The organism is Bacillus sp. FSL K6-4563 (assembly GCF_038630405.1).
Taxonomy (GTDB): domain Bacteria; phylum Bacillota; class Bacilli; order Bacillales; family Bacillaceae; genus Bacillus; species Bacillus pumilus.
Map to the genome: position 1 here is coordinate 461,372 of NZ_CP152030.1, position 57,671 is coordinate 519,042.

The following is a 57,671-nucleotide window of genomic DNA, read 5'->3' on the forward strand; positions in this document are numbered from 1 at the left end:
TCATGCCCCGCTCATCGTAGACAAAGATGCCAACCTTGAACTAGCTGTCAAACAAGCAGCGGCATCTAAATTCCGTAATGCAGGACAAACCTGTGTTTGTGCCAACCGCTTAATTGTGCATGAAGACATTCATGAAGCATTTGCTCAAGTCTTTAGCAAAGAGGTCGAAAAGCTGAAAGTGGGAAATGGCTTTGAAGAGGGCACATCCATCGGCCCAATTATCAACAAGCGTGGCTTTGATAAAATTGTCAGCCAAATTCAAGATGCAGTCGATAAAGGGGCGAAAATCCTTGTCGGCGGAGATACGCATTTCGATGATGACAAGTCGTATTATTTTGTCCAGCCAACGGTTCTCACACATGTGGACCCTTCCATGAACATCATGCATGAAGAAACCTTTGGACCAGTGGCACCGATTACGACGTTCAAAACGCTAGATGAAGCGATTGAATTAGCGAACGATACACCTTTTGGTCTTGCAGCTTATTTCTTTACAGAAAATTATCGAAACGGCCTCTACATCTCAGAGAATCTTGATTACGGGATTATTGGCTGGAATGATGGCGGCCCATCGGCTGTTCAAGCACCATTCGGAGGAATGAAAGAAAGCGGAATTGGCCGTGAAGGCGGCATCGAAGGGATCGAACCTTATTTAGAAACCAAATATGTATCCATTGGTTTAGACGAATAGACGTGAAAAAGACTGTCCGAATAAGGAATCTCGGCAGTCTTTTTTATGTTAAACAGCCGGCGGAAAAAGCTGCTCCACCGTTTCTTTTGTTTCTTTCAGAATGTCGTGGATGTAATCTGCTGGTGCCTGCTCCATGCTGCTGAACAAAAGTCGTTCAACAGGCTCAACACCAATAAAATTGAAGACTTCTGTATCTGATGTCATTCGGTGGGAAGCGGAAACGATCCGGTTAGAGTCAAGAAAGGTCCTTGGAGCATCGTGCGTGTTGATAATGACACCTTTTTTGTGCCGAAGCAGGTTTTCAATAGCCCCATGCTCATTGATTTGATAAGCGAAGCCCTCAGAAAAAACGCGTTCTACATAGCCCTTTAGCATAGCGGGTAAGCCTGTCCACCAAATGGGGAAAATAAACGTTAGGACATCTGCTTGCTGAATCAGCTTCTGCTCTGTTTGAATGGCAATTGGGAGATCACCCCGTTTGATCGCAGCCTTTTCCAAGATGCTTAGTTCTGGTGAAAAACCAAGAGCATAAACATCACGAACAGTCACTTTATGACCATTGTTCAAAAGAGTGCTGACAACAAGATCTAATAAGGTTTGATTTAAGCTTTGCTGGGGATGAGCAAATATAATTAGATGGTTCATCTTATAGCCTCCTAGGTGGTCATGTGTCTCATTATGGCATGCGTCATCATCCTATTCAATCCTATATTGGTAATAATAGGTTGGGAAAATGGAGGTTGATCGTCCAAGATTGCAGGCAAAGCCTTGCATCTCGTGTTCAAGCAAGGTGGAAAGAAACAAAGCGATCGTTTCCGTGAAAACGATCGCTTACGAATCAATTATTTCTTTCTAAAAGCAAGCACAAGCGCAATCAGTGCTACGACTAGAGCAGCAATGGACAACCCTAGCACAAGTGGTGAAGAAGAATTGGAGGCTGTTTCAGATGCCTTTTCTTCTTTTGGTTTTTCTTGACCATGTGAATCCGTTACCGTATTAGATGCGACAATGTTTGTGATCGAATGCGGCTTATCAGCATCTTGATCGCCAGTCCATTCAACGACCGTTCCATCCTTATAATATTGATACGCATCCCATGCAGCTTCCCCTGCTTTTTCAGGGTTTTTCGCTACAAAAACGAATTGCTGGAACTGTCCGGCAAGCACGCCTTTACCGGTTGCTTCCCAAGTCACTCTTGTCACCTTGCCATCTTTTTCTTCAGTTGATGTTTTCCATCCAGAGACTGGCTCATATTGTTGGAATTCGACGCCTTTAGGTATTGTCAAGACAACCTTAGTCGTTGGGCTGTCACTCTCAGAAGGAACTTTTAACGTATAGGTTTCCCACGCATTTGTCGCAGACGTATCAGGTTTGACTGTGACGTGAGCACTCACAGGAATCGCCAATAAAAATGAAGCGAGAAGCATTGGTAATAAAGCTTTAACGTATTTTTTCATATGGTATGAACTCCTTTTAGTTTCTTCTAATAAATGTGGTATCAATATTTTCAAAAGAACCAGTTAACGCATGGATGTCAATTTTCCAAGTACCTTTTTCATTTAACAAGAGGTTTTCAGCAGAGAAATGACCATTTTTTAATCGTTTGAGCTGAAATTCACTCGGTTTCTCTTCACCGAATAAGGCGACTTTATGGATCTTGGCTGACACAGATTGAATATCAGTAATCGTTTGTCCATCCTTCTTCGTAAATGCGACCTCGAATGTGTTTTTCCCCGGGGCATTCGGGGTAATGCTCATGGACACAATGTCACGATGCTCGACCTGGTTTGCGCCAAAGAACGGCTCAGGTGCAGGCGGAGGAGGGCTTGGAATATTGGTGAATACAGCTGTTAATAACAAGATAGCGATTCCGATGATCCACTCAGCTCGTAACGAAACGTTTTGTTTCTGTTTCTTTTCCCATCTTAGCATCAAGTAATGGACAAGCCCAAGAAGGCCCATCAAGATAAATAAGCCAAGCTTGATTAAAAAGGTTCGTCCGTATGCTGATTCGAAAAGAGCATCAAACGATTGCAAAATAAAGATCGCATTTACAAATCCTGAAAACACAATGAGTCCAACAGAAAGCAGTGCCCAAGGGTGAAACGCTGTTAACGTATTCCGTATGAGCGGCTGATCTTCATTTGGCAGCTTCTTCAACAATAAAAGCACAATGGCTGTTAAACCACCGACCCAGATTGATGCAGAAACGAGATGGATGAAATCAAGTGACGTTGTCAGTATTTTATTATCCGTTGCTGCTGGATGTCCGATTTGTGCCTTCAGCCAGAGAAGTACTGCGAATAGGAGCAGTGGAAACAACCATACCCGAAAAGAAGTGAAATCCCCTTTTTTCATCGCAACTAGGCTCCAAATGGTCAGAAGAACAAATGACACCATGAGCATCATCCACAAACTACCGCCAGAAGTCGACGCAATGGTTTCTTGTAAAAGCGCTGGCTGAAATGCTCCCCAAAAAGACACGTCTGCCGCTGATTTTGTTTGAATCGGCAGCTGGAACACGAGTGCACCGCCCATCATGACCAGTGACAATGTCAAAAGCCATTTCATTCGTTTCGCTAATACAGGTGAAATGGCTGTTTTAAACCAAAACAGTCCAAACAAAATGGTCCCGAGAAATAAGCTAAACGACGTATAAAGAAAGGCTTTGTCAATGGTCGAGGCAACATCAATAGATTCATTCGTTTGACCTTGATCTAATTGGTCAAAACCGCCATCCGCTTTGCCAATACTAAACGGGATCATGCCAGAGACAGAATGCCCGTCTGCTGATACCGCATTCCATTGAATGGTATAAATTCCTTTTGGTAAATCCTTTTTTAAAGCAGCTTCCATGATTTTTTGATCTTTGATGACCGTATCACCTTGATCCACACGATCCCCTTTTGCGTTTAGCACCTTAATGGCATGAAATCCACTTTCAATTCCTTCACTAAATGTGATAGAGACCGAAGGAGGCTGCTTCTCCAGCTCTTCATTGGCTGCTGGATTCGAGCTGACGACGTATGCATGGGCAAATGCTTCCTTTGGAATGAAAAAAGCAAACGTAACGATAAGGAGCAGAAGCCACTTACTATGTTTCAACAAGTGTATAACCGCCTTTCTACCTATGAAAATGTCTCATGTATCAGAAAGAAAGCGGCAGTAAACTGTGAGTCACAGAAAAAACCGCTCCTCCTATTGTGCCGCTCACTCTAAAAGGTAAACGAAACAAACAGCAAGATGGTTCACTTTTTCTGTGTCATGTCTGCGCAGACATTTCTTGATTGAATAGGTTTGATCATGTATAAGCCTATTCGATTTAAGAAGAGGAAACAAGAAGTGACGATTTGAAAGTTGTGAAATTCCAATGAATTTTGCGTCAAAACCACGGCACGTCAACCTTTTTACCCCATTTGTCCTATGCTCTGACAGAGAATTCACATCATATTTCAATTTTGTCACACACTAAGTGACAAAGTGACATTTAGTTTCAATTGAAGGGGAAGTGAAAGCGTTTTACGATAAGGTTAAGGGCTTCACTGACACTTGTTCTTATATCTTTTGACCTATAAAGCCCTAAATAAAGGGAAAGAAGAAAGGAGTTTTCATAGATGCAGGAAAAAAGCGGATTCCGCGTAAAAGTACAGCGCTTTGGAAGCTATTTAAGCGGTATGATTATGCCCAATATTGGAGCATTTATCGCTTGGGGGCTCATTACGGCATTATTCATTCCGAGTGGCTATTTGCCAAATGAACAGTTAGCTTCACTTGTTGGCCCAATGATCAACTACTTACTGCCGCTCTTAATCGGTTACACAGGCGGTAAACTCGTATACGACCATCGAGGCGGGGTACTCGGTGCAACCGCGACGATTGGGGTCATAGTCGGTTCGGACATTCCAATGTTTTTAGGTGCCATGATCATGGGACCACTTGGCGGTTACTTGATTAAGAAAATTGATCAGATCTTCAAAGATCGAATCAAATCGGGCTTTGAAATGCTTGTGAATAACTTTACGGCAGGAATTCTAGGTGCCATTCTTGTCGCGATTGCCTTCTACGCCATCGGACCAGTGGTACTTGGTCTAAATAAAGCCCTTGCGGCAGGTGTAGATATCATTGTGAATGCACATCTGCTTCCGCTTGCAAGTATTTTCATTGAACCAGCGAAAGTTTTGTTCTTAAACAATGCGATTAACCAAGGGATCTTAGGTCCTTTAGGGGTAGAGCAAGCGGCGAAGACAGGACAGTCCGTTCTGTTCTTACTTGAAACAAACCCAGGGCCAGGTTTAGGTGTTCTACTTGCATACATGTTCTTCGGAAGAGGGAATGCAAAGCAGTCTGCACCGGGTGCGATTGTCATTCAATTTTTAGGAGGAATTCATGAGATTTACTTCCCGTACATCTTAATGAAACCAAAGCTCATTTTGGCGGTTATTGCAGGGGGAGCGAGCGGCGTTCTGACCTTTACCTTGTTAAATGCAGGCTTAAAGGCTGTGCCGTCACCAGGAAGTATTATCGCTCTCATGCTGATGTCACCAAAAGGCGGACATCTTGCTGTTCTAGCAGGTGTTGTCGTGGCAGCCGTCGTATCATTCCTTGTCGCTTCTGTGATTTTAAAAGCATCAAAAGCAGTTGACGAAGACTTAACAGCAGCAACAGAAAAAATGCAGGACATGAAAGGGAAGAAAAGCGCAGCAGCAGCTGCTCTCACAGCTCAAAAAGAAGGCGCTGAAGCAAATGAGGAAGCAGCATCTCCAAGTGATGTCAATCCAGATGATGTGAACAAAATCATCTTTGCCTGTGATGCAGGAATGGGCTCAAGTGCAATGGGCGCATCCATCTTAAAGAATAAAGTCAAAAAGGCAGAGCTTGATATTGATGTGACAAACACATCCATCAGCAACATTCCAAATGATGCCGATGTGGTCTTCACTCATAAAGATTTAACAGACAGAGCCAAGGCAAAATTGCCAGGCGCTGTGCATATCTCAGTTGATAATTTCTTAAACAGCCCGAAATACGATGAGCTGATTGAGAAATTGAAAAAATAACATGGTGAAACGGGTTGAGTTCAATTTTTCTTCATTGAACTCCCCGTTTTGGTTGTTTTCCTGATTTTCTATTCTAAGAAAAGGTGTGATCATTCATGAAACAAGTACTATCAAAAGACAATATTTTTCTAAACGAACAAGCAGGCTCGAAAGAAGAAGCCATTAAAAAAGCAGGTGAAGTCCTAGTGGCAAATGGCTATGTCACAAGTGATTATGTAGACAAAATGTTTGAAAGAGAAAATATTTCGTCTACATTTATGGGCAACGGGATTGCGATTCCTCATGGAACAGAAGATGCGAAAGCAGCTGTCCTTCATTCTGGGATTTCCATCATTCAAATTCCAGATGGTGTTGAATACGGCGAAGGAAATATCGCCAAAGTCGTCTTTGGCATCGCAGGTAAAAACAATGAACACCTCGATATTCTTTCTCAAATTGCGATTGTCTGTTCAGAAGAGGAAAATGTAGAGCGCATCATTCATGCAAAGGATCAGGATGAACTGATCGCCATCTTTAACGAGGTGAACTAACATGAAGGCACTTCATTTTGGAGCAGGGAATATTGGCAGAGGGTTTATCGGTTCTTTGTTAAAAACATCAGGCTTTGAGCTTGTCTTCACTGATGTAAATGAAGCGGTCATCAACGAGCTGAATGCAAGAGGAGAATACACGGTTGAACTCGCAGCACCAGGTCAGAAGCAAGAAGTAGTCGGCCCAGTGACAGCGATCAATTCTGCACAAAACCCAGTGGCATTAACAGAGGCAGTGGCATCAGCTGATTTGATTACAACAGCTGTTGGACCAACCGTTTTGAAGATCATTGCTTCATCCATTGCTGAAGGATTGAAACAGAAAAAGCCTGACCATATCATCAACATCGTGGCATGTGAAAATATGATTGGAGGCAGCTCTCATTTAAAAGAAGCCGTTTTCTCTCATCTAACAGAAGAGGAACAAGAAGCGTTATCAAAAACAGTTGGTTTTCCAAACGCTGCTGTGGACCGCATTGTGCCGATTCAGCACCATGAGGACATTCTAAAAGTATCAGTCGAGCCTTTTTTCGAGTGGGTCATTGATGAGACTGGCTTTATTGGGGACGTTCCTCAAATTGACGGAGCGACCTTTGTACAAGATTTGACGCCGTATATTGAGCGCAAGCTCTTTACTGTCAATACAGGACATGCACTAGCGGCTTATGTCGGGTATCAGCAAGGCGTTCAAACGATTAAAGAAGCCGTCGATACACCAGAGATTCGCAAGGTGGTTGAAGGCGCACTGCACGAAACGGGCAGTTATTTAATCGACACATATGGCTTTGAAAAAGAAGAACATGATGCGTATATTCAAAAAATCATCAAACGATTCGAAAATGTTTTTATCTCCGACGAAGTCACTCGCGTTGCACGCTCTCCTCTTAGAAAGCTAGGAGCAGATGACCGTTTAATCGGTCCGGCGAAAAAGATCAAGCAGCCAGTGTACTTAATCAAAGGCATTGCTGCAGCTCTCGCTTATGACTTCGCCGAAGACGAAGAAGCGGTTCGTTTGCAGGCATTAAGAAAAGAAAAAGGCATTGAAGGTGTGCTGGAAGAAGTATGTGGCCTCACGCCAGCAGATGATCTCTATCAAGCCATTCTTAAAGAAACAGCTCGATAATTAGAAAATCCCTTTCCAACGAGTGAAAGGGATTTTTTGATGACTTTTTAATACTTTACCCCGTTTGTCGATATATGAAGTAAGGGGGAATTTGTATATGAAAAGGAAAATGTTTGCGTCAAGGAGTGTCTTTTTTCAATTAATGTCTGCCATTATCGTCATCACGATCTTAACCGGCGGACTTGTTGGGACAACGGGGTATTTATTAGCGAAACATGTCTTAATTGATGCGGGGAAAGCAGATTTAAAGCACATCGTCAGCGGAGCAATGGCTACACTTGAACAGTTGAATGATCGTGTAGAGAAAAAAGAACTGACGCTCGATCAGGCACAGGAACAAGCCCGCATTTACTTGAGCGGGCCAAAAAATGACAACGGGAAAGGGTACCAATTTCAAAAGTCAGATTTTATCTATAAAAATAAAGGCTATCTTGTCGCATATGGAGCAGATTATTCCTCTCAAGTCCATCCTGTCAATGACATTGGCGTCATTCCAGATAACACGACCAATCGTGAAAAAATGGTCGCTGGAGCCAAATCAGAAGGCGAGGATGCACACTATGTGACCTATTTAGATAAGGACGATGCCACTGGGGAAGAAAAGCAAAAGCTTGCCTATATGAGCCAGTTCACGCCCTGGAATTGGAGTATCGGCATTGCCGTCTTTCAGGATGAATTTTATAAAGAATTAGAGCAGATGAAGCTCTATATCATGCTCATTACAGCAGGTGTCGCTCTTCTCAGTCTTGGCGTCTTTTATTTAGCTGCTCGAAGAAAGGTCAGACTGCTCAAACAAGTCACTGCTGCTTCAAAAGAAATTGCGGAGGGGAATCTTGAACGCACGAGTTTAAAAGAGACAACAGATGAAATTGGACAGCTGGCAAAAGGCTTTAATCATATGTCAGGAGAACTCCGGACACTTGTAAGCGGTCTACAGGAAACGAGCAGTCAACTCGTCGAATCAGCCACAGATTTATCAGCAATATCTGAAGAAACCTCAGCCAGCAGTGAAGAGATTGGCCGAGCGATTGGTGACATATCGACTGGAACACTTCATCAGGCATCGGACCTTGATGTAGCGAATCAACAAATGACCCAGTTCAATCAATCCATTGAGAACGTCAAAGAACAAAGTGACCAAATTAAACGGATCTCTGACCAATCGAGTCAATCATCGAAGCAGGGTCAGCAAATTGTTCTGCAATTAAAACAATCAAATGAACAATCCATTCAAGCATCTCAAGGCATTAGAGCAGGCATTGAGCAATTAAGTACAAAAGTACAGGATATCTCTAAAATTACAGATACGATTGAAAGTATTTCAAATGAGACGAATTTACTTGCGCTGAATGCCAGCATAGAAGCAGCACGCGCAGGAGAGCACGGCAAGGGCTTCTCGGTTGTGGCGAGTGAAGTGCGGAATTTAGCAGAGCAGACAAAACAATCAGCAGTGCAAATTCAGCAAATGGTACAAGGCATTAAAGAAGAAACGACGGCAACAGCCGACATGATGTCAAACACAATGGATCGTTTCGCTGAGTTAGATGACGCGGTACATGCAACAGAACATGAATTCAATGCCATCTCTACGTCGATTTCACAAACCATCGTTGAAACAGACGCAATGGCAAAAGAGCTGAATGCATTACTAGAGCAAAACGACCTCATCACAAAAGCCATGCAAGGCGCAGCCCATATTTCTCAGGAAAATGCCGCTGCGATCGAAGAGATCACCGCATCCACAGACGAACAAGTGACAGCCATATCCAATGTGGCAAAAGCAGCAGAAAGGCTCAATGAACTAAGCATACGATTGAATCACGATATTGCGCGCTATCGTCTATAAACCATTTTGACTGAACGTCTCGTTTCAGGTACTATATAGTTAATCAAAACCTTGCTCACGCAATCAAAAGGGAGTGTTCCGGTCATGAAAAAGAAAATATTGATGTTCTTACCTTGTGGCTATGGATACTCCACTGCTGTTTTCTTTTAGGATAGATAGAAATTGGTGAAGTCTGTCTACATGAAGAGAAATCTAGCAGAAAAATCAAAGTGAGTGAGGGAAATCATATGGAAAAAATCACAAGAAAAAACCCAGAAAGTATGCCGAAGCCCGTTGGCAGCTATAGTCATATCACAAGAGTACCAAAGGGCGCGGGATTATTTGTTACATCGGGTCAAGTCGGAACAGATATCGATGGACAGGTACCATCAAGTTTAAACGACCAGGTAACCAATACGTTTGAAAATATCAAAAAAATCCTTGAATCAGAAGGATTGAATGAAGAGCATGTCATCAAGGTCAATATATGGGCAACAGAAGAAATCGACTGGGATCATCTATATCCTCAGTGGGATACGATCTTCAAAACAGCTTACCCATCAATGACGGTTGCTTATGTATCAGCTTTAGGATGGCCTGAGCTGAAAATTGAAATTGAGCTATGGTGCGCCGATATATGATCAAAAAAAGAACAGTGCAAACTGTTCTTTTTTACTTGAACCGAAACCGCTTTGTCATCCATGCAGCGATCAACGTAAAGACGGTGTAGATGATGACCCAAATGAGAAAGGATTCATCCCCGCCAATGTATGTGTACATGAGAATGACGCTGGCTAACAGGACAATCAAAGTCGGCATCCAAACATTCTTCAAAAGCATTGTGCCAAAAATGCCAATCAGCACAGAAAGAATAGGGAAGCCAAATACAACGAATAAAATAAAAACAGCCATATGACGAACTCCTTTTAACAAGTGTTTACATTAAAAAATAAAAGATCGACACTGCCATGTGCGGAAGTGCAAAGATCATCATGAGAAAGGCCGTATCCAGACGCCACATGCGGTGTTCTTTCGTTTCAGAATGATAGGCGGCTCTTGTTTCATTTCCGCTTGTCCAAGCCCCCATTAGAAGCCCAGACATCATGATCCCGATAATAGAGATTCCACCACTGACCCATCCTATCCACTCATGGTGCTGCAAAATAATAGCGGCACTGCAAATCACAATCATCGAACAAACACCGGCGATAAAGGCATGTTTTTTTCTCATACTGGTTCACTCCTTTAAACAGGATTAGGAGACGGCATCACATATTTCAATGAAATGACCATCAGGATCAGCGACATAAGCGACGGTTTGACCCCATGGTTTTTTTGCAGGTTCTTTGATGATCGAAACCCCTTTTTCCTTCATTGATGCAATGGTTTGTTCCACATCATCCACAACAAATCCAATCTCAAACGTTTGCGAGGATTGATTTGCTTCAGGGACAGGCAATCCAAGTGCATCTTTGACATCCTGACGCGAGTTAATTGATAATGTCACGTCCCCCGTGTCAAACTCAACATAGGATTCAACCCTAAGTTTCATAGGAAAGCCAAGTACATGTTGATAGAAATGAATACTTGCCTCAACATCGTTTACATATAGAATGGTATATTTCATTTTCATGTGAAAAACTCCTCTCTCCATATACGTGTCAAAACCGGAAAGGTTTCCCACTCAGTGTACCATATAGGATATAAAGCATGTTTTATTCCAAAAAAATCAATATATTTAGCTCGATAGTCTTGAAAAACAAAAAGTGGTGACATATGATAAAAATGTAAAAATAGAAAAAATAGGGGGATTCTACATGTTGAAAAAAATCATGGTGGCTGTCTTGTCCTTAGGTCTTTTACTAAGCGTTACACAAGTCGACACCCACACTGCAGATGCAAAAACAGTCAAGTCCTACAAAAACTGCAAAGCGCTGAACAAAGTCTATAAAGGCGGCGTAGCGAAAAGCAAAAACACGAAAAACAAAGGCGGCAAAACAAAGTACAAGCCGTATGTGTCAAAAGCACTTTACCAAAAAAATAAGCGACTTGACCGTGATAAAGACGGGATTGCATGTGAACGCTAAGCCAATGCGAAGAGACCTGTAACAAGGTCTTTTTTCTATGGGATCAAACTCGTCCCTTTGTGCCATCTCCCTCTTTATATTAAAATAAAGATAGTTACAAAAAATGATACAAAGTGGGGTACTCAATTTGTCCATTCAAGCTGATAAGAAAGACATCCGATTGATTGCCATTGATATGGATGGCACGCTGTTAAACAGTGAACACGTCATTCCAGAGGAAAATAAACAAGCCATTAAAGATGCTGAAGCAAAAGGGGTCCATGTGGTGATTAGCACAGGGCGGACGCTGATGACATGCCGAGAGCTGGTTGAGCCGCTTAAACTGTCTTCTTACCTTGTGACAGCAAACGGAAGTGAAATCTGGGATTCAAACTTCCAACTGATCGAACGAGATCTATTGCATCCTGATCATGTCCAAATGATGTGGGATCTAAAAAATAGATATGAAACCGATTACTGGGCTTCCACTGTGGAGAAGGTGTGGAGAGGTGAATTCCCAGAACGAATTCATGACCACGAATGGCTGAAATTCGGCTTTGAAATTCATGACGATGACGTTCGTGAGGAAGTGCTCAATACACTGAAAACAAATGGTCATCTAGAGATTACAAATTCAAGTCCAACCAATATCGAAGTCAACGCAGCTGGCATTAACAAAGCGGCAGCTCTTGCAAAGGTAGCAGAACGCATTGGCTGTACGATGGACAATGTCATGTCACTTGGCGACAGCCTAAATGATATGGCTATGATCCAAGAAGCCGGATTAGGCATTGCGATGGGAAATGCGCAAGAAGTGGTAAAAGAAGCCGCTGATTGGATTACAGCTCCTAACACAGAACACGGTGTAGCAAAAGCCATCCAGCATTGGGTGCTGTCTAAATAAAGAACATGATGAAAAAGCGAGAGGCGATATCCTCTCGCTTTTTTATGTCCTAGTTCTATTGTTATGTTTTCTGACAATGTCATGTGCAATCTATCCAAAATTGATATAATCAATATAAATTCGAATATTCGGACTTTATGTTCCGTTATTCGGAACAACAAGGAGGGATCCTATGTATCAAGTAGATATCAACTGTGATTTGGGAGAAAGCTTTGGTCAATATACTATCGGTTCGGATGAACAAATTTTAGAATATGTCACCTCAGCCAACATCGCTTGTGGTTTTCATGCAGGAGATCCAACAGTCATGAGAAAAACCGTCAGAATGGCACTGGATAAAGGGGTCCGAATTGGCGCGCATCCGGGTCTGCAAGATTTAGTCGGCTTTGGCAGACGTCCAATGGCGATTTCAGCAGAGGAAGCCTATGATCTCGTCGTCTATCAAATTGGCGCTCTATCAGCCTTTCTCAAAGCAGAAGGCGGCACGATGCAGCATGTCAAGCCACACGGCGCCCTGTACAACATGGCGGCTAAAAATACTGAATTATCTGAATCGATTGCGAAGGCTGTGTATCATGTCGATCCAAGTCTTGTATTATACGGGCTTTCAGGCAGTGAACTTGCGATAGCAGGTGAGAGAATGGGTCTTCAAGTGGCGCATGAAGTATTTTCTGATCGGACCTATCAATCAGACGGGACGCTGACATCCCGCCGCGAACCACACGCACTCATTGAAGACGATGAACTGGCCGTTCAGCAGGTCGTTCGTATGGTGAGAGAAGGGAAGGTTCATACCGTTCAAGGGGAAGACATTTCGCTTAAAGCGGATACTGTCTGTATTCATGGAGACGGCATCCATGCGCTCCAATTTGCCAAAACTATTACATCAAAGCTAAAAGAAGCGAGCATTCATCTCAAAGCCTTTCAATAAAAATCGTCATCAAAGGGGGAAACAGCATGAAAAAAGAGGAAGTCAAGCACACGAAGGCACCAAAGGGGAACCGGTCTATGCTGATGGGCGCAGCCTTTTTAATGGCGACGTCCGCCATCGGACCGGGATTTTTAACACAAACGACTGTCTTTACACAGCAGCTGGCGGCTAGCTTTGGGTTTGTCATTCTCATCTCTATTTTGTTAGATATTTTTGCGCAAACCAATGTATGGCGCATCATCGCTGTGTCAGAAAAACGAGGGCAGGATATTGCAAATATGGTTCTGCCGGGTCTCGGCTATGTCCTGGCCGTTTTGATTGTCATTGGGGGACTTGCCTTTAACATCGGAAATATCGCTGGTGCTGGTCTCGGTTTTCAGGTCATTTTCGGAGTCGATCCGCGAATCGGTGCAGGGGTCAGTGCTGCTATTGCTATTCTGATCTTTGTGATCAAAGAGGCTGGAAAAGCGATGGACCGTTTCACACAGATAGCGGGCTTTGTCATGATTGGTCTGATGCTGTATGTGGCGATTTCAACAGCACCGCCAGTTGGAGAAGCGGCAGTGAGAACATTTGTCCCAGAGAAAATTGATATTTTATCCATTGTGACACTTGTAGGCGGAACAGTAGGCGGCTATATCGTCTTCGCTGGCGGACACCGCTTGCTGGATGCAGGTATTAAGGGGAAGGAAGCATTGCCCCAAGTGACGAAAAGCTCTATTTTCGGTGTCCTCATTACGTCCATCATGCGTGTAGCACTCTTTCTTGCTACATTAGGAGTTGTCGCAAAAGGCTTGCAGATTGATCCATCTAACCCGCCTGCCTCTGTATTTCAACTAGCTTCAGGAAATATCGGATATAAAATGTTTGGCATTATTATGTGGGCTGCGGCAATTACGTCCGTCATTGGAGCAGCATATACATCAGTTTCCTTCTTTAAAACCTTCTCGTCAAAAATTGAGCAAAATCAACGTGGCATTATCATCGGCTTTATTGCCCTCTCGACCATTTGTTTTATTACGATCGGAAGACCTGTGAACATATTGATATTAGTTGGGGCAATCAATGCATTGATCTTACCGCTCGCGCTTGGCACCTTGCTGGTAGCGGCTTATAAGAAAGACATTGTCGGGGATTATCGACATCCATTCTTTTTGACAGTATCAGGCGCATTTGTAGTTGTCATCATGGCAATGATGGGCGGATATACCATCATCAATGAAATTCCAAAACTATGGAGCTGAATCGAATGAATATCTATCAAACATATGAGCCTTCACAGATCAGAGAGTTGATTCGTAAAAAAGAAATCACAGGGCCAACGGCAGGCCTAGCAGAGGGATATGCTCAAGCCAACTTAATGATCGTCAAAAAGGAACTTGCCTTTGATTTTCTGTTGTTTTGTCAGCGCAATCCGGCTGCATGCCCCTTGCTTGATGTGCTGGAGCCGGGTGATCCAGTGCCGAGACGGTCTGCACCTCATGCGGATATTCGTACGGACTTTCCTAAATACCGTGTTTACCGAAAAGGGATTCTTCAAGAAGAGGTGTCAGATATCTCTGCTTATTGGGAGGACGATATGGTTGCCTTTCTCATCGGCTGCAGTTTTACGTTTGAGCATGCGCTCATGCTGAATGATATCCCTGTTCGCCATATTGAAAACGGCCATAACGTTCCGATGTATCAAACGAATATCGCTTGTGAAAGGGCGGGGGCATTTCATGGCCCGATGGTCGTCAGCATGAGACCCATTCCGGCGCATCAGATCACAAGAAGTGTACAAGTGACGTCTAGGTTCCCGTCAGTTCATGGTGGCCCCATTCATATAGGTGACCCAGCGATGATCGGAATTGACAATGTGGATCAGCCGGACTTTGGAGAACCATCTGTGATCAAAGAAGGAGAGGTCCCGGTGTTTTGGGCATGTGGTGTGACGCCGCAAGCCATTGTCATGCATACAAAACCAGACATTGCGATTACCCATGCACCTGGGCATATGTTCATCACAGATCAACGAGATCAACAGCTTGGTGTGCTTTAGAAAGAGAGGGGTCCTCAAGTGGCATTTTCAACAATAAAAAATTCTATCACCTTTCACCCGTTAGGGGATGCAGCGATTGTTATTCAAGCAGGAGCAGACATATGTGAAGAAATTCATGAGCGTGTTGTGCAGCTGTTTTCTTGTATTGAACAGCATCCATTTGCCGGATATGTGGAAGCTGTTCAAGCCTTTACAAACGTGACTGTTTTCTACGAGCCGTATACCGTTTATCAATCTGCCCATCTTCAACAACAAGATTTGTCCTCCTATGAATGGGTGAAAAGCTATATTGAAACACTCCTTGAAGAGAAATGGCAGGAGGGGGTTCAGGCTAAGCGCCGCACCATCGACATACCGGTCTGCTACGGGGGAGAGCTGGGTCCTGATTTAGAAGAAGTCGCCCGGATCAATCATTTAACACCAGAAGAAGTCGTGCGTATTCACACCGCAGGGACGTATCTTGTCTATATGATTGGATTTGCCCCAGGGTTTCCGTTTTTAGGCGGGCTGTCTGAAAAGATCGCAGCCCCGCGCAGGGAAACACCGAGAATGTCCATTCCAAAAGGATCTGTCGGCATTGCGGGAAAGCAGACCGGCGTTTACCCCATTTCCACACCTGGCGGCTGGCAGCTCATTGGACAAACACCGCTGCCACTCTTTCGACCAGACGAGAAAGTCCCGAGTCTATTGAGAGCAGGGGACGAGGTCAGATTTGTCCAAATGTCTGAAAAGGAATTTTTCAGCATGAAGGAGGCAGAACGTTGAGTATTCATGTCATCAAGCCAGGAATGTTCACAACCATTCAAGATAAAGGGCGGAAAGGCTATCAAAAGTATGGCGTCTTAACGAGCGGCGGCATGGATGCGCTCTCGCTTAGAATTGCCAACATTCTCACAGGCAACGAGGAAAACGAAGCCGTACTGGAAATCACATTAATGGGGCCGGGTCCTGTGTTGACATGTCACAAGGATGCGCTTATTGCAGTGACTGGCGCTGATGTAGAGATCGACATCGATGGAGAGCCAGCCCCTTTATGGAAGCCGCTTTTTATTCGAGCAGGAAGCACAATCACCTTTGGACCTTGTAAAAGAGGCTGCCGCGCTTACTTTGCTGTGGCAGGCGGATTCGATGTAGAGCCGGTGATGGAGAGCAAAAGCACCTATGTGAGAGCAGGAATCGGTGGACTGAACGGACGTCCGCTTGAAAAAGGAGACGTCCTGTCCATTGGAAAGCCATCACTCGTAGCAAATCGATTGTCTGATAGACTCAAAAGCAATCTGAAACAGGCGGCGTACAGCGCACCCGATTGGACTGTAAGTTATACGCATTTTTTACCGTTGCGGAAATCGCCCGTGATTCGGGTGCTGCCAGGGAGACACCTTTCTTTTTTTCAAGAATCATCTCAAAGCACCTTTTTCGAACAGCCTTTTCAGGTCACGCCTCAATCAGATCGCATGGGCTGCCGTTTGAAGGGGGAGCCGGTTCATTTAAAAGAAAAGCTTGAATTGATTTCTGAGGCGGTTGCCTTTGGTTCTATTCAAATTCCTCCTGACGGTCAGCCGATTATTCTGCTGGCAGATCGGCAAACAACAGGCGGATACCCGCGGATTGGAGAAGTTGCGACGGTCGATCTGCCGCTCATTGCACAAGCGATGCCTGGGGCGAATTTGTATTTTAAGCGAATCGATCATCAGGACGCAGAGCAGGCGCTATTTAAGCAAGAAGCAGAACTGAAGGAGCTGGGTGCCAGAATCAAGCTTGAAGCCTTCGTTTAGAAAAAGGGGATGGACATGCAGAACACAAATAAAACCGTCGTGAAATCAATGGAGATTTTGCGGCTGTTTATCACACGTGACCAATTAACATTGAATGAAATGATTGAGCTTTCCGGTATGCCGAAAACGTCTGTGCACCGGATGGCGAGCTCGTTAAGCGATATGGGATTATTAGAAAAGCAAGATTCAGGTGCTTATCGGTTAGGACTGATGTTTCTAGAATACGGTCAGCTTGTGGCGGATCGTCTTGATATTCGGAGACTTGCAAGACCATTTATGGAAGGCTTGCGGGATGAAGTGGGAGAAGCTGTACAGCTCATCGTTCGTGAAGGAGACGAAGCCATTTACGTGGATAAAATTGAAGGGACGCAGCCTGTTCGTCTCTACACCGCCGTCGGCAGGCGCTCTCCCCTGTATGCAGGAGCCTGTGCGAGAAGTATTCTCTCCTTTTTACCAGAGAACGAGAGAATCGCCTATATCGATTCGATTGAGCTAGGGAAAATTGGAATCGGAACCATTACAGATAAAGAGGTTCTTCGAAACATACTGGAAGAATCAAATGAGCGGGGCTATACGTTAAGTTATTCGGAGCTTGAAAACTATACAGCTGCGGTTGGAGCTCCTATATTCAATCACCTTGGAGAAGTCACAGCAGGTATTAGCATTGCAGGGTTTGAAGCAGGTTATCAAAAAGAACGTCTTCCATACTTAATTGAACAAGTCAAAAAAGCCGCGAGCGGTATCTCCAGAGAATTAGGCTTTCATCTAGATAAATAAAAAGCCAATGACCGTTAAGATCATTGGCTTTTCGCGTTCAGTTTATTAGAAAGTTTTACCTAAAGCTTTTGCACGTTCGATCGCATCTGCTTTAATTTGCTCTGCTTTCGCAGGTTCAGCATTGTGACCTTCAACGATAAGACCTTCGAAAGAAGGAATTCCGAAGAAGCTCGCAATTGTACCAAGGTAACGGTGGCCTGCTTCAAGTTCAGCAGCAGGACCTTCAGTGTAGTATCCGCCACGTGCTTGGATGTGTAGAGCTTTTTTGTCTGTTAATAATCCAACAGGACCTTGCTCCGTGTATTTGAATGTTTTACCAGCTACAGCAACAGAGTCGATGTATGCTTTAAGAACTGGTGGGAATGAGAAGTTCCAAAGTGGTGAAACAAATACATATTTGTCAGCAGAAACGAATTGATCGCTTAATTCGTTTAGGCGAGCAACCTTCGCTTGCTCTTCAGCTGAAAGTGTATCGAAACCAGCACCTGATTGCAGCTTGCCCCAGCCAGCGAATACATCTGCATCAATGTGAGGGATGTTTTCTTTGTACAAATCGATATGTACAACCTCGTCACTTGGGTTTGCTTCCTTATAAGATTCGATAAATGCTTTAGCAGTAGCCATACTGTAAGAAACTGTTTCATCATGCGGATGTGCAGTGATGTATAAAACTTTTGCCATGTTCATTCAATCCTTTCTGTTTCAGTGATTTTTTTAGCGTATCCCAAAGATACACTGAATATGTGGCATCTTTAATCATAGTGGAATGCTACGAAAAAGATGTAACAAGCACAGTTACATAAAAACTGATATTTTTATTGTAATCACAATGTAGTTTGAAGTCAAGGTATAAAGTCTCGAAATCAAGATAAAAAGTTTGTCAATTTTTCTAGAACGCATGCAGGTGCAAATTTCATGATCTCAACCTATTCTTATTGAACAAAAAATCAGTCGATCTCGCAAGTAAAGAGTTTGTAAAGACGTCTCATGAAAAAAAGATGAATGCCTCTAAGTCATCTGCTACAAGCATCTGTTCTCCGATTTCGTATATATAAGAGAAGGCAGGAGAGAGTGAGGGATAAGAGTGGGACGATCCTATGTTGCGATTGGAGATTCCTTAACAGTTGGAGTGGGGGCACGTTTATTTGGTGGAGGCTTCGCAGAGCGGTATCAGTGGATGCTTGAAAAAAAGACACATACGCCAGTCGAGCTGTCTGTATTTGCAAAGTCAGGGTTAACAACAGATCAGATTTTACAGCTGTTCAAACGATCTGATGTGAGGCGTGCTATTGCAGCAGCTGACATCATCACCATCACAGGCTGTGGGAATGACCTTGTTCAAGCGATTCAGCAGTATGAAAAGGGTGAAGATGAAAAGAAATTGCTGCAAGCGACGCTGCATTGCCAAGCGAATTTCAGCAAAATGATTCAAGAAATCGCTCAGATCAAAAGAGGGCAGAAGCAGCCCTATTGCGTGTATCTCATGAATTTATATAATCCTTTTCCGCAAATACCTATAGCCGGGCGGTGGCTTGAGCAATACAATCATCAGCTTCGCTCGCTTGCTGCAAATCCGCATGTAGAGGTTGTGGATGTGTACCGGGCGTTTGAAGGACATGAAAATGAGTACTTATCGATTGATCAATTTCATCCGAACCATAAAGGATATGAAGCAATGGCAAAAGCATTGTTTCAACAATCCTGTAAACAGCTGTAATCCATTGGGATTGCAGTTTTTTTCATCCTTTTAAATGAAGGAGGGTTTCGATATGATAAAAGAAACGAAAGCGAAAGAGGTGTGCAGGCATGGAGGAAATCAGTGCATATTTTCAAGAAATGACAGGAACGGCTTATGAAGTGGGAAAGCAGCAGGCTGTCTGGATGAAGAAAAAGCAATGGCTACAGACACAATACATTCGAACAGAACCGCTTGCAAAAGAGGCTGTAAAAGAAACGAAGCAGCTGATGCGCCCTTATCTTCCTCAGTTAGAAGAAGAGATTGCTGGATTTTGTGATGAACTGCAATTAGATGAGCGCTATTTGACCTTTTTCTATTCATCTCATCTACAGCCAGGCTGTTCCCACTGCGTGAGGCAGGGGAATATGGCGGCAGGTCAACAAACGGTCATGCTGCGTAACTATGATTTCTCTCCGATATTTGATGATATGCGTCTTGTGACGACACATGTGAAGGGCTTGGCATATCATACAGGCTCTTCGCTGCTCTTGTTTGGCAGATCTGATGGGATGAATGAGCATGGTCTTTCTGTCACATTCTCTGCTTGTGGTCCGCCGGTTGGAAATGAACCCGGTTTAAAGCCTCCAGCAGTTGCCGGCTTGCAAGTGTATCATGTGATTCGATCTGTTTTGGAAAACTGTAGAACGGTTGAGGAAGCCATTCGCTCTATTCAGGAAATGCCCGTTGCCTCAAATGTTCACCTCATGCTTGCCGATCGAAAAGGAGAAGCGGCTGTGATTGAAATCATTGATGGCCGTAAAATGGTGAGAAGACCGGAGGAAGGTTATATTGCAGCCACAAATCATCCAATTGCTGATCAAACAGCAAAAGGGGTGACGAAACATCATTCTGTTGTCAGATATGACATGCTAATAGAGGCATTAAAAGATCAACAAACAAGTGATTCTCTTGTTAAGCTGTTTCAGACAGAATATCCTGATGGTCTGGCTGTGCACAATTATGAGGAGCTGTTTGGAACAATGCGAACCGTCATCTTCCGTCCGGAAGAAGGAACGATGGATTATTGCTTTGGCTCTCCAATATACAATCCGACGTATTCTTTAAAAGCTGGGGGTTCACTGCCTTTTCATGAACAAAAGGTTCAATTTCATCAAAAGGATTATGGACCGTCATTTTGGAGAAATGTATGATCAGACGTTGTATTTAATTTTGTCACAGCTGATGTGCCAAAGTCAGATCAACTTAAGATTGCATTTTTTGTTGAAAGCGTTTTATATTAGGGTACGACAATAGACCTATTTTTGCAGAAGGAGGCATTTCATGTACATAACGGCACGAGAACAAAAGATCATCAAATACATCATTCAGCAAAATCGTTATGTCACGATTCGTGAGATAGCCGATTCTGTTCAGGTGAGTACAAGAACGATTCATAGAGAACTAAAATCGATTAAACCCATATTAAAGAATTATGATCTTTCACTAGATAAACAGCCGGGGAAAGGCTTGAAGGCAGTCGGTGAACAGGAGGATAAACAGCGGCTTCTTGCTCATATGTCAAATGAGGATCAAATTGAATATAGCTCTGATGAACGGAAGCTCTTAATATTATGTGCGCTCCTTGAAGCAAAGGAACCGGTGAAATTATATACACTCGCTTCCGATTTGCAGGTCACAAATGCGACGATCAGCTATGACTTAGATGAACTGACGGAGTGGATCGCGCCATACGGTTTGCAGCTGATCCGAAAACGCGGGTATGGCATTGAATTAAAAGGACCGGAGGAAGCAAAACGAAAGATTGTCGGCAACCTCATTGTCGACCGGCTCGATATTCAATTATTTTTAGAAACGATTGAAATGAATATCAAGCAACGAACGAAAGCGACGGAAAAAGTGTTTGGCGTTGTCAGCAGAGGGCAGCTGCTCAAGGTAGAAAGACTTCTCTTTCATTTGAAAAATCGACTGTCACTCTCTTTATCTGATAGTGCCTATATTGCGCTTGTCGTTCACTTAACCTATGCTATCGAACGGATTCAGCTTGGCGAAACCATTCGAATGGAAGAGGAAGAGCTGCTTGAACTAAAGCGGACGAAAGAATTTGAATCATCACTGCGAATCGCAAGAGCACTTGAACGCATGTTTAATGTCGAAATCCCTGAAGCAGAGGTTGGATATATGACCATCCATCTGCGCAGTGCAAACCGCAGCTTTGGGGCAGAATACCGTATTGATGAAATCGAGCTGGATATCGCGATTAGAACGAAGAAGCTCATTGATTTTATTTCAAATAAAACTGGCTATCATTTAAATGAGAATGATTCATTGTATGAGGGACTCGTGTCTCATCTTGAACCTGCCATGAACCGTTTAAAGGAAAAGATGAGAATCTACAATCCACTTACACAACAAATTAAAAAGGACTACTTTTTACTTTTCATGGCGATTGAAGAAGGAGTCGAACGTTTCTTTCCAGAGATCGAATTTCCAGAGGATGAAATCGCCTTTATTGTGCTTCACTTTGGCTCAGTGCTTGAGATCAAAAAAGAAGAAACGAACATTCATGCATTGGTCGTGTGCTCAAGCGGGATCGGTTCCTCTAAAATGCTCGCATCTCGGTTAAAAAAAGAATTGCCAGAGATCGCCGAATTCGATCTGTCTTCCTTGATGGAGCTAAAAGAAATCGATGCATCAAGCTATGACATGATTGTCTCGACCGTCCCTATCCCATATGAGCATATCGATTACATCATGGTCAGTCCGCTCTTAAACGAGGATGATGCTATGCGTGTGAAGGCTCATATTAAACGAAAGATCCCTTATATGATTGAGAAAAAAAGGATGAAAGAAGCTGCCAAAGAAGCGGTACAAGAATCCGTTAATATGATGGCGGTTGCAGAGCGGGTGACGAATTACATGTCTGTGATTCGCAGCATCTTGTCCCATTTCACCATCGACAATAGAAAGGCGATGCCGCAGCATGAGGCAACAATCAGTCAGCTGCTTCGTCAGCTTGAAGAGGAAGGATTTATCACACATGCGGATGAGGTAGCAAGTGGTTTACTAGAACGTGAACAGCAAGGTGGTTTAGGGATTCCTGGTACAGAATTTGCTCTTTTTCATTTAAAGCATACGTTCATCAAGGAACCCATCTTTCATATTTATGATCTTGATCAGGCATACGAGGTCAAAAGCATGGACGGCGGGCAGCAGCAGATGTCACGAATGCTCATGATGCTGGCGCCGCTAGAGCTAGGCAAGGAAGGGTCAGAAATGTTTAGTCTGATCAGTTCATCCATCATTGAAAGTGAGGAAAGCATGACGCTTTATGGTCATGGATCAGAGGGAGACATTGAACAGAAATTACATCAGTTGTTCTATCAATTTGTCAAAGAGGCAAAGTGGTAAGAAAAAAGCCGAGAGCTTATTCGCTTCTCGGCTTTTCGGCTGTGACACAGACAGCAAGCGTTGGACGAATTTCCTCATACTCAACAGAAAAATGGTCAAACCCCGCAAACTGTAAATCATTCAATATGTTTTCACCCATCTCTTTTGTCCGGCTCGCATCAGCACCTTTTTCTCTTGGCTGCATCACAATGACGAGTTTTCCGCCGGGTTTCAACGTGTGATAAAGGTTGAGTAGGCCAGTCTTTGGATCATCCCAAATCGTAAAGTTGTTCACAGACAGTACTTTGTTATACTGCTCTCCCGGCAAACGTGTTTTCTCGATTTTTCCTACATACAGCCGGACTTGTTTGTCTTTTGACCGTTTGCTGACGCGGGATTTTGCTTGCTCCTGCATGGTGGAGGAAGCATCTAGTCCATCTATATGGAGACCTTCATAATGCTTAAGCATATGCTTGATGCTGTAGCCGGGTCCATAGCCGATTTCCAAAATGTTTTCACCATCTGACAAATCTAAATGCTGGATCGCCCACTGATTCAGTGCTTTATTTTCATTTGCCATAATGAAGCCTGCAATGCTTCCGAGCCAGCCTTTTGGTTTGCTAAAGGTTTTCGAAATGGTTGACAGCATGTGAGAACGCTCCTTTTTAATGATCATGTAACCGATTTTATCCATCTTGAAACATGCCGTTTTTCAAAACGCATCTATGCCACATAAGGATGTTTGAGTGAAAAAATGAGGTGGTAATGAAAGGATACATCAACAAATCAAGGAGGAGCTTACACATGGATTTACGTGAATATTTAACAAATGGCATTCCGCGCCAAACACAGGATCAGCAGCCAGGCAGTGAAAGGGAAATGAATCCTGCGCCGATCTTTGAGGATGAATCATATCAAGGGTCTGGCAAGCTCAAAGGGAAAGTCGCACTGATTACAGGCGGAGATAGTGGAATTGGACGTGCTGTATCTGTTGCCTATGCAAAAGAAGGGGCACACGTCGCCATTGTGTACTTAAATGAACATGAGGATGCAAAGGATACGCAAAAGCGCGTAGAACAGGAAGGCGTCAAATGTTTAACGATTGCAGGAGATGTCGGTGACGAAGCCTTTTGCGAGAAAGCGGTAGAAAAAACAGTTGAAGCCTTTGGGCAATTAGATATTTTAGTGAATAATGCGGCTGAACAGCATCCGAAAGAACGGATTCAGGATATATCTAGTGAACAGCTTCACCAAACCTTTAGAACCAACTTCTATTCCTATTTTTATTTTACAAAGAAAGCACTGGATTACTTAAAACCAGGAAGTACAATTATTAATACAACATCCATTAACCCATATCGAGGCAACAAAGTGCTGATTGATTATACGGCGACAAAAGGCGCCATCAATGGCTTTACGCGTTCTATGGCTCAGTCGCTTGTGAAGGATGGGATTCGGGTGAACGGAGTAGCGCCAGGTCCAATTTGGACGCCGCTCATTCCATCTACATTTGATGAGGATCGTGTGGAAAGCTTCGGGGCAGAAACCCCAATGGGAAGACCAGGACAGCCTGTAGAACATGTCGGCTGCTATGTGCTGCTTGCTTCTGACGAATCGTCTTATATGACAGGACAAACACTTCACGTCAACGGCGGTTCCTTTATGAATACATGATCAATAGCGCACCGCCCACCTGATTGGGCGGTGTGTTTAGTATTTCTTGCGATTTTTCTGCACAGATGAGACAGACCATACGATAATGCCCACAACAACTGCCGCAATGACAAGTGAACTTAAATGGAACATCGTTTCATGATGCATGTTCAACTTCTCCCTTCATTGAGCCTGTTTTCTATAGCATCAGCCAGAAGATCTCTTTTTATGAAAAACACATTTCTTTGTTTAATGAATGGATTGTCGTGGAAACCTAAGAGTACGGATGAAATTTGAAGGAGTGAAACGATATGTCACAAGAAGAATTAAAACAAAAGGTACTCAATCTATTAGATGAACAAAAGGTCGGAACACTGGCGACCGTTGAACAGGATAAGCCGCATACCCGCTACATGACTTTTTTCCATGAGGGACTGACATTATATACACCAACGAGCAAAGAAACACATAAAGCAGACGAAATTGAAAAAAACCCGAATGTCCATATTCTCATTGGTTATTCAGGTGAAGGATTCGGTGACACGTATGCAGAAATCGCAGGTACCGCCACATTAACCGATGATCCAGAACTGATCGACCGCCTTTGGTCTGAGGAGATGGAGAAATGGTTTAAAGGAAAAGATGATCCGAACCTAGTGATTCTGAAGATTGATCCAACATCTATTCGTTACATGAATGAAGGAAACCGTACTCCAGCTGAATTATCACTTTAACACTTGCATAAGATGGGGGGATGTGTTATAGTTTTATATTAAGTGTTGAAATAAGCAAATAAATAAAGAAAGTAAACTTTCTTTTTTCTATGACATAATGAGAAGCAATAGAGCTTCTACTAGATAAGAACGAGACGCTGTCAAAGCGAACAAACTTATTCTTTTCCTTCTGCACCCGCCCCCTATAAAAGCGGAAGAGTGGAAAAAAGACGTTTTGATTTACAATTCACACTGGCACGGCTTCGGAGCCGTAAGGACGAATGAGAGGTAGGGCTTTCGTTGTCTTGTTATCCAGAACTTCCATGGCGTTTACTTTCAAACGTAGGTTCACTCGGAACACATATGACACACTGATATGATCGAATCTTAATTCATACACTCCGTAACGGAGATCACACATTGATTATTTATTTGCATGAAAAAAGCAAGAAAAAGGCTGCCATCTATTTGGCAGCCTTTTTCATTGGATTCATTTCATGATCACTCACTTCTTCCTTTCTTCTGATAACGCCAAATCTTCTGAATAAAAAAGAACATCACCGCAAACAAAATAGAAAAAATGAACATGTCCAAGAGTGTCACGCCTCTATTTGGGTGCACAATGCCAAACCAAACCAATTGCAGAACAAAAGAGATAGCAAAATAACTAATGGATTCTTTCATGATTTTCCCCCTTTCATTTATTTTTTTGACCTTTTAGCCATAACAGCCAAATGAAGAAGGAACCGATGATACATGATAGTAAAGTGATGGGCGGCAAGGTATGCCAGCTAGTCAGCCCCTTTACAAAACACATATAAAAAAAGAAAATGGAAATGGATACGAGCACCCATTGCTTGAACCAACGGGGAACACGCAGCCAAGCCGCTAGAATGATCGATGATAGCTTACTCATTGTGATAACATCCTTTTTTTCGAATCTAATTGGATTTTATCGCAAACAACCAAGTTTGTAAAATATGGAACTTAAAGGCTGAAAGGGTATTCTTCTAGCATGAAACATTCTCGCTGCACTGACGTATAAGATAAAGGAACCTCATGAAAGGAAGCGATCAAGTGAAAAGAATACCAGTGATTTTCCTCAGATATATTGTCTTCTTTATTCCAGCGATCATTCTTAGTGTCTTGGTGTGGAACCATTACCAAGATGATTTGTCAGCAGGGAAAGTGACGGAATATGACGTCAAACGAATGTTTACATTTGATGAAGGAAAACGAGTGGTGAGTGCTGTATCAAAAGACCAGCAGCTCCATTTTGAAATGTATGATCCTCAATCAGGAAAAAGAATCAGTGAATGGACGACAGCAAGCGATTCGTTTAATGAAATGCTGCCATCCATTCAAGGTAACAATCTCTTACTTGCTTTAAAAAATAAAGACGGGCAGCTGTTGATCGAGAAACTAACGCCAAGCGGAGAAAAGAAAGAGCTCGTTAAGCAAAATCTACAGATACCCTCGTTTTTAAAAACGAATACATATCAATGGAATGGACGGCTTGTGTTTACAGGAGAAATGGAAGGCGCCGCTGCAGTCCTTGGTGAGCTAAAGGATGGTCAGTTTCATGTGCACAATCTAAGCGAGCTAAAGCTGCCAGCAAGGCCAGTCTCTATGGATGTTGTCATGAATTCCTTTAGAGGACAGACGCCTATTCCTATATTTGAATTGACTTTGAAAAATGACCAGAAGGCATATGTCAGCGGAGTCTCAAACGATAAGAATCAGCTTGGGGTCTATGTCTCCAAAAACGCTGAACCGTTTAGCCTCATTGAAGATAAAGTGGAGCAACAGCTGGAAAAAACGATCGGAACATCCCAAAACTTTGCAGTCGCTGTCGAATCTAACTATCCAAAAAGACCAAGGAAAGTGAATGCAGAGGGAAGGCTTGGGGAAGTCGTCCCAACACCAAAACCGATTTATCAAACCCTTATCTACCAGCTTAATGAGGAAGAAGTTCTTCTTGCAGGCTCTACAGCAAAGGACGAAGCAAAAGGCAAGCTGACTGGTTATATTTATAACCACCGCACCAATAAGACAACGTCCGTCAGCAAGCTTTTGCAGTCGTTTTCATATGAAACGTTACAAAGAGAAGGACTCTCTTTCAATAAAAATGTGAAAAGCGATTGGATCTATTATTCAATCGACAATCAATTAACGGGTGCATTTGAGACGAAGAGCAAAGAGCTAAAGGAATTTCCTTTGAAAAAAATGATCTCAATCGAAAACGCCAGTCCTGCTCACCAAACGTCTGTAGACACCTTTATGCAATATGTCATGAAAGGCGGACCACTCATTCTCAACTGGGCGATATGGCTCTTTATCCCACTGCTGTTATTTGTGCTAGCGATCTTCCTGCCACCGATTTTGAGACTGGTGAGAAAGAACAAGATAAAAGACAGTGTCACATTAGAAGCCAATATTGTATCTGTCAAAGAAACGGGTACCTACATCAACGAACAGCCGCTTGTCAAAATGCAGCTGCAATTTCAATATGATGGGGAAAATATCGAGAAGGCAGTTAAAACGGTTGTATCCTACACCCAAATACCGCAGCCGGGTCAGCGTATCGCCATTCTCTACAATCCGAAGAAGAAAAAGGCGATGCTCTTAAAAGAGGGGGACTTCTCACAGACAAGTGAGCCAAAGTTCATCAAAGGCGCTGTTTTAAGAAATATAGAATCATATGGAACCGTAGGACGAGGCACGGTCTTATCGCTTACATTTGAAGCAGATCAGAAAAGGTATACCATTCCGATGATTCAAGCCGCTGGTTTTGAATTTAGAACAGGAGAAAAAGCCGACCTCGTCGACATTAGCGGTCAGTTGAAAATGGCAGCCTATGGCCATGAAGTGCGGAATCGATCGGGGAAAGACGTGACATTAACAGGAACCATCCAGCGGGTGAAGCAATATCCAGTCACGATTCATGGTCAGAAGCCGATCATGCTAGATGTGACGGTTTCTAGCGGAGATCAGTCCATCACAAAAACGGTCAGTCAATTCATCCCTGATCATATGGAGGTCGCGCCAGGAACTCAAATCACGATGCAGACAAAACAAGAAGAGCTGGATAAAGAAATCAGTCTCATGCAAGAGAAACAAGGAAGTGCAAAAGTGACCCATGTCGCATTTGCTGGTGTCATCGGCAACCAGCCGCTAGCGATCATTCAGATTGAGCGAGATGGCATGATGTATGAAGTGAAACAGCCAATCGATCCAATCACTAGCGTACTGCCGGGTGATGAATTATGGGTGGCATATCTCGAAATGACACGTCAAGCAGCCATAGTGAAATATGCATCGATTTAAAAAATACTTCAGCGTGTAGACAAACCCTCGCATTCGGTGTCAGTCCTGCGTGCTGGTGCTCACGAATGTCAAATTCGCTCCGCAAAAGTAACCGCCCTTCCTAGGGCTGCAAAGGTTTTCTATCACGCTGAAAAGGAGAAAAAGGGCTAAAACGAATTTCGTTTTAGCCCTTTTTGATTAAGCTTTTGTATCATACTGGCGGAGCACCTTATCATAGGCGAAGTTGCCGAAAGGAATGAACGCCGCAAAAAAACCAGCGATCGACCATTTTAAATGCCAGCGAACTTTAAAGGTCACATATGCCAAAATCAGCATATAGATGACAAACAATGCGCCATGAAGAGAGCCTACAATGGTGACTGCCATCGGAATATCCGCAAAATATTTCAGAGGCATGGCAATTAAAAGAAGGGTTAAAAGAGACATACCCTCAATAAAACCCGCCTTTCGAAGACGGCTAATACTTGTATGCATAAACAAATCCTCCTGTATAAAAGCTAGTTTCTCATCTTCTAATATAAACGAAAGATCGTCTGGACATGCTAAAATCTACGAAAAATTCAAAATATGTTCATGTAATGCTTAAAAAATGGGAAAAAGGAAAAATCACTTAATCCGTGTTTGTTTCAGAGAGTACTTGCTTTAAGTGCATCACATCATGTAACAAATGATTCGTCATTGCTTGGACGGCTTCTGTGGAGCGGCGCTCTTTCATTTCAGAATAAATGGCAGCATGCTCTGTTTGAATCGTCTCAGCACGCGCCCCGCCGCTAAAATGAAAGATGCGGCAAAAATGAATGAGTGCATTCACATGATTCAATTGTTTACATAAGCGGTGATTGTGACTCGCTAGAATGATTTTTTGATGAAAGGCTTCATGTAACTGGACGATGTCTTTAGATGGCAGCTGCTGTTTGATTGCTTCGTCTGCCTGCGTGAGGACATGCCTAATTTCCTCCAGCTCTCTTTGCGAGGCTTCCTTGCATACAAGCTCAACAGCAAGCGTTTCTAGGGCGATCCGAATTTGATAAAGCTCCTCGACATCTTTTTCCGTTAACGTATAGACAGAGTAGCCCGACCGATGATCAGCGATCAAGAGCTCATCTTTTTCTAAAAGTCTCATTGCCTCTCTCACTGGTGATCGGCTTACACCAAATTGTTTGGCAAGCTGTGTCTCATTGATGCGTTCCCCCGGCTGAAACTGTCCATCAAATATCATTTGCTTCAGCTGTTCATAAAATTGCATATGGTATGGTGCTGGTCTTTCCATCTCGAATGAATTCATCCTGTCATTCCCTCATTTACACATCTTCTTTTGTCTCATGTTATCCAAGTTTTTCCCTCTAGGCAAGCCTGCATCGGAAAAGTCAATATCGTACAATTCAAGAGAAAAAGGGTGTGCTACACTGATGATCAGTTCAGTGAAAGAGGGGATCGACATGAAAACACAAGAGGAACGAACGGTACATTTTGATCAGGACTTGCAAATAGAGGCGTATCGCTTTCATGGCATCATGCAAAAGTTCCCGAATCATTTTCATACATACTATGTGATTGGATTTATTGAGGATGGTCAAAGAAGTTTGATTTGCCAAAATAAAGAATACATCATTGAAAAGGGAGACATTCTTCTTTTCAATCCATATGACAATCATGCATGCGAGCAGATTGATCACAGTACACTAGATTATCGTTGTTTAAATATTGAAGCAGATGTGATAGAGAAGATGTTTCAGCACAAGCCGCATTTTAAAGCTCCTGTGTTTTCACAAAGTGAACTGACAAAGCCGTTATATGATCTTCATCAAATGATGACAGAAGAAGCCCCAGCTTTGAATAAACAGGAAACGTTCTATTTCTTTATGAAGCAGCTGATTGAAGCCTACGCTGATACATCAGAGGAAAAAGCGTCAGTAGTACATGCCGCCGAACAAAAAGTCCAAGACGTACAGCAATATATTGAAACACACCTTACGGAAAATATATCGTTAGACGACTTAGGAGAGCTTGTCTCCATGAATAAATACTCACTTCTGCGTGCTTTTACAAAGTACAGAGGGATCACGCCGTATCGTTATTTACAAACAGTGAGAGTGAATTATGCGAAGGAGCTTCTCGCCAAAGGAGTGAAGCCTGTAGATGCGGCAGTCTCCACCGGTTTTTCTGATCAAAGTCATTTGAGTCATTTCTTTTCAGAATTTATTGGGCTCACACCAGGGCAATATCAGCAAATTTTCACAAAGCAGGTAACAGCAGATGAAAAATAAACAGCTTCTTGGTCATCTAGCGGCCATGTTCACCATTTTTCTATGGGGATCAACCTTTATCTCAACCAAAATATTGTTAACGGCTTTTTCTCCAACAGAAATATTATTTTTTCGCTTTTTTATTGGATATCTCGCTCTGATGATGATCTATCCGGTCACTATGAAGGTGCAGCGTAAAAAGCATGAATTGATGTTTGCGCTCGCAGGTTTATGTGGTGTGGTCTTATACTATTTTTTAGAAAATGTCGCACTCACCTATACGTTTGCTTCGAATGCAGGTGTCATCAGCTCAGTTGTACCATTCTTCTCATTTTTATTGGCTTATTTTTTATTGAAAGATGAGCCTTTGCATCGCCGGTTTTTCATAGGCTTTTTCATCGCGATGACAGGAATTGTCCTGATTAGCTTTAATGGAATGACGACGTTCCAATTGAATCCAATCGGTGATGCGCTAGCATTAACGGCGACCATTGTCTGGGCCTTCTATTCTATTTTATCGAAAATCATCAATCAATATGGATACCATATCATTCAAGTGACGAGACGTGTCTTTTTTTACGGCTTACTCTGGATGCTTCCCCTGATCTGGCACTTTAAAATTCGTATAGACTGGGGGCGATTGACGAACCCGTCGTTTGCCTTTCACTTATTGTTTTTAGGCCTGTTCGCATCTGCTATTTGTTTTCTCACATGGAGTTTTTCAGTGAAAACGCTCGGTGTGGTGAAAGCGAGTGTGTATATTTATGGCGTTCCTATTATTACGATGGTCATTTCAATGATCGTTCTTCATGAGAGATTGACCCTCATGTCTGTACTTGGAACGGCACTGACCTTAGGCGGACTGCTGCTTTCAGATAAAAAAGGTACGAAGAGGAAGAAGGAGAAACCCTCGATGCTTTTGCAGGATAAACAGGCGCTTTGATCAAAAAAGCGCCTTTATCCATTGAAAGAACATGCACTCTCTAGTAAACTCAAACTTAAACGGTCGACGGTCGACCGACAATAAAGGGGGAGAAATAAATGAAGCATGTTTCAATTGCGGCGATACCAGGTGACGGGGTTGGGAAGGAAGTTGTACCTGAAGCCATACGAGTATTGAAAGCGGTATCAGAAGTGCATGGCGGTCTGTCTTTTACCTTTCAGGATTTTCCGTGGAGCTGTGAATATTATTTAGAGCATGGCGAGATGATGCCAAAGGATGGATTACATCAATTGAAAGCCTTTGACAGCATTTTCTTAGGGGCTGTCGGAGATGCCAATTTAGTGCCGGATCACGTATCACTTTGGGGACTGCTTATTAAGATTAGGCGGGAATTTGAACAGGTGATAAACATCAGACCTGCAAAACAGCTTAGCGGCATTCGCTCACCGCTTGCTCAGCCAAAGGATTTCGATCTTCTAGTTGTCAGAGAAAACGGTGAAGGTGAATATAGTGAAATTGGAGGCCGTATGTATCAAGGGGAAGATCAGCTTGCTGTTCAAAATGCAGTGTTCTCAAGAAAAGGGACAGAGCGTGCGATGCGTTTTGCCTTTCAATTAGCAGAAAAAAGGCGAAAGCATGTGACGAGTGCAACCAAATCGAATGGGATCGTTCATACCATGCCTTTTTGGGATGAAGTGTTTCAAGACGTAGCAAAGGATTATCCAGAGGTGACAGCAGACTCGCAGCACATTGACGCGCTCTCAGCCTTCTTTGTAACAAGACCAGAAAAATTCGATGTGATTGTGGCCAGTAATTTGTTTGGTGATATTTTGACAGACCTTGGGGCCGCCATTATGGGAAGTATTGGCGTAGCGCCTGCCGCCAACATTAATGTAAATGGTAAATACCCATCCATGTTTGAGCCTGTACACGGATCAGCTCCAGACATTGCGGGAAAAGGAATCGCCAACCCAATCGGTCAAATCTGGACCGCTAAACTCATGCTGGATCATTTCGGAGAGGAAGAACTGGGCACACATCTGCTCGAAACCATCGAATCAGTCACAGCAGATGGCTTTTTAACGGCAGACATCGGTGGCGCCTATCAAACGCAAGAAGTCACAAACGAAATCATCACACGATTGAAGAAATAATCCGTCATTAGAACCGCATCTCCACGTCTGCTATAATAAAAGGATGGATAGAAGAAAGAGATGTGAAATCTAGTGTCAAAAACAGTTGTATTAGCAGAGAAACCTTCGGTCGGACGTGATCTTGCACGTGTGCTGAAGTGTCATAAAAAAGGAAATGGCTTTTTAGAAGGAGATCAATACATTGTGACGTGGGCGCTTGGCCATTTGGTCACACTGGCTGATCCAGAAGGCTACGGAAAAGAATTTCAATCCTGGCGTTTAGAGGATTTACCAATCATTCCCGAACCGCTTAAGCTTGTGGTGATGAAAAAGACAGGAAAACAATTCCAATCAGTGAAAGCGCAGCTTGCGAGGAAAGATGTCAAAGACATTGTCATCGCAACAGATGCTGGACGTGAAGGGGAGCTTGTCGCTCGATGGATTCTTGAAAAAGCGCATGTGAAAAAGCCTTTGAAACGATTATGGATCTCATCTGTCACGGACAAAGCCATTCAAGAAGGCTTCAAACGATTAAAAGACGGCAAAGAATACGATAACCTGTATCGCTCAGCCGTTGCACGTGCAGAAGCAGACTGGATTGTCGGCATCAACGCAACAAGAGCGCTGACAACGAAGTTCAATGCACAGCTTTCCTGCGGACGGGTGCAAACACCAACGATCGCCATGATCGCCAAACGAGAAGAAGACATTCAGCAATTTCAGCCGAAGCCGTTCTATGGATTGACTGCACAAGTAGATGGACTGACTTTGACATGGCAGGATGCCAAAACAAAGCAAAATCGGACATTCCAAGAGAGTGTGATCAAAGAGCGCTTGGCAGCCTGCGAAGGAAAACCAGCAGTGGTTGATGCGTTGAAAAAAACAGCAAAAAAAGCTTTTGCACCGGGACTGTACGATCTGACTGAATTGCAGCGTGATGCACATAAACGCTATGGTTTTTCAGCCAAAGAAACATTATCTACGCTTCAGCGATTGTATGAGCAGCATAAGCTCGTAACATATCCACGTACAGATTCACGATTTATTTCAGCGGATATCGTTCCTACATTAAAAGATCGTTTAAAAGGAATGAACGTCAGACCGTACGCCCAGCATGTGAACCGGATTTTACAATCAGGTGTGAAAGCGCACAAAGGCTTCGTCAATGATGCCAAAGTGTCAGATCACCATGCGATTATTCCAACCGAGGAAGAGCTGTACCCAGGAGTATTAAGCGATAAAGAGCGTAAATTATATGACCTCATTGCCAAACGTTTCCTTGCGGTACTCATGAATCCTTTCGAGTATGAGGAAACAACGGTCATCACCAAAATAGGCAGTGAAACGTTCACAGCAAAAGGGAAAACCGTGCAAGCAGCTGGCTGGAAAGCCGTGTACGATGACTCATATGAAGAAGAGGAATCAGCCGAGGCAGATCAACATTTGCCGCTGCTTTCAGAAGGACAGTCACTAGATGTACGACAGCTGAAAGAGACAAGAGGAGAAACGAAGCCTCCTGCACGTTTTAATGAAGCGACCCTATTATCTGCTATGGAAAACCCAGCGGCATTTATGCAGAACGAGGAAAAGGAATTAGTGAAAACCCTTGGTGAAACAGGTGGTCTAGGGACAGTAGCAACAAGAGCGGATATTATTGAAAAGCTGTTCAATAGCTTCTTAATCGAGAAAAAGGGCAAAGACATTTTCATCACATCCAAAGGGAAGCAGCTGCTCTCGTTAGTGCCTGAGGACTTAAAGTCCCCTGCGTTAACAGCGGAATGGGAACAAAAGCTTTCTAAAATCGCCAAAGGGCAATTGAAGGCTTCTCAATTCATGAGTGAAATGAAGTCATATGCCAAACAAGCCGTATCTGAAATCAAACAGACGAACCAGACCTTTAAGCATGACAATGTCACTGGCACCCATTGTCCAGACTGCGGTAAACTCATGCTGAAAGTGAATGGAAAACATGGCACGATGCTCGTTTGCCAGGACCGAGAATGCGGCCATCGTAAAAATGTGGCGAAGAAAACAAACGCACGCTGCCCGAACTGTCATAAAAAGCTCGAGCTGCGCGGAGAAGGCGATGGCAAAATCTTTGCTTGTGTATGCGGCCATAGAGAAAAACTGTCTGTCTTCGAAAAACGCAAATCTCAATCCAATCAAAAGAAAGCCAGTAAGCACGATGTGTCTAAATATATGAAGAAACAAAAGAAAGTGGAAGAACCAATTAATAACGCACTAGCTGAACAATTAAAGAAGTTAAAATTAGATCAATAGTTCTATAAAAACCCGTGCGGAAACGCATGGGTTTTTCAGTATTATTAAGTATATAGACATATTGTTTTTCTGAAAATGGGAATAAATATGCGAAAAGGCTCGTAATTTGGCATAAAATATTCATTTAAATTTAAACAAAAACGCTCTATAATAAATCGTTAGATGCTTAGAGAACGCGGAATTGAAAGGGGACACGAATGCATACACGCATATATCGTACAGCAATTGTTTTACTCATTGTCATTCTACTAGGCGGATGTACCTGGGAACAGCAGAAAGAATCAGCTGATCCAGTATCATCTCAGCCCGTTTTGCCTGGAGAATATTTTATCACTCACCACTTAATGACAGATCAAGGCTTAATTCGCACCTCTTTTGCAGAGCAGCACATCTACTTATCTGAATCACTTGGACTTTGGATGGATTATCTTGTTCGAAAAAAAGATCAAAATTCATTTGACCAACAATTTGATGTTCTGCAAGATCAATTTTTACTAGACCATCATCTTCTCAGCTGGCAAATTGAATCCGATCAAAAAAATAAGGCCAATGCTTTAGTCGATGATTTACGTGTAGTGACGGCACTTCAAAAGGCAAATCATTTGTGGAAGAAGTCAGCGTATCAAACGACAGCAAAAGAAATCGCTCAAGCGTTAAAAGAAAAAAACATGTTCAAAGGCATATTGTCCGATTATTATGATGCATCAACCAATCGAACTTCACATACAATCACACTCTCATATATAGACCCAAAAGCAATCAAAGAATTGGAATCCCTCCAAATATTCACGAAACAAATGACCAGTAACCAATTAGCCATTCTAAAACAAGCATCGAGAAAAAAAGGATTCTTTCCTAAATCCTATGACATAAAGAAAAAAACCTATTCATTCGATCAAGAAATCAATATGATCGATCAACTTTATACAGCTTTACATGCATATCATGCAAAGGTGAATACGTCCGAGATCATGAAATGGCTTAAAACGTCGTTTAAACAAGAAGGCAAACTGTACGGAAGATACAAACTGAGCACATTGAAGCCATCTGTCACATATGAATCGCCTTCGGTATATGCACTCGTCATTTTGTATGCCCTTAAACAAAACGAGCTGAAATTCGCAAAGACTGTCTATCACCGCATGAAAGAATTACAAACTCAAGATCCTCTCAAGCCTTATTACGGAGGATACATGAACGAAAAAGAGACACACTCATTTGATAACTTATTGCCTTTAATTGCAGAAAGGGAGCTTCTAAATGAATCGGTTGTTCAGTAACACGTATCGCTTGTACTATTCTCTGCTCCTCACGTTTGCAGGCCTTATTTTGTTTATGGGCTACCTTAACGTACAAGATGCGGAGAGCTTTATGATCATCGCACTGACATTTGTCGTGTTAGGCTGTGGTATTTTATTTGGTATCCTACCAGCATTAATTTTCACCTTACTGTTTTTGTTCTTTATAGGAAGCGTCATGTTCTTTACAGAGCTTGGTCATGAAAATTCCCTTTTTTCAAATCAAACATTGCAAGATGTAGTAATTTGGGGCGTAGCACTTCTTTTTTTCGCTATTTCAGCGGGAAGCTTGCATGAACGGATCAATACGCTGCGTCACACCATTGAACAACAAAAGCAGGCCATCAAACAATTTGTGGCGATTGACTCGACAACAGGATTTGACAATGCTGAGCGGATGAAGCTCGAATTATCCGAGGAAATGAAACGGGCAGAACGGTACAAACAGCCATTTGTCTTTATCCTTCTTCATATGAATTACGCAGCGGAATTCAAATCGTTATATGGAGAAAAAGAAATGCAGCATCTATTTCAACAATTAAGTCTCAAGATACGCGAAAGCGTAAGAGAAACCGATAAGAAATTTCGGTTATCTGAAGAACGAATGGGCTTGCTGCTAACCCATACACCAGAAGAAAATGTGTCAGTTGTCCTTGATAAGCTAAAGGATAAACTGCAAACGCATGTCCTATTAAACGGTCGTGAAGTGACCTTGACATTTCATGTCTGTCATTTAACAAGCAGCTCGGATTATCGTACGCCAGAGCAGTTTTTAGAAGAACTAGAAAAAGAGATGATGATGAATGAACTTTAATTCTTTGATGAAATGTTGTTTGATGATCACGCTTTTTTCGATTCTTTCGTTTAAACACATGGCTTCAGCCGATGCGCTCGTCACGCAGCCAAAAACACTGATCGTTTATTCCACACCATCGGGGGAAGTGACTCCAGCCGTTCATATGCTGGATCTACTCGCCAGTCATTTTTCAAAACAGACGACGATTGTATCTGATGAACATTTGGCTGAAAAGAGGATGAATGAATTTCAGCAAGTCATTTATCTTGGAGAAATAAAGAGAACCCTGTCAAAACAAACCATTCGTGCGATGAACGAATCACAGCAATTCATCGCCATTGGATACAATGCGGAACAGCTTCGCCCATTCTCCAAGCTTACTTTTCACAAACAAGATCATATCAGTCGATTGAAACATACACATGATCAGACATACCGTCAGCTAGAGAGAAGGATCAATGTGTTAACGGTTCGAGGGTCAGACTTGGAAAATGAATTTCTAGTGAAGAAACGTCAATCTGATCTGCCATTTGTGACTCAGACAAAAGAAGGTACGGCATATATCGGTATCTTAGATGTCGTGCAACACAACAAGCTTCTTGCAGAAGTGCTAGAAAAATACATGCCATCTTCTGTGCAAATGAAGACAAAATACTTAATGCTCGGGAACATCAGTCCAGCAAGTGACGAGAAGAAGCTACTAGAACTTGGACAATACGTATCCGCACAGCATATTCCTTATCAAATTGCAGTGACCCCTGTTTGGATAGATCGAGCAACAGGTGATGAAGTCACACTGAGCGACCGCCTGAAGCTCGTGAATGTGTTAAAACAATTGCAAGAAAATGGAGCGAGTATCATTCTTCATGGCTTTAGCCGTACGTATCGAACGGAGGAATCTGGTCAGGGATTTGAGTTCTGGGATGCAAAATATGATCAGCCCATCACGACAAATGATCCAAAAAATGCAGAGAAGAAACAAAGTAAAAGCCAATTCCCAAATGAAAAAGACTTTCATACGTATACCAAATTGAATCAGCAGCAAGAAGTCGCCTATACAGAAGAAAAACTGACAAAGGGTATTGAGCTTCTTGCTAGGCAAGGCTTATATCCTCTTGCGTTCGAGGTGCCGCATGATGCGATATCACAAAAAGGTTATGAAGTAATTTCAAAGCATGTGTCCAGTCTATTTGGACAGGTGCAGCTGTCAGACCGCACTTGGAAAACAGCCGGTGCATCGCCGCTCGTGACGTCTCCTGCCATGTTACACGGCATGACCTTATATCCTCAGCAGCAAGTTGAGCAAGTGTCTGACAAAGAAGGTTCAAATGTTTTAACTGAACAGACGATTCAATCCGTGCAGCATCTGCAATCAGCCGCAATCGGGCTGTCCTATGACGTGGAGTTAGGGATAGCAGGGTTACAGGATTTGATCACACAGATGGAGGCAATCCCTTCTAGCGAATGGCTGGATGTAAAGAAAACAAAACAGACGGTCCAAACTGCACATGTAAAAATCCAAACATCTGGGAATGGACATATTCAAGTAGAGGAATCCAACATCGCCGAAACAAAAACAGTCAAACGAAGTGGCATGGAAAATATGCTGAGAATTCTCACGGTCGTGGTCATGCTGTTTATTGCGGCATTTGCTTTATACACATTGTATTTAAGACTGACAATGAAAAAACGAATTTTTAAGGAGAGAAAATTAGGTGGCTGATGTCTTATTTTATCTTTCATTAATGCTCATTTGGATCATGCTTCTATACCACATGTTTCTCATGCAGGGCGGCTTTCAGCATTACCTCACCTATGAAAAAGTGCTGCCTAAATGGACAAAACAAGGGAAAGAGCTGCCGACCGTCAGTATCCTGATTCCTGCTCATAATGAAGAGGTCGTCATTCGGCAGACATTAAAAGCGATGGTTCAGCTATCTTATCCTAAACACCTCCTTGAAATCATTGTGATTAATGACAATTCTTCTGATCGCACAGGAGAGATTGTGCAATCATTCAGTGAGCAATATGATCATGTCCATATGATTGAAACGAAGCCGCCATTTGCAGGGAAGGGAAAATCCACTGCACTGAATGAAGGTTTGAAGGCTTCAACAGGAGAAGTGATTTGCGTATACGACGCAGATAACATGCCTGAACCAAAGGCTGTCTATCATTTGGTTCTTGGATTATTAAATGACCCAAAAGCAGGCGCTGTTGTCGGGAAATTCAGGGTGATCAATGCAACCAAAAATTTGCTGACCAAATTTATTAATATTGAGACCATCTGTTTCCAATGGATGGCGCAGGGCGGGAGATGGAAATGGTTTGGTATTGCAACAATACCAGGTACCAACTTCGCCATCCGCCGGCACATTTTAGAAGAGCTCGGCGGCTGGGATGTCCAAGCTTTGGCCGAGGACACCGAATTAACGATCCGTGTGTATAACCTGGGATATGTGATTCGATTTTTTCCAGCTGCGCTCACATGGGAACAAGAGCCTGAGACATGGAAGGTCTGGTGGCGGCAAAGAACGCGCTGGGCTAGAGGGAATCAATATGTTGTCCTTAAATTTTTAAGGCAGTTTATGAAGCTGAAACGAAAACGAATGGTTTTCGATTTGTTTTATTTCTTCTTTACGTATTTCTTATTTTTCTTCGGCGTTCTGCTCTCAAATGGCATCTTTATTGTAAACCTATTTGTTGATCTTCATTTATCTGTAGGGGCTGTCGCACTAATCCTTTGGGGATTAGCCTTCTTCCTCTTTCTAACAGAAGTGATGATTACATTAAGTATTGAGAAAACAGAGCTCACCAAACAAAATATTCTCATTGTGGTCCTCATGTACTTCACCTATTCTCAAGTATGGATTGCGCTTGTCGTGTACTCCTTATGTGTAGAGGTGAAGAGCCGATTATTGAAACAAGAAGTGAAATGGTACAAAACAGAGCGTTACGATCAACAACAAAAGAAAAGCGGGTGACAAATTGAAATCGGTCAAATGGATGTTTTTAATATTAGCGCTATCCCTTGCCATTCAGCCTTTTTTCATGGCAAGTCAAGCAATGGCGCAATCCAATCGAGTACAAGTGAAAGACGATTGGGTTCACTCATCAAAAGGAAATCAAACAGAAACGCAGCATCTATCAGAAGATGTGGTGACATTGTATGGTCAAGAAGACCGCACTGAATTTTCCTATCAAATGGAGAAAGAAAAAGTAGAGTCTAGCACTCTTACATTAAATATAGAGGCTTCACCATTACTAATATCGCCATCATCTTTCACAGTGATGATCGATGGAGAGATTGAAAAAACGATCCCTGTATCAGGGAAAAACCCCAAAAAATCGATTCAAATCAAATTGAACAAAACGCAACTAAAAAAAGGATCTCATCAAATTCAGCTCGCATTTTATGGTGTGTTAAAAGAAGGTGTGTGTATCAACCAAGAGACGCCTGCCAATTGGCTGAAAGTATATCCTGAAAGTGAGCTGGCGTTCAAAGGAGTTCAAACGAAAGACGTGACGTTAGACAGCTTCCCTTCACCATTTATTCCATCAGGTGATCAGGAAGAACAAACAGATATTGTGATTCCAAATAAACCAGAAGCGGCTGAATTAGAAGCGGCTATGAAAGTATATCGTACGTTGAAAAACAAAGACCGCCTAGCAGACCTCAAACTCGTTCAAGAAAAGGACGTCGAGCAAATTGCGCACCCAACTATTGCTGTTGGAGCAAAAGGAAGCTGGAATGGACGAATAAAATCGCTCGAGCAAGCGGCTGGAATTAAAACAGAAGGCGATCAACTTACGTTAGCGGTGAGAACCCTGACAGCAAAGAAAAAAGAACAGCCCATTTTATTTGTCACTGCTAAGCAGCCAAAGACAATTGCTGAAAAAATCAATGTCTTGACTCAGCCAGAACTGACAGGTCAGCTCACTGGAACCGACTTGCTGCTGCAAAAGGTGACAGCTAGTGCTTCTAAGCCATCTCATCATATTTCCTTAATAGATTTTGGCGCAGATGATGTCAAAGTTGGAACCAAAAAGACAGCATCTGATCATTACTATTATCCGAAAGCATTAATGGCTCAACAAAAATCAGGTGCAAAACTAAATCTATCATTTAAAAAATCAGATCCAGCGAACAAAGCAGAGCGTCTAACAGTGATGATCAATAACGAACCGCACGACGTACCGTTAACAAAACTAGGAAACAAAGATGAGAATGGGTTCTACCATGTGTCGATTCCAGTAGATTCACAAGTGCTTCAAGAGAACGAATATGTGGACTTACAGTTTGTCACAACAGGTTTTAAAAACATGGAATCCTGTAGACATACAGATGAAGAAGGCTGGATTTACATTGATAAGAACAGCTCTCTTCAAATACCAGAAGGAACAACTATTGATACACCGGACTTAGCCGCATGGCCGCTTCCTTACACTTCAGAAACGGAGCAAGGAAACACATTGATCATTATGCCAGATCAAATCAATCAAGCCTCAATCAATCAAATGGCTATGCTGACCGAATCATTTAGTCAGCCGGAAGCTGCTCAATATCATTTAATTGAAGCATCGAATGTGACAAATGAACAATTGAAAAAGAACTCTCTCATTTTCATCGGAGGCATCCAGACATTCTCTCTTTTAAAAGAAAAAGCAGATGATCTCATCGTTCCAGTGAAAAAGGGTCAATATGATGTATCCTCATTTGGCATGATCAACGAAACAACAGCTCGTATTGTATGGACGCAGCCATCCGTATGGAATAAAGAACAAACCATGACCGTTTTTTCAGGAATGACGGCAGCTGACGCTGATATATCAAATGAAGTGATTCGATTCCTTCAAACAAATACTGAGACCGCAACAGTTGCAATAGAAAGCAAAAACAAAGATGTGTTCTCTAATCACCAAACAGTCAGCAATGCAAAAAATGATCTTAAAAAAGGTGAAAAGCAAGGCGTCGGTGATTCTTGGATTTACTTTGCATGTATCGCTGTACTGATCATTTTTGTCGTTGTGATGATTGTTTATTTCGTACGAAAAAACCGCAAAAAGACTGATTAATAAACGGTCAAAAGACCTCGAAAAAATCTCTTTACTTTGGTGTCAAACGGGAGTATGATCTCTTTTATAAAAGACCAATCGCTGAATCATTTCGATGAGCGGGGGAACCAATTTTGGTGGTATAAAACACCATGTGGGGTGAATCCTTTTAAGGTAGGGCAAAGTCTCATGCGCCCGAATCCGTCAGCTAACCTCGTAAGCGTTAAAGAGAGCAAAGACCAACCTGTGATCTAAACAATAGACACAGGGGCATTCTATTGCCTCTGTGTCTTTTTGGCGATCCATCTTTTGCAACTTAAATCGTTTGACACTAAAGGAGCGGGCATCACATGTACAGTTTGATGAAGCGTATTTTAATTGGTAAACCATTAAAATCACAGGCAGCAGGAGAACAAAAACTATCAAAAATCAAAGCGTTGGCATTATTGTCATCAGACGCATTATCATCAGTTGCATATGGTACAGAACAAATCTTAATTGTTCTTTCTGTCGTTAGTGCAGCAGCATTTTGGTACTCACTCCCGATTGCAGGTTGTGTATTAATTCTTTTAATGGCGTTAATTCTGTCTTACCGCCAGATCATTTATGCTTATCCAGAAGGCGGCGGGGCATATGTCGTCTCTAGCAGAAACCTAGGTGAAAAACCGGGATTGATCGCTGGCGGATCATTGCTTGTAGACTATATTTTGACTGTAGCAGTGAGCATTTCAGCGGGGACCGATGCCGTCACATCGGCTTTTCCAACACTATATCCATATCATGTCTTGATCTCAATTGTATTGGTCATCGTGATTATGGTGCTCAACCTCCGTGGATTAACAGAATCGGCATCTATTCTGGCTTATCCTGTATACTTGTTTGTATTTTCACTCCTTATATTAATTGGAGTAGGCGGTTTCAAATTATTAACAGGCGGCGTACCGCCAGCACCTGAACATACAGCGGTAGGCACACACGTACAAGGCATTACATTATTTTTGTTATTAAAAGCTTTTTCATCTGGCTGTTCTGCTCTGACTGGAGTAGAAGCCATTTCAAATACGATTCCATCCTTTAAAAAACCAGCTGCACAAAACGCAGCGAGAACATTGTTGATGATGGGTGGATTGCTAGCTGTTTTATTTGTGGGAGTCACATTGCTTGCATTTGGTTTCGGCATCTCGCCAAAGCCAGAAGAAACGGTTGTATCACAAATTGCGTCAGACACTTTTGGACGTACGTTTTTCTATTACGTGATTCAGGCAGTCACAGCGCTAATTCTAATATTAGCGGCAAATACCGGCTTTTCAGCCTTTCCGTTATTGGCTGTCAATTTAGCAAAGGATAAATATATGCCGCGTATGTTTACTGTAAGAGGAGACCGGCTTGGTTACTCTAATGGCATTATCTTTCTAGGCGTAGCCTCTATGCTGCTCATCTGGTTGTTTGATGGAAAAACAGAACATCTTATACCGCTATATGCTGTCGGTGTGTTTATTCCATTTACCCTGTCGCAGACCGGCATGTGTGTGAAGTGGATTCGTGAAAAACCGCAGGGCTGGAAAACGAAAATGCCAATCAATATCGTTGGAGCACTGATTTCTTTTACAGTTTTTATGATTCTCATTTTGACCAAGTTCCATCTCGTATGGCCAATATTTGTTTTCCTGCCTATTGTTTTATTTATCTTTCATTCCATTAAAAAGCATTATTTGTCTGTTGGAGAACAACTGCGTTTATTGAATGAAACAGAGCCTGTTGAGATTAAAGGAAATGTGGTCATCGTACCTATAGCGGGTGTCACGCGTGTTGTCGAACAATCTGTTCAATATGCAAAGTCTTTGTCAGAGCAAGTCATAGCGGTTCATGTATCCTTTGATAAAGAAAAGGATAAGAAAATTGAAGAAGATTGGGAAAAACTCAATAGCGGTGTACGGCTTGTGATGCTGCATTCATCCTATCGAAGCCTCATTCACCCGCTAGATAAATTTCTTGAGACAGTTGAAACAAAAGCAAATGCCCATCAATATAAAGTGATGGTGCTTGTGCCACAATTTATACCGAAAAAAAGATGGCACACCATTTTGCATAATCAATCTGCCTTTTTATTAAGATTCCGCCTATTATGGAAGCGGGATATTGTGGTGGCAACCCTGCCCTATCATTTTAAAAAGTAGCAGAAGCAAGTTGAAACGTTTGATCAAAAGGATGCGGTGGTATGGAGTAAGAAAAAAGGAGTTTTTTCACATGCCGCAAAGAACCGCAGGAAAAGAAGTAACAGCGCTACTGGAAGAGTGGGGCGTGAAACATATTTATGGAATGCCCGGCGATAGTATAAACGAATTGATTGAAGAACTTAGGCATGAATCAAGCCAAATAAAATTTATCCAAACGAGACATGAAGAAGTGGCAGCACTATCAGCGGCGGCTGATGCCAAACTAACAGGTAAACTTGGTGTCTGCTTATCAATCGCTGGGCCGGGTGCTGTCCACTTATTAAATGGACTGTATGATGCAAAAGCAGATGGTGCACCAGTTTTAGCAATTGCAGGGCAGGTTGCTTCGGCCGAAGTAGGCAGAGACGCATTCCAAGAAATCAAATTGGAGCGAATGTTTGACGATGTCGCTGTCTTTAATCAGCAGGTACAGACAGCAGAGGCGCTGCCTGACTTATTGAATCAAGCCATCAAAGCAGCTTATACCCATAAAGGTGTGGCAGTTCTCACCGTATCGGATGACTTATTTTCTCAAAAAATAAAGCGTAAACCCGTCTATACATCTCCTCTTTATGTTGAGGGAGAAGTACGGGCAAAGAAAGATCAATTGCTAAAGGCAGCTCAGCTGATTAACAATGCGAAGAAACCAGTCATCTTAGCAGGTAAAGGATTAAGACATGCAAAAGAAGAGCTTCTTTCATTTGCAGAAAAGGCAGCTGCTCCTATCGTCATCACGCTCCCTGCAAAAGGTATTGTGCCAGACAGGCATCCATACTTTTTAGGTAACTTAGGTCAAATTGGAACGAAGCCGGCATATGAAGCGATGGAAGAATGTGATCTCTTAATTATGCTTGGCACCTCCTTTCCATATAGAGACTACTTACCAGAGGACACGCCAGCCATTCAACTAGATATTAAACCAGATCAAATCGGCAAAAGGTATCCGGTAGATGTGGGAATTGTGAGCGACAGCAAGAGTGGTTTGCATGAACTAACTTCCTACATTGAATATAAAGAACAGCGTGGCTTTCTTGAAGCTTGTACAGAACATATGATGAAGTGGCGAGAAGAAATGGATAAAGAAAAATCTGTTGCTACTTCACCAATTAAACCACAGCAAGTCATTGCTAGACTAGAAGAAGCAGTCGAGGACAATGCCATTCTTTCAGTTGATGTTGGTAATGTCACGGTATGGATGGCACGTCATTTTGAAATGAAACAGCAGGATTTCATTATCTCCAGCTGGCTTGCCACAATGGGCTGCGGTTTACCTGGTGCGATTTCAGCTAAATTGAATGAACCGAACCGACAAGCCATTGCCGTCTGTGGTGATGGAGGCTTCACAATGGTCATGCAAGACTTTGTGACAGCTGTAAAGTATAAGCTGCCGATCGTTGTCGTAATCTTAAACAACAACAATTTAGGGATGATTGAATATGAACAACAGGTAAAAGGAAACATAAATTATGGTATAGAGCTGGAGGATATTGATTTTGCTAAGTTTGCAGAAGCGTGTGGAGGCAAAGGAATCTCCGTGTCATCACATGAAGAATTAGCTCCAGCCTTTGATACAGCTCTTCAATCCGATAAACCAGTCATTATTGATGTCGCTGTCGCCAATGAACCTCCGTTACCTGGGAAAATCACTTACACCCAAGCAGCAGGCTTCAGTAAATATTTATTGAAAAAATTCTTTGAAAAAGGTGAGCTGGATATCCCTCCACTCAAGAAAAGCCTCAAACGCTTTTTCTAAACACAAAGTAGTCGGTCTTCTGAAAAGAGGGCTGACTTTTTTTGTGATGATTAGGAAAAACATTTCAATTGTCACTTGCCTTCATCTCTATTAAAATATTTGGAAATTATTTTTGTAACTTAAAGCCTATTTTTTCCAATTCGCTGAGAAAGGTAAAATAGACTTTATGATCAATAATGGAGGGAGTGACTTCTTCTGGGCAAGATACTTGATGCAAAAGCACTAACAAGTGCCATGGATGCAAGGGCAAAACACTACCAGGAACTCCGTGAACAAATGGTAGATTTAAAAAAGGCACTTCAAGGCGTGGCTAACCTCGGTGATGATTTCACTGGAAAAGGTGCCGGTAACATTAAAAACTTTTATAAAGAACTGGCTGGAAATGTAGATATGTTTATCAGCTTCATTGATAAGCAAAAAGCCTTTCATGAAGGTGTTTCTGGGACACTTGATGATACGAGTTTTGGCGGCGAAACCTTCGTAGAAGAACACTTTTTAGACAACGCTGTACATATGGGCATCAAAAATGCCAAAAGCATTGTGAAGGATCAAAAAAAGGCGCTTAAAACGATTTTTCAAGACATCGACGACCTCATTTCTCTAGAAGTATTTGATAGTCAAACTTTTGATGAAAAAATTGCAGATGCGGAAGACGAGCGAAAAAAGACAGTGAAAGACCTAAGAGAGCTTGATCAAAATGTAAAAGATGAATATGCTTTGTCAGAAACGGAGCAGCAAGCTACAATGGCATTGTACGTAGAAATGATCAATGCTACAAATGACGGAAAAGCCATTTCGCCTATGAATTTTGACAAGAAAGCGTATCAAAATAGTGAAATCTACAAGGCAAAAAGCGATATTGAGAAGCAAACTTCTGAATATCTGAAAATCAAAAAAGAACAAGAAGAGGCCCGCGAGATCGCAAAGGAACAAGAAGCGCTCGCCAACCGTCCTTGGTATGAAAAAGCACTCGATTATGGCGGGAATATTGTCAATGAATTGACAGGCGTGAACGATGCAAAACGTGCCGCAACAGGTGTCGATCCGATCACAGGCGAAGAACTTACTGCAGGACAGCGCGTCGCCGCAGGCGGCATGGCAGCTGCAGGATATATCCCAATCGTCGGCTGGGCAGGACGCATTTTCAAAGGTGGTAAAGCCGTCTATAAAACAACTCAAGCCACATCAGCCGCAGTCAGAGCAGTCGACATTTACAAGACATCGCAAAAGTCTTTTGACGCCTTAAAAACATCTCAAAAAGGCTTATATGGTCTTACCGCCACCAACGGCTTCAGCGAAGCGATTACAGGGCGTGATATGTTTGGGAATAAGGTCTCGAAAGAACAGCAGGAAGCGAGTATGAATGCGGCGCTGGGAATGCTTTTGCCGTTTGGGGCGAAGGGGTTCAATGGGAAGATGGGGATTAAAGGTGGTACTGTTAAAAATGTGGATAATGGTACAGTGTGGAAGGATATAAAAGTTACTCAACCACTTTATGAAGGTACAAAAATCCCAAAATCTTTTGAATTAGCAACAGTTGATGGAAAGTTCTGGGTGCACCCTAATGGGACAAAACATATGGTTGAGTATATAACTAGAGATGCAACGACACATGGTATGCCGATAAATAGTCAAACTTTATTGTCGAGTTTCCAAAGCTCTGTTAACAATGCTGCCAAGCAAGGAATTAAATATGAAGAAATTATGAAGGTAGGTAATTGGGAATTAATATTTAGTAAACCTCGCGGAGACGGATTGCTACCAGTAATAAAGCATGCTGTGTATATGCCTTAAAAGGAGAAATGATGATGTTAAAAGTAATAGAATATAAAGACAGTCAACCTATCAACATTGAATATGATCTTTATACACCGATTAATATAGAATTTGGTAGTTGGAATATATCAAAAGAGCCAACGATATATTGGAGAACTGGAGATTTCAAGAAATCTTTAATTGAAATAGGTTTAGGGAAATATACGGGTAATATTCGTTCAATTACACTAACGTTAAGTGAAAATGTACACAAAATGGAAAGTTTGAAATTAGATATGGAAGATATAATTATGGTTAAAGGTGTACCGAGTTTTCAGATAGAAGAATCTAATGATAATACCTATATAGACGAAAAAGGTAAATTAGACGTGTATATAGGTAGGGATAAGGTATTCATTTCATTCTCAGAAAATGATGCAGTATCTATTTTACAAAGTGATACAGTAGGATTTGCTTTGGATAAAGAAGAAGTAGTATGTGGTATTATCATAAGTGGTATGTTAGAACATGAAAAGAAAACATTAGAAGATGCATTGAATTAGAGTATTATGAAATACAAAAACCTTGATGACTAAATGTCTTAAAAGGTTTTTTGTGTTGATCGGAGTTTAGAAAATTATTTGATAGTGATGAATATGGTGAAGGAATTTTTCATTATCAAGAAAGTGCTAGAAGCCACCTCATGAGCAAGTGAAAACGGATTATATAATTTTTTACAGCTGTTTTTTGTTTTGTTCAAACATAGAAACGGAAAGGGTTTTTAAATATTGAATGATATATTGACAAAGAAGTTAGTTGTAGAAAGTGGTATTGAGTTTGAAAAGTCTCTAGAGTATGGGGGACCCTATGAACTAGCGATTGTAGAATATACTCAAGGAGGGAAAGAAAAACTATTTACGGGACTAGCCTATGATATGTACGAAAACGGACATGTTGAAAGTTATTTCTATGTAGAGAAAGGTATTAAACAGGGGAAGTACGTGGAGTTTTACCCAAATGGCAGTTTGAAAAAAAATAGGGTATATGAGGAAGAACACTACAGAGGGATATCAAGTGGAGTTTTTTGAGAATGGAAATAAAAAGTATGAGTGTGAATGTATTGCTGGCCGAGAGATGACTTACATAAAATATGATAAAGATGGTCATGTGAAAGAGTATAAGGAAGAACCTAATGAATCAGATTTAATATATGCTGAAAAATTCAATGAATGATCAATGGTCAAATGAATTATCAGTTAAAAAAGCTTAAAATGAGAAGAAATCAAATAGAAGTCATTACAAATTGAAAAGGGGAATAACAACCATGCTATGGATCCTCACACAAAACCAACAAACTCTGATTCATGTCCAAGAAGTCTCAGTAAGCGGCAAAAAAATTGAAGGGATGATTTTGGGGAGTACTTCCTGGGCAAAGATGCTCGGCAAGTATGACTCAAATGATCGCGCAGCCGAGATCCTTCAAGACATGATGAAGACGATTGAAGAACATCCAAATGCCACAATGACATACCGAATGCCTCTTCAATAAAAAGAAACCACCTTTCCATCGTGAAAAGGTGGTTTTTGTTTAGGATGGTGTTTTTCCAAAGGCTAAGAATAAGGGAATGCCTGTGCCAACAAGGGTGGTGGCAAATAGGAACATACCGCAAATAAATAGAAAATGGCTGGCTGAAAAGACGAGTGCCAGAATGAGAAAAACGATGCTGAGTCCTATCATGCTATAGGATGGGACAAAGCGGCGTTTGTAGGTGGCTTTCTTTGTTAGGAAGGAGAAGAAAATACCAAATAACAAAGGGACAATCCATAAGTAAAATAAAATAATAAGAGACATACATCATACCTCGATTTTTCCTTCTATTTTATCAGATGCCGATCACAACGGATACTACAAAGCTTCACTTTGTAAAATAATTCATGCAATCGACACAATTAAGTGGGCTGATTCATCGAATGCGTTTTTTGTTTTATATATTCAGGCTGTAAAAGGGCGTACACACAATGATCGGTAAAGCGATTGCCCAGCCATTCACATTGTCTTAAAATTCCCTCAAGCGAAAAGGATAATCGCTCTGGGATGCGTCTGCTTTTCTGGTTATCGACAGCAGCCCTAATCTCAATACGATGCAGCCCGCACTCTTCAAATAAATAGCGAATGACTGCTTGGCATGCTTTTGTCATGATGCCTTTTCCTTGATGGCCTTCTCCGAGCCAATAGCCGACTGAAACGGTTCTATTGATCCAATGAATTTGATGGGTGCCAATGATGCCGACAAGTTCTCCATGTGACCAAATGCCCGCTTGAAAACCGTTGTTCTGCATCGCTTGCTGCATCGCACCTTGGATAAACGCCATACTGTCTTCCTCTGTCTGTGTTGAATCCACCCAAAGCATCCATTCACGTAAATGCTCTCTCGACCGCTGGATGAGCAAATACAGACTTCTTGCGTCTCTTGGCTCAAGCAGCCGCATGGATATCTCTTGATCCTGATAAACAAACATGTACCCACATCCTCTCAGGGGAATTCTACCATAACCAAATGGAAAGAAAAAGACAGCTCAACACTGTCTTTTACATAAACGTATCTACAATTAAGAAGAGATTAAGTGCTACAACAAGAGCTGCTATCACCCAAGATATTCCTGTCACCCAGCGGGCATTCGTTAATTCACCCATAATTCGTTTTTTACTTGTAAATAAAATGAGCGGAATTAAAGCAAAAGCAATCCCAAACGATAAGACGACCTGACTCATCACAAGCGCAGAGGTCGGATTCACTCCAGATGCAATAATCGCAATCGGAGGAATGATGGTAATCAGCCGGCGAACATACAGCGGGATCCGGTATTGAATAAAGCCCTGCATAATGATATCGCCTGACAATGTACCGACAGAAGAGCTGGATAGTCCGGCTACAAGCAGACCTACACCAAATAAGATGGCTGATACAGGCCCTGCGAGTGTACCAAAATGCTGAAACGCAACATCCAAATCTTCAACAAAGAGACCATTTTTATAAAATAAAGCGGCTGCCACAATCAACATGCTGGCATTGATGGCCCCGGCGACGATCATCGCAATGAGGATATCTAAAAACTCAAAGCGAAAAATCTGCTTTTTCTCCTTTTCCGTTCTGCCGACGACTCTTCTTTGGGTTAAAGCTGAATGTAAGTAGATTGCGTGAGGCATCACAGTGGCACCTAAAATTCCAGCTGCAAGCAGCACGCTGTCTGCGCCATCAAATTTTGGAATGAACAGTCCACCAGCGACACTTGCGATATCTGGTTTGGCGACAAAGGTTTGTACAGCGAAAGCGATCACGACAACGAACAACATGCCTGTGATACCTGCTTCTAATGCTCGATATCCTCGTCTTTGCAGCTCCAATATCGCAAATGAACCGATAGCCGCGATAATGGATGCTTCAAGCAGCGGGATTCGAAAGAGCAAGTATAAACCAAGTGCCGCCCCGATAAACTCAGCTAAATCCGTGGCAATAATGACGAGCTCTCCCTGAATCCATAAACCGATCGAAACGGGCTTTGGAAACTCTTCACGTGCGATTTCAGGTAAGTTTTTGCCTGTCGCAATTCCAAGCTTTGCGGATAAAGACTGGATGAGCAAAGCCATGAGATTTGATATGAGAATGACCCATAAAAGGAGATATCCATATTTGGAGCCAGCCGCAATGTTGGTGGCGAAATTTCCTGGATCAATATAAGCAATGGCTGCGATAAAAGCAGGACCGAGAAAAGGAAGGAGTCTTCTAAATCCCTTGACTTTTCCTTCAAGTGCACGCTCAGCTGCCTCTGACATGTGTGCCTGTGCCTCGATGTATTTGTTTGTCATATGTCATCACCTAGATTCTACAAAGTTTTGCTTGGGCACAAAATGTTTCCTTGATGCAATTTTTAATCATCATATGCCCATCTTCATGAAAAGTCAACTATCTGAACTAATAGGTTTGTTTATCATATGTAAGTGAAAAAAATAGATACCTTGTCAATCCAACACATAAAAAACACCGCCTTTATAGACGGTGTCCCTACTGCTTCCTCTGTTATTTGTTTTTTTAAGATACCCTTGATCCCACACTACGGAAGATCAGGCTTAAGATGATGACAAAGATCGCTGCACCTAAGATTGCTGGAATGATCGCAAAGCCTGCCAAACTAGGACCCCACGTTCCAAGTAATCCATGACCAATCCAAGCACCTGCAAGTCCTGCAATCATTGAACCGATCCATCCTCCTGGTACACTACCTCCAGCGAGTGCACTGCCAATAAGGCCGATGACAATCGCCACAACTAATGAAATCAGAAATCCTAACATGTTGATCACTCCTCTTTTTGTTTGTGTATTAAGCAATAACCGTTTTGAAAAAGTTTCAAACCTTTCGAAACCGATTCAATGTTCTATACGTATGATGGAAAAGGATTGTGTATAATAACAAACAAATACTTCAGCAGCATCTAAGGAGGAAAAAGGCATGGAGGAAAGAGAGTGGCTAAAAGCACAATTAAAGCAGATTGAACAGTGGGAGAAAGATCAGCAAAAGGTATGGTTTTGGGAGAAACTCAGCCGCCTGCCATTTCAAATGCTGGACAAGCTGACGCCTGCCTTTATCCAGAAAAAAATCGGTGTGCTGCTAGATGAAATGGGGCATTACATTCAATCAGGCGGTGCCTATTTGACATCAGAAAAAGGCATCATCCATCAATTTCAAAAGAAATGTGCCGACGAATCGATTCAGCGTATAGAAGATATAGAAAAAGCTCCAATTGAAATCATGGATGCCATTAGTGAACATATGGGGAAAAATAGGACGAATCTCGCCACGGTACAAGGGGCGACAACGGGTGTCGGTGGTATGTTTACACTGGCTGCAGATATTCCTGCGGTACTTGGTCTCTCCCTTAAAACATTACAGGATATTGCCGTCACCTATGGCTATGATCCTAAAAACAAGGAAGAGCGGGTCTTCATCATAAAATGCTTACAGTTGACCTCTGCTGATGTGGTTGGGAAGAAATCGATATTAAAAGAACTCAGGAGCTATCATGCTTCCGAAGGGAAACACGAAAACATGTTCTCACAAATCCAAGGATGGCGTGAGGTAGTCTATAATTACCGAGATTCATTTGGCTGGAAGAAACTGTTTCAGCTTGTTCCAGTAGCAGGGATTTTATTTGGCGCAGTTTCCAACCGCTCACAACTAAAAAGTATTGCCGAAACAGGCATGATGCAATACCGAAAGCGAAGAATTGTCTCAAGATTAGAAGAGCTCACGCAGCAAGGACAGAGTGAATCTGGTGCATAAAAAATCCCTTTCTCAAAGGGATTTTTTATTTGGTCTGATCCTCTTCTTGAAAAGCATGGATCGGAGAATGTTCATAACGCGCACGCAGCTCACGAATCTGTTTGATTAGGGTAGAACCAATAGTTTTTTCGGCTTCCTCATACAAAGGATCGAGGGCTTTCATCCATTTTTGTCTTTCTGCTGGCGTCAATTCATGAATGGCAATCTGCGATTCCCGTTTAATGTCCTCCAGCTGATCTTTGTTCATCTGTTCTGCATGTTTTTCATTCCAAGCTGTTGTTTCTTCCATCGCTTCAAGTAAAATTCGTTTCGTTTCAGGTGTCTGGCGATCAAAGAAGGATTGATCTGTTAAGACCACATAGCCTAAATACCCGTGATTACTGATCGTCATATAGTCTTGTATATGATAGAATTTTTTTGAATAAATATTTGAAATGGTATTTTCTTCACCATCTACTTTTTTTGTTTCTAATAGCTGAAACGTCGAATTAAACGATTCCTGATAGGGCTTTGCGCCAAGAAGTTTGAATTGTTTTTCAATCATGTCGCTTTGCATAATGCGGAGAGATTGGTTTTTTAAATCACTAGGCTGTTTGATTGGACCTTTATTAGAGGTGATTTGCTTAAAGCCATTTGTCCAATACGCCATTCCCTTTAGCCCGTCTTTTTGCAGGGTGCCAAACAATCTTTGTCCAATTGCACCGTGCAAGCCTTCCTGAACCGCATCATAATTAGAAAAAGCAAAAGGAAGGTCAAGTGCCAGCCACTCAGAGGATAGCATGCCGAGCTTCGAGGTAGATGGTGCGATAAATTGAACTTGATTCTCTTTGAGTGCATTAATTTCTTCTATATCAGAATAAAGACTTCCGTTGGAGAAAATTTGAATGGTGATCTTCCCATCGGATTTTTCGTGCACAAGCTCAGCAAATTTCTTTGCGGCAAGTCCTTTTGGTGTATTATCTGCCACGACATGGCTAAATTTGAACACAAGCTGATCCTTCAGCCCTGTCTGTTCATCGTCAAAGGTCGTCGCTGCTTTTGGCATCATATGATAGAAACCAAAGTATAAAGCGGTTACAAAACCGATCAAGAGCAATAGTGTATAGGCGAGTAAATTCTTCATGCGTCCGATCCCCCTTATGTCAAGCATACTTGACCGAGGAAGAATTCGTAAAGATACAGGTGAAAAAAATGATGAGAAATCGATTGAAATTACAACAATTATCTATTAGATGGAAGCTCACCATCCTCACATATTTCGTTGTCATTTTCGCCCTTTTAATCGGAGGAATTGTCCTTGTTGGGGGAATCCAGCAAACAGAGGAACGAGAGCTTCGAAAAAGGCTCATGAACACAGCGAGAACAGTTGCGGAGATGAATGAGGTAAAGCAGGCGTTAGCTGATCAAACAAAGAAACGTGACCGATTACAGCATGCCATCGAAGAGATTCGGATTATTCAAGACGCTGACTACATTGTCGTCATGGATATGGAGCATGTGAGATTAACGCATCCAGTGAAAGCAAGGATTGGCCAGCGTTCGGAGGGGACAGATGAAGAGCCTGCTTTTGCCGAGCATATTTATTTCTCAGAAGCAGAGGGAGAGCTTGGGACCGCCATCAGAGCCTTTTATCCAGTGAAGGATGATCAATTTAATCAAACAGGGGTCGTCCTTGTAGGGAGAACGCTGCCAAGTATGATCGATATATTAGGAGAAATGAAGAGGGATATCCTCATGATCCTTTTGCTGACGCTCAGCTTTGGGCTTGTAGGTTCATTTTTACTCGCTCGTCATATTAAACAGCAAATGTTTAAGCTGGAGCCGCATGAGATTGTCAGAATGCTAGAGGAGCGCACCGCAACCTTTCACTCTATTAATGAAGGGGTCATCGCCATTGATAATCAGCACATGATCACCATTTTTAATGAAAAGGCGAAGCAAATCTTTGGCGTGACAGGGGATGTCGTAGGCCGGAATATTTGGGATGTGCTGTCTGACACAAGACTTCCAGAGATCATTGATCGTGCTGAGCCTGTCTATAATGAAGAAATTCATATGAGCGGAAAGCGGATTATGAGCAGCCGGATTCCGATTGTCATGAAAAAGAAAATTATTGGAGCGGTCGCCATTTTTCAGGACCGGACAGAAGCGGCAAAATTAGCAGAGGAGTTAACTGGAGTCAAAAACTTTGTTGATGGTCTACGGGTGCAAAATCATGAGCATATGAATAAGCTTCATACGATTGCCGGGCTGATTCAGCTTGGTAAAGCCGATCAGGCACTCGATCTAGCCTTTCAAACGACGGAAGAACAGGAACATGTGCTGGACTTTCTTCACCGTGTCATACAGCATGATGCCGTTGCGGGATTATTGATGAGCAAAATCAGAAGGGGCAAGGAGCTAGGCATAAAGGTCGAAGTAGACGAACATAGCTGTCTGTGTGATTTCCCTGAGCGTCTAGATCAACATGATATGACGAAGCTGCTTGGCAACCTGATCGAGAACGCCTTTGCTTCGTATGATACTGTAGAAAGAGACACAAAATGCATTTCGATTAGTATTGATCAAACCGAGGATGTCCTCGCGATTTTAATTGAAGACAATGGCTCCGGGATTGAAGAGGAAATGATTCCTTATATTTTCGATAAAGGCTTCACACACGGCAAAGAAGGCGGAACAGGCTATGGCCTGTATATTGTAAAAACGATTATCGACAAAGGGGTGGGAAATGTAGAAGTCACATCAAGCATCGGCATTGGTACCACCTTCTCAATCGAATTCCCAATGATCATAGAGGAGAGAGACAGATGACTCAGATTAAGGTGCTATTAATTGAAGATGATCCGATGGTGCAAGAAGTGAATAAGGAGTTCATTAAGAGTGTTCCTGGCTTTCAAGTGGCGGCAATCGCAGGTAATGGGGAGCAGGGCATCCAGCTCATCAAAGAAATTCGTCCAGACCTTGTTGTCCTCGATGTATATATGCCAAAAAAAGATGGCGTAAAGACGCTTCAAGACATTAGAAAGCAAAAGATACAGGTGGACGTGATCGTTATTTCTGCGGCAAAGGACAAAGAGACGATTGGCACCATGCTTCAAAATGGTGCACGAGATTATATCATCAAGCCATTTAAGTTCGAACGTATGAAAGAATCACTTGAAAGCTATAAAGCGTTTAAATCTAAAATTCGCACAGCAGCAGAATTTTCTCAGGAGATGCTGGATGATATCATACGAAAGCCTGCTGTTAAGCAGGAAGATACTTGGCTCCCTAAGGGGCTGAATGTGCATACGATGAATGAAATTAAAGCCTATATGGGCATGCAGGAAGGTCCGCAGTCTGCAGAGGAAGTTGCCAATGCACTCGGCATTGCACGTGTCACGGCACGCCGGTATTTAGACTTCTTAGTGAAAGAAGGCGAGCTGAAATTAGATATGCAATATGGCGGGGTAGGCCGGCCTGTCAATAAATATATCGTACATTCTGACTAAGAGACCAAAAAGACCAAAATGTACGATATGTTCATAAGCTTCACAGCCTTTGATGAAATCGCTATCATTTAGCTACAGATAACAGTTAAGCGTTTACATCAAAGGGTGAGGGAGTTGATTTTTTATGAAGAGGCTTTTGAAGAACCTGACATTTCAGGTGATTGCAGCTGTCATTATCGGGATCATTGTCGGGATGGTTTGGCCAAACGTCGGAAAAGAAATGAAGCCGCTTGGTGACACCTTTATCAATGCCGTTAAAATGGTCATCGCACCAATTATTTTCTTAACCATTGTTCTTGGTATTGCCAAGATGGGGGATATGAAAAAGGTTGGAAAAGTTGGGGGAAAAGCATTTATTTATTTTGAAGTCGTCACGACGCTTGCTTTGGTCATCGGTCTTTTTGTCGTCAATATCATGAAGCCAGGTGCAGGTCTGGACTATAGCAAGCTTGAAAAAGGGGATGTTTCACAGTATACCCAAAACGGGGGACAGGGTATCGACTGGATGGAATTTGTCACACACATTGTGCCATCTAACATGGTAGATGCTTTTGCAAAGGGTGATATTTTACAGGTCTTATTCTTCTCTATTTTATTCGGTGTTGCGCTTGCTGCACTTGGCGAGAAGGGGAAAGGAATCATTGAGTGGCTTGATAAGCTGTCACTTGTTTTCTTTAAAATCATTGGATATATCATGCGTGCTGCGCCGCTTGGTGCATTTGGGGCAATGGCCTATACAATCGGTCACTTTGGTTTGGCATCGATTAAACCGCTCGCAAGTCTGATGCTCTCCGTTTATTTGACTATGTTCCTGTTCATCTTCGTTGTGCTGAATATCATTTGTAAAATGTATGGCTTCAGCCTGT

At 42.4% G+C, this 57,671-nt stretch carries 55 protein-coding genes, 1 pseudogene and 1 riboswitch (2 of these 57 running past the window's edge); of the genes and pseudogenes, 39 read left to right on the forward strand and 17 right to left on the reverse strand.

The annotated features are described in order from the left end of the window. Positions 1 to 691, forward strand: the final stretch of a protein-coding gene (locus MHH54_RS02230; RefSeq protein ID WP_003214039.1) for an NAD-dependent succinate-semialdehyde dehydrogenase. The gene continues 704 nt to the left of window position 1, outside the view; the window shows 691 of its 1,395 coding nt (coding positions 705-1,395); its start codon lies off the left edge, out of view; its stop codon occupies positions 689 to 691. 48 nt (positions 692 to 739) lie between these two features. On the opposite strand, the gene MHH54_RS02235 is transcribed toward MHH54_RS02230, so the two are convergent. From MHH54_RS02235 to MHH54_RS02245, 3 genes are all read right to left on the reverse strand, one after another. Further along, a complete protein-coding gene (locus MHH54_RS02235) occupies positions 740 to 1,336 on the reverse strand; it encodes an NAD(P)H-dependent oxidoreductase (protein ID WP_003213835.1) in 597 nt (198 codons plus the stop codon). Positions 1,337 to 1,533: 197 nt separating this feature from the next. Continuing rightward, positions 1,534 to 2,148, reverse strand: a complete 615-nt coding sequence (locus MHH54_RS02240) for a DUF1775 domain-containing protein (RefSeq protein ID WP_003214390.1) — start codon at positions 2,146 to 2,148, stop codon at positions 1,534 to 1,536. Positions 2,149 to 2,164: 16 nt separating this feature from the next. Continuing rightward, on the reverse strand, positions 2,165 to 3,799 hold the full coding sequence (locus MHH54_RS02245) for a copper resistance CopC/CopD family protein (protein WP_342500625.1): 1,635 nt from the start codon (positions 3,797 to 3,799) through the stop codon (positions 2,165 to 2,167). Positions 3,800 to 4,305: 506 nt separating this feature from the next. Here MHH54_RS02245 and MHH54_RS02250 point away from each other — a divergent pair. From MHH54_RS02250 to MHH54_RS02270, 5 genes are all read left to right on the forward strand, one after another. Further along, a complete protein-coding gene (locus tag MHH54_RS02250; protein ID WP_342500626.1) occupies positions 4,306 to 5,748 on the forward strand; it encodes a PTS mannitol transporter subunit IICB in 1,443 nt (480 codons plus the stop codon). A 95-nt stretch (positions 5,749 to 5,843) separates the two neighbouring features. Further along, positions 5,844 to 6,278 (forward strand): PTS sugar transporter subunit IIA, encoded by a 435-nt coding sequence (locus MHH54_RS02255; protein ID WP_012008933.1) that lies wholly within the window; start codon positions 5,844 to 5,846, stop codon positions 6,276 to 6,278. A gap of 1 nt (position 6,279) precedes the next feature. After that, a complete protein-coding gene (locus tag MHH54_RS02260; protein WP_342500627.1) occupies positions 6,280 to 7,401 on the forward strand; it encodes a mannitol-1-phosphate 5-dehydrogenase in 1,122 nt (373 codons plus the stop codon). A gap of 97 nt (positions 7,402 to 7,498) precedes the next feature. Then, on the forward strand, positions 7,499 to 9,247 hold the full coding sequence (locus tag MHH54_RS02265; protein ID WP_342500628.1) for a methyl-accepting chemotaxis protein: 1,749 nt from the start codon (positions 7,499 to 7,501) through the stop codon (positions 9,245 to 9,247). Positions 9,248 to 9,474: 227 nt separating this feature from the next. Then, positions 9,475 to 9,867, forward strand: coding sequence for a RidA family protein (locus tag MHH54_RS02270; RefSeq protein ID WP_034664057.1), 393 nt, complete (start codon positions 9,475 to 9,477; stop codon positions 9,865 to 9,867). A gap of 31 nt (positions 9,868 to 9,898) precedes the next feature. Here the strand turns inward: MHH54_RS02270 and MHH54_RS02275 are convergent, their stop codons facing one another. The 3 genes from MHH54_RS02275 to MHH54_RS02285 are packed head-to-tail and all read right to left on the reverse strand — an operon-like array spanning position 9,899 to position 10,859. Next, positions 9,899 to 10,138: a DUF2651 family protein gene (locus MHH54_RS02275; RefSeq protein ID WP_003214096.1), complete on the reverse strand. Its 240-nt coding sequence runs from the start codon at positions 10,136 to 10,138 to the stop codon at positions 9,899 to 9,901. Between the two features lie 25 nt (positions 10,139 to 10,163). Further along, entirely contained in the window at positions 10,164 to 10,457 is a 294-nt protein-coding gene (locus tag MHH54_RS02280; RefSeq protein WP_003214359.1) for a DUF5316 family protein, read from the reverse strand. Between the two features lie 24 nt (positions 10,458 to 10,481). After that, positions 10,482 to 10,859, reverse strand: a complete 378-nt coding sequence (locus MHH54_RS02285) for a VOC family protein (protein WP_003214168.1) — start codon at positions 10,857 to 10,859, stop codon at positions 10,482 to 10,484. A 184-nt stretch (positions 10,860 to 11,043) separates the two neighbouring features. Here MHH54_RS02285 and MHH54_RS02290 point away from each other — a divergent pair, with 184 nt between their 5' ends. The 8 genes from MHH54_RS02290 (at position 11,044) to MHH54_RS02325 (ending at position 17,720) form a co-directional block, all read left to right on the forward strand. Continuing rightward, a complete protein-coding gene (locus MHH54_RS02290) occupies positions 11,044 to 11,313 on the forward strand; it encodes an excalibur calcium-binding domain-containing protein (RefSeq protein ID WP_003214076.1) in 270 nt (89 codons plus the stop codon). Positions 11,314 to 11,440: 127 nt separating this feature from the next. Then, positions 11,441 to 12,196: a Cof-type HAD-IIB family hydrolase gene (locus MHH54_RS02295; protein ID WP_003214460.1), complete on the forward strand. Its 756-nt coding sequence runs from the start codon at positions 11,441 to 11,443 to the stop codon at positions 12,194 to 12,196. Between the two features lie 172 nt (positions 12,197 to 12,368). Further along, positions 12,369 to 13,127 (forward strand): 5-oxoprolinase subunit PxpA, encoded by a 759-nt coding sequence (locus MHH54_RS02300; protein ID WP_003214363.1) that lies wholly within the window; start codon positions 12,369 to 12,371, stop codon positions 13,125 to 13,127. A gap of 26 nt (positions 13,128 to 13,153) precedes the next feature. Next, positions 13,154 to 14,371 (forward strand): NRAMP family divalent metal transporter, encoded by a 1,218-nt coding sequence (locus tag MHH54_RS02305; RefSeq protein ID WP_003213863.1) that lies wholly within the window; start codon positions 13,154 to 13,156, stop codon positions 14,369 to 14,371. A gap of 5 nt (positions 14,372 to 14,376) precedes the next feature. Then, the gene (locus MHH54_RS02310) at positions 14,377 to 15,168 is read left to right on the forward strand and encodes a putative hydro-lyase (RefSeq protein ID WP_003214139.1); all 792 of its coding nucleotides are present in this window, start codon (positions 14,377 to 14,379) and stop codon (positions 15,166 to 15,168) included. Between the two features lie 18 nt (positions 15,169 to 15,186). After that, on the forward strand, positions 15,187 to 15,933 hold the full coding sequence (pxpB, locus tag MHH54_RS02315) for a 5-oxoprolinase subunit PxpB (RefSeq protein ID WP_106032997.1): 747 nt from the start codon (positions 15,187 to 15,189) through the stop codon (positions 15,931 to 15,933). After that, a complete protein-coding gene (locus tag MHH54_RS02320; RefSeq protein ID WP_342500629.1) occupies positions 15,930 to 16,943 on the forward strand; it encodes a biotin-dependent carboxyltransferase family protein in 1,014 nt (337 codons plus the stop codon). Before pxpB ends, MHH54_RS02320 begins: the two co-directional genes overlap by 4 nt. A gap of 15 nt (positions 16,944 to 16,958) precedes the next feature. Continuing rightward, positions 16,959 to 17,720 carry an IclR family transcriptional regulator gene (locus tag MHH54_RS02325; RefSeq protein ID WP_044140525.1) on the forward strand — a complete coding sequence of 254 codons (762 nt, stop codon included), beginning with the start codon at positions 16,959 to 16,961 and terminating at the stop codon, positions 17,718 to 17,720. A 45-nt stretch (positions 17,721 to 17,765) separates the two neighbouring features. Here MHH54_RS02325 and MHH54_RS02330 read toward each other — a convergent pair whose 3' ends face one another. Next, complete coding sequence (locus tag MHH54_RS02330; RefSeq protein WP_003214444.1) at positions 17,766 to 18,401, reverse strand: FMN-dependent NADH-azoreductase; 636 nt, start codon at positions 18,399 to 18,401, stop codon at positions 17,766 to 17,768. A gap of 403 nt (positions 18,402 to 18,804) precedes the next feature. On the opposite strand from MHH54_RS02330, the gene MHH54_RS02335 reads away from it, so the two are divergent. The 3 genes from MHH54_RS02335 to MHH54_RS02345 all read left to right on the forward strand — a co-directional run bounded on the left by MHH54_RS02335 (position 18,805) and on the right by MHH54_RS02345 (position 22,827). Continuing rightward, positions 18,805 to 19,437, forward strand: coding sequence for a GDSL-type esterase/lipase family protein (locus MHH54_RS02335; RefSeq protein ID WP_253621848.1), 633 nt, complete (start codon positions 18,805 to 18,807; stop codon positions 19,435 to 19,437). An 89-nt stretch (positions 19,438 to 19,526) separates the two neighbouring features. Continuing rightward, positions 19,527 to 20,609, forward strand: coding sequence for a C45 family peptidase (locus MHH54_RS02340; protein WP_342500630.1), 1,083 nt, complete (start codon positions 19,527 to 19,529; stop codon positions 20,607 to 20,609). 130 nt (positions 20,610 to 20,739) lie between these two features. Then, a complete protein-coding gene (locus MHH54_RS02345; protein WP_106029582.1) occupies positions 20,740 to 22,827 on the forward strand; it encodes a BglG family transcription antiterminator in 2,088 nt (695 codons plus the stop codon). Positions 22,828 to 22,843: 16 nt separating this feature from the next. Here MHH54_RS02345 and MHH54_RS02350 read toward each other — a convergent pair whose 3' ends face one another. Continuing rightward, a complete protein-coding gene (locus MHH54_RS02350; RefSeq protein ID WP_342500631.1) occupies positions 22,844 to 23,455 on the reverse strand; it encodes a class I SAM-dependent methyltransferase in 612 nt (203 codons plus the stop codon). A gap of 155 nt (positions 23,456 to 23,610) precedes the next feature. On the opposite strand from MHH54_RS02350, the gene MHH54_RS02355 reads away from it, so the two are divergent. After that, positions 23,611 to 24,480, forward strand: a complete 870-nt coding sequence (locus tag MHH54_RS02355) for an SDR family oxidoreductase (RefSeq protein WP_003214206.1) — start codon at positions 23,611 to 23,613, stop codon at positions 24,478 to 24,480. A 290-nt stretch (positions 24,481 to 24,770) separates the two neighbouring features. Continuing rightward, on the forward strand, positions 24,771 to 25,193 hold the full coding sequence (locus MHH54_RS02360) for a pyridoxamine 5'-phosphate oxidase family protein (RefSeq protein WP_003213986.1): 423 nt from the start codon (positions 24,771 to 24,773) through the stop codon (positions 25,191 to 25,193). A 480-nt stretch (positions 25,194 to 25,673) separates the two neighbouring features. Here MHH54_RS02360 and MHH54_RS02365 read toward each other — a convergent pair whose 3' ends face one another. Both MHH54_RS02365 and MHH54_RS02370 read right to left on the reverse strand, forming a co-directional pair. Beyond that, positions 25,674 to 25,856 (reverse strand): hypothetical protein, encoded by a 183-nt coding sequence (locus tag MHH54_RS02365; RefSeq protein ID WP_003214089.1) that lies wholly within the window; start codon positions 25,854 to 25,856, stop codon positions 25,674 to 25,676. Positions 25,857 to 25,869: 13 nt separating this feature from the next. Continuing rightward, positions 25,870 to 26,088, reverse strand: a complete 219-nt coding sequence (locus MHH54_RS02370; protein WP_003214476.1) for a hypothetical protein — start codon at positions 26,086 to 26,088, stop codon at positions 25,870 to 25,872. A 161-nt stretch (positions 26,089 to 26,249) separates the two neighbouring features. Here MHH54_RS02370 and MHH54_RS02375 point away from each other — a divergent pair, with 161 nt between their 5' ends. Beyond that, positions 26,250 to 28,499: a hypothetical protein gene (locus MHH54_RS02375; protein WP_342500632.1), complete on the forward strand. Its 2,250-nt coding sequence runs from the start codon at positions 26,250 to 26,252 to the stop codon at positions 28,497 to 28,499. Positions 28,500 to 28,676: 177 nt separating this feature from the next. Here the strand turns inward: MHH54_RS02375 and MHH54_RS02380 are convergent, their stop codons facing one another. Together MHH54_RS02380 and MHH54_RS02385 are read right to left on the reverse strand one after the other, a co-directional pair. Beyond that, positions 28,677 to 28,973, reverse strand: a complete 297-nt coding sequence (locus MHH54_RS02380; protein ID WP_003214125.1) for a DUF3817 domain-containing protein — start codon at positions 28,971 to 28,973, stop codon at positions 28,677 to 28,679. 136 nt (positions 28,974 to 29,109) lie between these two features. Further along, a complete protein-coding gene (locus MHH54_RS02385) occupies positions 29,110 to 29,784 on the reverse strand; it encodes a GntR family transcriptional regulator (protein ID WP_342500633.1) in 675 nt (224 codons plus the stop codon). A gap of 154 nt (positions 29,785 to 29,938) precedes the next feature. On the opposite strand from MHH54_RS02385, the gene MHH54_RS02390 reads away from it, so the two are divergent. The 15 genes and pseudogenes from MHH54_RS02390 (at position 29,939) to MHH54_RS02460 (ending at position 49,523) form a co-directional block, all read left to right on the forward strand. Next, a complete protein-coding gene (locus tag MHH54_RS02390) occupies positions 29,939 to 30,766 on the forward strand; it encodes an AraC family transcriptional regulator (protein ID WP_034620221.1) in 828 nt (275 codons plus the stop codon). Beyond that, positions 30,756 to 31,688, forward strand: a complete 933-nt coding sequence (locus MHH54_RS02395) for a DMT family transporter (protein WP_342500634.1) — start codon at positions 30,756 to 30,758, stop codon at positions 31,686 to 31,688. The genes MHH54_RS02390 and MHH54_RS02395 overlap by 11 nt, the downstream gene beginning before the upstream one ends. A 98-nt stretch (positions 31,689 to 31,786) precedes the next feature. Further along, positions 31,787 to 32,842 carry a tartrate dehydrogenase gene (locus MHH54_RS02400; RefSeq protein ID WP_268493235.1) on the forward strand — a complete coding sequence of 352 codons (1,056 nt, stop codon included), beginning with the start codon at positions 31,787 to 31,789 and terminating at the stop codon, positions 32,840 to 32,842. A gap of 72 nt (positions 32,843 to 32,914) precedes the next feature. Beyond that, a complete protein-coding gene (locus MHH54_RS02405; RefSeq protein WP_106033009.1) occupies positions 32,915 to 35,101 on the forward strand; it encodes a DNA topoisomerase III in 2,187 nt (728 codons plus the stop codon). A 197-nt stretch (positions 35,102 to 35,298) separates the two neighbouring features. Then, complete coding sequence (locus MHH54_RS02410) at positions 35,299 to 36,381, forward strand: glycosyl hydrolase family 8 (protein ID WP_106036112.1); 1,083 nt, start codon at positions 35,299 to 35,301, stop codon at positions 36,379 to 36,381. Further along, the gene (locus MHH54_RS02415) at positions 36,362 to 37,213 is read left to right on the forward strand and encodes a GGDEF domain-containing protein (RefSeq protein ID WP_034620220.1); all 852 of its coding nucleotides are present in this window, start codon (positions 36,362 to 36,364) and stop codon (positions 37,211 to 37,213) included. The genes MHH54_RS02410 and MHH54_RS02415 overlap by 20 nt, the downstream gene beginning before the upstream one ends. Then, entirely contained in the window at positions 37,203 to 38,918 is a 1,716-nt protein-coding gene (locus MHH54_RS02420; RefSeq protein ID WP_342500635.1) for a DUF2334 domain-containing protein, read from the forward strand. The genes MHH54_RS02415 and MHH54_RS02420 overlap by 11 nt, the downstream gene beginning before the upstream one ends. Further along, positions 38,911 to 40,179: a glycosyltransferase gene (locus tag MHH54_RS02425; RefSeq protein WP_003214370.1), complete on the forward strand. Its 1,269-nt coding sequence runs from the start codon at positions 38,911 to 38,913 to the stop codon at positions 40,177 to 40,179. Before MHH54_RS02420 ends, MHH54_RS02425 begins: the two co-directional genes overlap by 8 nt. Positions 40,180 to 40,183: 4 nt before the next feature. After that, positions 40,184 to 42,271 carry a cellulose biosynthesis cyclic di-GMP-binding regulatory protein BcsB gene (locus tag MHH54_RS02430; protein ID WP_003213845.1) on the forward strand — a complete coding sequence of 696 codons (2,088 nt, stop codon included), beginning with the start codon at positions 40,184 to 40,186 and terminating at the stop codon, positions 42,269 to 42,271. Positions 42,272 to 42,340: 69 nt separating this feature from the next. Beyond that, a riboswitch (cyclic di-AMP (ydaO/yuaA leader) is annotated at positions 42,341 to 42,488 on the forward strand. A 112-nt stretch (positions 42,489 to 42,600) separates the two neighbouring features. After that, the gene (locus MHH54_RS02435; protein WP_003213937.1) at positions 42,601 to 44,427 is read left to right on the forward strand and encodes an APC family permease; all 1,827 of its coding nucleotides are present in this window, start codon (positions 42,601 to 42,603) and stop codon (positions 44,425 to 44,427) included. Between the two features lie 70 nt (positions 44,428 to 44,497). Further along, positions 44,498 to 46,219: a pyruvate oxidase gene (locus MHH54_RS02440; protein WP_342500636.1), complete on the forward strand. Its 1,722-nt coding sequence runs from the start codon at positions 44,498 to 44,500 to the stop codon at positions 46,217 to 46,219. A 195-nt stretch (positions 46,220 to 46,414) separates the two neighbouring features. Further along, a complete protein-coding gene (locus MHH54_RS02445) occupies positions 46,415 to 48,013 on the forward strand; it encodes a T7SS effector LXG polymorphic toxin (protein WP_342500907.1) in 1,599 nt (532 codons plus the stop codon). 14 nt (positions 48,014 to 48,027) lie between these two features. Further along, positions 48,028 to 48,537, forward strand: coding sequence for a hypothetical protein (locus MHH54_RS02450; protein WP_106036114.1), 510 nt, complete (start codon positions 48,028 to 48,030; stop codon positions 48,535 to 48,537). 222 nt (positions 48,538 to 48,759) lie between these two features. After that, positions 48,760 to 49,207: pseudogene (locus MHH54_RS02455) on the forward strand (hypothetical protein). Positions 49,208 to 49,298: 91 nt separating this feature from the next. Further along, entirely contained in the window at positions 49,299 to 49,523 is a 225-nt protein-coding gene (locus tag MHH54_RS02460) for a hypothetical protein (RefSeq protein ID WP_003214145.1), read from the forward strand. A gap of 39 nt (positions 49,524 to 49,562) precedes the next feature. On the opposite strand, the gene MHH54_RS02465 is transcribed toward MHH54_RS02460, so the two are convergent. The 4 genes from MHH54_RS02465 to MHH54_RS02480 form a co-directional block, all read right to left on the reverse strand. Then, on the reverse strand, positions 49,563 to 49,826 hold the full coding sequence (locus MHH54_RS02465; RefSeq protein ID WP_003214365.1) for a hypothetical protein: 264 nt from the start codon (positions 49,824 to 49,826) through the stop codon (positions 49,563 to 49,565). A gap of 98 nt (positions 49,827 to 49,924) precedes the next feature. Next, positions 49,925 to 50,494 (reverse strand): GNAT family protein, encoded by a 570-nt coding sequence (locus MHH54_RS02470; RefSeq protein ID WP_003213957.1) that lies wholly within the window; start codon positions 50,492 to 50,494, stop codon positions 49,925 to 49,927. Between the two features lie 70 nt (positions 50,495 to 50,564). Continuing rightward, complete coding sequence (locus tag MHH54_RS02475; protein WP_003214137.1) at positions 50,565 to 51,842, reverse strand: Nramp family divalent metal transporter; 1,278 nt, start codon at positions 51,840 to 51,842, stop codon at positions 50,565 to 50,567. Positions 51,843 to 52,065: 223 nt separating this feature from the next. Continuing rightward, positions 52,066 to 52,326: a GlsB/YeaQ/YmgE family stress response membrane protein gene (locus MHH54_RS02480; protein WP_003214275.1), complete on the reverse strand. Its 261-nt coding sequence runs from the start codon at positions 52,324 to 52,326 to the stop codon at positions 52,066 to 52,068. Positions 52,327 to 52,483: 157 nt separating this feature from the next. On the opposite strand from MHH54_RS02480, the gene MHH54_RS02485 reads away from it, so the two are divergent. Next, positions 52,484 to 53,314 (forward strand): EcsC family protein, encoded by an 831-nt coding sequence (locus MHH54_RS02485; RefSeq protein ID WP_003214224.1) that lies wholly within the window; start codon positions 52,484 to 52,486, stop codon positions 53,312 to 53,314. 25 nt (positions 53,315 to 53,339) lie between these two features. Here the strand turns inward: MHH54_RS02485 and MHH54_RS02490 are convergent, their stop codons facing one another. After that, positions 53,340 to 54,437, reverse strand: coding sequence for a DctP family TRAP transporter solute-binding subunit (locus MHH54_RS02490; RefSeq protein WP_003214354.1), 1,098 nt, complete (start codon positions 54,435 to 54,437; stop codon positions 53,340 to 53,342). An 83-nt stretch (positions 54,438 to 54,520) separates the two neighbouring features. On the opposite strand from MHH54_RS02490, the gene MHH54_RS02495 reads away from it, so the two are divergent. From MHH54_RS02495 to dctP, 3 genes are all read left to right on the forward strand, one after another. Continuing rightward, entirely contained in the window at positions 54,521 to 56,125 is a 1,605-nt protein-coding gene (locus MHH54_RS02495; RefSeq protein ID WP_169901778.1) for a sensor histidine kinase, read from the forward strand. Continuing rightward, positions 56,122 to 56,805, forward strand: a complete 684-nt coding sequence (locus MHH54_RS02500) for a response regulator (protein ID WP_003214207.1) — start codon at positions 56,122 to 56,124, stop codon at positions 56,803 to 56,805. The genes MHH54_RS02495 and MHH54_RS02500 overlap by 4 nt, the downstream gene beginning before the upstream one ends. A 124-nt stretch (positions 56,806 to 56,929) precedes the next feature. Then, on the forward strand, positions 56,930 to 57,671 hold the 5' portion of the coding sequence (gene dctP / locus MHH54_RS02505; protein ID WP_003214472.1) for a C4-dicarboxylate transporter DctP. 527 nt of this gene lie beyond the right edge of the window; 742 of the gene's 1,269 nt are visible here — the first part of the coding sequence; the start codon lies at positions 56,930 to 56,932; its stop codon lies beyond the right edge, outside the window.

What these genes read in the sequence shown, in the direction of transcription:
- MHH54_RS02235 (WP_003213835.1), bottom strand. Translation starts at nt 1,336, where the DNA reads ATGAACCATCTAATTATATTTGCTCATCCCCAGCAAAGCTTAAATCAA.
- MHH54_RS02240 (WP_003214390.1), bottom strand. Translation starts at nt 2,148, where the DNA reads ATGAAAAAATACGTTAAAGCTTTATTACCAATGCTTCTCGCTTCATTT.
- MHH54_RS02250 (WP_342500626.1), top strand. Translation starts at nt 4,306, where the DNA reads ATGCAGGAAAAAAGCGGATTCCGCGTAAAAGTACAGCGCTTTGGAAGC.
- MHH54_RS02255 (WP_012008933.1), top strand. Translation starts at nt 5,844, where the DNA reads ATGAAACAAGTACTATCAAAAGACAATATTTTTCTAAACGAACAAGCA.
- MHH54_RS02260 (WP_342500627.1), top strand. Translation starts at nt 6,280, where the DNA reads ATGAAGGCACTTCATTTTGGAGCAGGGAATATTGGCAGAGGGTTTATC.
- MHH54_RS02265 (WP_342500628.1), top strand. Translation starts at nt 7,499, where the DNA reads ATGAAAAGGAAAATGTTTGCGTCAAGGAGTGTCTTTTTTCAATTAATG.
- MHH54_RS02270 (WP_034664057.1), top strand. Translation starts at nt 9,475, where the DNA reads ATGGAAAAAATCACAAGAAAAAACCCAGAAAGTATGCCGAAGCCCGTT.
- MHH54_RS02275 (WP_003214096.1), bottom strand. Translation starts at nt 10,138, where the DNA reads ATGGCTGTTTTTATTTTATTCGTTGTATTTGGCTTCCCTATTCTTTCT.
- MHH54_RS02280 (WP_003214359.1), bottom strand. Translation starts at nt 10,457, where the DNA reads ATGAGAAAAAAACATGCCTTTATCGCCGGTGTTTGTTCGATGATTGTG.
- MHH54_RS02285 (WP_003214168.1), bottom strand. Translation starts at nt 10,859, where the DNA reads ATGAAAATGAAATATACCATTCTATATGTAAACGATGTTGAGGCAAGT.
- MHH54_RS02290 (WP_003214076.1), top strand. Translation starts at nt 11,044, where the DNA reads ATGTTGAAAAAAATCATGGTGGCTGTCTTGTCCTTAGGTCTTTTACTA.
- MHH54_RS02300 (WP_003214363.1), top strand. Translation starts at nt 12,369, where the DNA reads ATGTATCAAGTAGATATCAACTGTGATTTGGGAGAAAGCTTTGGTCAA.
- MHH54_RS02305 (WP_003213863.1), top strand. Translation starts at nt 13,154, where the DNA reads ATGAAAAAAGAGGAAGTCAAGCACACGAAGGCACCAAAGGGGAACCGG.
- MHH54_RS02310 (WP_003214139.1), top strand. Translation starts at nt 14,377, where the DNA reads ATGAATATCTATCAAACATATGAGCCTTCACAGATCAGAGAGTTGATT.
- MHH54_RS02325 (WP_044140525.1), top strand. Translation starts at nt 16,959, where the DNA reads ATGCAGAACACAAATAAAACCGTCGTGAAATCAATGGAGATTTTGCGG.
- MHH54_RS02330 (WP_003214444.1), bottom strand. Translation starts at nt 18,401, where the DNA reads ATGGCAAAAGTTTTATACATCACTGCACATCCGCATGATGAAACAGTT.
- MHH54_RS02340 (WP_342500630.1), top strand. Translation starts at nt 19,527, where the DNA reads ATGGAGGAAATCAGTGCATATTTTCAAGAAATGACAGGAACGGCTTAT.
- MHH54_RS02345 (WP_106029582.1), top strand. Translation starts at nt 20,740, where the DNA reads ATGTACATAACGGCACGAGAACAAAAGATCATCAAATACATCATTCAG.
- MHH54_RS02350 (WP_342500631.1), bottom strand. Translation starts at nt 23,455, where the DNA reads ATGCTGTCAACCATTTCGAAAACCTTTAGCAAACCAAAAGGCTGGCTC.
- MHH54_RS02355 (WP_003214206.1), top strand. Translation starts at nt 23,611, where the DNA reads ATGGATTTACGTGAATATTTAACAAATGGCATTCCGCGCCAAACACAG.
- MHH54_RS02360 (WP_003213986.1), top strand. Translation starts at nt 24,771, where the DNA reads ATGTCACAAGAAGAATTAAAACAAAAGGTACTCAATCTATTAGATGAA.
- MHH54_RS02365 (WP_003214089.1), bottom strand. Translation starts at nt 25,856, where the DNA reads ATGAAAGAATCCATTAGTTATTTTGCTATCTCTTTTGTTCTGCAATTG.
- MHH54_RS02370 (WP_003214476.1), bottom strand. Translation starts at nt 26,088, where the DNA reads ATGAGTAAGCTATCATCGATCATTCTAGCGGCTTGGCTGCGTGTTCCC.
- MHH54_RS02380 (WP_003214125.1), bottom strand. Translation starts at nt 28,973, where the DNA reads ATGCATACAAGTATTAGCCGTCTTCGAAAGGCGGGTTTTATTGAGGGT.
- MHH54_RS02385 (WP_342500633.1), bottom strand. Translation starts at nt 29,784, where the DNA reads ATGAATTCATTCGAGATGGAAAGACCAGCACCATACCATATGCAATTT.
- MHH54_RS02390 (WP_034620221.1), top strand. Translation starts at nt 29,939, where the DNA reads ATGAAAACACAAGAGGAACGAACGGTACATTTTGATCAGGACTTGCAA.
- MHH54_RS02395 (WP_342500634.1), top strand. Translation starts at nt 30,756, where the DNA reads ATGAAAAATAAACAGCTTCTTGGTCATCTAGCGGCCATGTTCACCATT.
- MHH54_RS02400 (WP_268493235.1), top strand. Translation starts at nt 31,787, where the DNA reads ATGAAGCATGTTTCAATTGCGGCGATACCAGGTGACGGGGTTGGGAAG.
- MHH54_RS02410 (WP_106036112.1), top strand. Translation starts at nt 35,299, where the DNA reads ATGCATACACGCATATATCGTACAGCAATTGTTTTACTCATTGTCATT.
- MHH54_RS02415 (WP_034620220.1), top strand. Translation starts at nt 36,362, where the DNA reads ATGAATCGGTTGTTCAGTAACACGTATCGCTTGTACTATTCTCTGCTC.
- MHH54_RS02420 (WP_342500635.1), top strand. Translation starts at nt 37,203, where the DNA reads ATGAACTTTAATTCTTTGATGAAATGTTGTTTGATGATCACGCTTTTT.
- MHH54_RS02435 (WP_003213937.1), top strand. Translation starts at nt 42,601, where the DNA reads ATGTACAGTTTGATGAAGCGTATTTTAATTGGTAAACCATTAAAATCA.
- MHH54_RS02440 (WP_342500636.1), top strand. Translation starts at nt 44,498, where the DNA reads ATGCCGCAAAGAACCGCAGGAAAAGAAGTAACAGCGCTACTGGAAGAG.
- MHH54_RS02450 (WP_106036114.1), top strand. Translation starts at nt 48,028, where the DNA reads ATGTTAAAAGTAATAGAATATAAAGACAGTCAACCTATCAACATTGAA.
- MHH54_RS02460 (WP_003214145.1), top strand. Translation starts at nt 49,299, where the DNA reads ATGCTATGGATCCTCACACAAAACCAACAAACTCTGATTCATGTCCAA.
- MHH54_RS02465 (WP_003214365.1), bottom strand. Translation starts at nt 49,826, where the DNA reads ATGTCTCTTATTATTTTATTTTACTTATGGATTGTCCCTTTGTTATTT.
- MHH54_RS02470 (WP_003213957.1), bottom strand. Translation starts at nt 50,494, where the DNA reads ATGTTTGTTTATCAGGATCAAGAGATATCCATGCGGCTGCTTGAGCCA.
- MHH54_RS02475 (WP_003214137.1), bottom strand. Translation starts at nt 51,842, where the DNA reads ATGACAAACAAATACATCGAGGCACAGGCACACATGTCAGAGGCAGCT.
- MHH54_RS02480 (WP_003214275.1), bottom strand. Translation starts at nt 52,326, where the DNA reads ATGTTAGGATTTCTGATTTCATTAGTTGTGGCGATTGTCATCGGCCTT.
- MHH54_RS02485 (WP_003214224.1), top strand. Translation starts at nt 52,484, where the DNA reads ATGGAGGAAAGAGAGTGGCTAAAAGCACAATTAAAGCAGATTGAACAG.
- MHH54_RS02490 (WP_003214354.1), bottom strand. Translation starts at nt 54,437, where the DNA reads ATGAAGAATTTACTCGCCTATACACTATTGCTCTTGATCGGTTTTGTA.
- MHH54_RS02500 (WP_003214207.1), top strand. Translation starts at nt 56,122, where the DNA reads ATGACTCAGATTAAGGTGCTATTAATTGAAGATGATCCGATGGTGCAA.